Source organism: Streptosporangium sp. H13245, assembly GCF_055690525.1.
Genome location: NZ_JBSZKT010000033.1, coordinates 56,262 through 99,207, shown reverse-complemented (window position 1 = coordinate 99,207; position 42,946 = coordinate 56,262). Strand labels below are relative to the sequence as shown.

The 42,946-nt window shown below is 71.6% G+C and carries 37 protein-coding genes and 3 tRNA genes (1 of these 40 running past the window's edge); 20 read left to right on the top strand and 20 right to left on the bottom strand.

Annotation, left to right across the window (positions count from 1 at the left end; genetic code table 11):
• Nucleotides 1-413 precede the first annotated feature (413 nt).
• The 4 genes from rsfS (at nucleotide 414) to ACW9TB_RS31495 (ending at nucleotide 3,886) form a co-directional block, all read left to right on the top strand.
• Nucleotides 414-821, top strand: a complete 408-nt coding sequence (gene rsfS, locus ACW9TB_RS31510) for a ribosome silencing factor (protein ID WP_436764029.1) — start codon at nucleotides 414-416, stop codon at nucleotides 819-821.
• The gene (locus ACW9TB_RS31505; RefSeq protein WP_472751732.1) at nucleotides 818-1,450 is read left to right on the top strand and encodes a histidine phosphatase family protein; all 633 of its coding nucleotides are present in this window, start codon (nucleotides 818-820) and stop codon (nucleotides 1,448-1,450) included. Before rsfS ends, ACW9TB_RS31505 begins: the two co-directional genes overlap by 4 nt.
• Before the next feature lie 127 nt (nucleotides 1,451-1,577).
• Nucleotides 1,578-1,650 (top strand) — tRNA-Ala (locus ACW9TB_RS31500).
• Between the two features lie 202 nt (nucleotides 1,651-1,852).
• Nucleotides 1,853-3,886 carry a WD40 repeat domain-containing serine/threonine protein kinase gene (locus tag ACW9TB_RS31495; RefSeq protein ID WP_472751731.1) on the top strand — a complete coding sequence of 678 codons (2,034 nt, stop codon included), beginning with the start codon at nucleotides 1,853-1,855 and terminating at the stop codon, nucleotides 3,884-3,886.
• A gap of 30 nt (nucleotides 3,887-3,916) precedes the next feature.
• On the opposite strand, the gene ACW9TB_RS31490 is transcribed toward ACW9TB_RS31495, so the two are convergent.
• From ACW9TB_RS31490 to ACW9TB_RS31470, 5 genes are all read right to left on the bottom strand, one after another.
• Nucleotides 3,917-4,543 (bottom strand): class F sortase, encoded by a 627-nt coding sequence (locus tag ACW9TB_RS31490; RefSeq protein ID WP_472751730.1) that lies wholly within the window; start codon nucleotides 4,541-4,543, stop codon nucleotides 3,917-3,919.
• Nucleotide 4,544: 1 nt separating this feature from the next.
• Nucleotides 4,545-5,414, bottom strand: a complete 870-nt coding sequence (locus tag ACW9TB_RS31485; protein WP_472751729.1) for a DUF4397 domain-containing protein — start codon at nucleotides 5,412-5,414, stop codon at nucleotides 4,545-4,547.
• A gap of 21 nt (nucleotides 5,415-5,435) precedes the next feature.
• Nucleotides 5,436-6,335, bottom strand: a complete 900-nt coding sequence (locus ACW9TB_RS31480; protein WP_472751728.1) for a hypothetical protein — start codon at nucleotides 6,333-6,335, stop codon at nucleotides 5,436-5,438.
• 691 nt (nucleotides 6,336-7,026) lie between these two features.
• Complete coding sequence (locus ACW9TB_RS31475; protein WP_472751727.1) at nucleotides 7,027-8,367, bottom strand: sensor histidine kinase; 1,341 nt, start codon at nucleotides 8,365-8,367, stop codon at nucleotides 7,027-7,029.
• Nucleotides 8,364-9,041, bottom strand: coding sequence for a response regulator transcription factor (locus ACW9TB_RS31470; RefSeq protein ID WP_472751726.1), 678 nt, complete (start codon nucleotides 9,039-9,041; stop codon nucleotides 8,364-8,366). Before ACW9TB_RS31470 ends, ACW9TB_RS31475 begins: the two co-directional genes overlap by 4 nt.
• A gap of 50 nt (nucleotides 9,042-9,091) precedes the next feature.
• Here ACW9TB_RS31470 and ACW9TB_RS31465 point away from each other — a divergent pair, with 50 nt between their 5' ends.
• On the top strand, nucleotides 9,092-9,772 hold the full coding sequence (locus ACW9TB_RS31465) for a hypothetical protein (protein ID WP_472751725.1): 681 nt from the start codon (nucleotides 9,092-9,094) through the stop codon (nucleotides 9,770-9,772).
• Between the two features lie 115 nt (nucleotides 9,773-9,887).
• On the opposite strand, the gene ACW9TB_RS31460 is transcribed toward ACW9TB_RS31465, so the two are convergent.
• Nucleotides 9,888-10,424 (bottom strand): 2-thiouracil desulfurase family protein, encoded by a 537-nt coding sequence (locus ACW9TB_RS31460; RefSeq protein ID WP_472751724.1) that lies wholly within the window; start codon nucleotides 10,422-10,424, stop codon nucleotides 9,888-9,890.
• Between the two features lie 86 nt (nucleotides 10,425-10,510).
• Here ACW9TB_RS31460 and ACW9TB_RS31455 point away from each other — a divergent pair, with 86 nt between their 5' ends.
• The 4 genes from ACW9TB_RS31455 (at nucleotide 10,511) to ACW9TB_RS31440 (ending at nucleotide 13,578) form a co-directional block, all read left to right on the top strand.
• Nucleotides 10,511-10,873 (top strand): hypothetical protein, encoded by a 363-nt coding sequence (locus ACW9TB_RS31455; protein WP_472751723.1) that lies wholly within the window; start codon nucleotides 10,511-10,513, stop codon nucleotides 10,871-10,873.
• Nucleotides 10,870-11,250, top strand: coding sequence for a hypothetical protein (locus ACW9TB_RS31450; RefSeq protein WP_472751722.1), 381 nt, complete (start codon nucleotides 10,870-10,872; stop codon nucleotides 11,248-11,250). Before ACW9TB_RS31455 ends, ACW9TB_RS31450 begins: the two co-directional genes overlap by 4 nt.
• 66 nt (nucleotides 11,251-11,316) lie before the next feature.
• Nucleotides 11,317-11,982: an SRPBCC family protein gene (locus tag ACW9TB_RS31445; protein ID WP_472751721.1), complete on the top strand. Its 666-nt coding sequence runs from the start codon at nucleotides 11,317-11,319 to the stop codon at nucleotides 11,980-11,982.
• Between the two features lie 366 nt (nucleotides 11,983-12,348).
• Nucleotides 12,349-13,578, top strand: coding sequence for a CynX/NimT family MFS transporter (locus ACW9TB_RS31440; RefSeq protein WP_472751720.1), 1,230 nt, complete (start codon nucleotides 12,349-12,351; stop codon nucleotides 13,576-13,578).
• An 83-nt stretch (nucleotides 13,579-13,661) separates the two neighbouring features.
• Here the strand turns inward: ACW9TB_RS31440 and ACW9TB_RS31435 are convergent, their stop codons facing one another.
• Both ACW9TB_RS31435 and sigJ read right to left on the bottom strand, forming a co-directional pair.
• Nucleotides 13,662-14,867 (bottom strand): NAD(P)-binding protein, encoded by a 1,206-nt coding sequence (locus ACW9TB_RS31435; protein WP_472751719.1) that lies wholly within the window; start codon nucleotides 14,865-14,867, stop codon nucleotides 13,662-13,664.
• A 48-nt stretch (nucleotides 14,868-14,915) separates the two neighbouring features.
• Complete coding sequence (gene sigJ, locus ACW9TB_RS31430; protein ID WP_472751718.1) at nucleotides 14,916-15,800, bottom strand: RNA polymerase sigma factor SigJ; 885 nt, start codon at nucleotides 15,798-15,800, stop codon at nucleotides 14,916-14,918.
• A 109-nt stretch (nucleotides 15,801-15,909) separates the two neighbouring features.
• Between sigJ and ACW9TB_RS31425 the strand changes: the two genes are divergently transcribed.
• Both ACW9TB_RS31425 and ACW9TB_RS31420 read left to right on the top strand, forming a co-directional pair.
• Nucleotides 15,910-17,340 carry an MFS transporter gene (locus tag ACW9TB_RS31425; RefSeq protein WP_472751717.1) on the top strand — a complete coding sequence of 477 codons (1,431 nt, stop codon included), beginning with the start codon at nucleotides 15,910-15,912 and terminating at the stop codon, nucleotides 17,338-17,340.
• A gap of 19 nt (nucleotides 17,341-17,359) precedes the next feature.
• Nucleotides 17,360-17,432, top strand: a tRNA-Ala gene (locus tag ACW9TB_RS31420).
• Nucleotides 17,433-17,713: 281 nt separating this feature from the next.
• On the opposite strand, the gene ACW9TB_RS31415 is transcribed toward ACW9TB_RS31420, so the two are convergent.
• Nucleotides 17,714-18,211 carry a hypothetical protein gene (locus ACW9TB_RS31415; RefSeq protein ID WP_472751716.1) on the bottom strand — a complete coding sequence of 166 codons (498 nt, stop codon included), beginning with the start codon at nucleotides 18,209-18,211 and terminating at the stop codon, nucleotides 17,714-17,716.
• A 199-nt stretch (nucleotides 18,212-18,410) separates the two neighbouring features.
• Here ACW9TB_RS31415 and ACW9TB_RS31410 point away from each other — a divergent pair, with 199 nt between their 5' ends.
• From ACW9TB_RS31410 to ACW9TB_RS31400, 3 genes are all read left to right on the top strand, one after another.
• Nucleotides 18,411-19,328, top strand: a complete 918-nt coding sequence (locus ACW9TB_RS31410; protein WP_472751715.1) for a diacylglycerol/lipid kinase family protein — start codon at nucleotides 18,411-18,413, stop codon at nucleotides 19,326-19,328.
• Between the two features lie 208 nt (nucleotides 19,329-19,536).
• Nucleotides 19,537-20,457, top strand: a complete 921-nt coding sequence (locus tag ACW9TB_RS31405) for an oxidoreductase (protein WP_472751714.1) — start codon at nucleotides 19,537-19,539, stop codon at nucleotides 20,455-20,457.
• Complete coding sequence (locus ACW9TB_RS31400; protein ID WP_472751713.1) at nucleotides 20,454-20,891, top strand: SRPBCC family protein; 438 nt, start codon at nucleotides 20,454-20,456, stop codon at nucleotides 20,889-20,891. Before ACW9TB_RS31405 ends, ACW9TB_RS31400 begins: the two co-directional genes overlap by 4 nt.
• A gap of 67 nt (nucleotides 20,892-20,958) precedes the next feature.
• On the opposite strand, the gene ACW9TB_RS31395 is transcribed toward ACW9TB_RS31400, so the two are convergent.
• Nucleotides 20,959-21,783, bottom strand: coding sequence for a MerR family transcriptional regulator (locus ACW9TB_RS31395; protein WP_472751712.1), 825 nt, complete (start codon nucleotides 21,781-21,783; stop codon nucleotides 20,959-20,961).
• A 119-nt stretch (nucleotides 21,784-21,902) separates the two neighbouring features.
• Here ACW9TB_RS31395 and ACW9TB_RS31390 point away from each other — a divergent pair, with 119 nt between their 5' ends.
• The 3 genes from ACW9TB_RS31390 (at nucleotide 21,903) to ACW9TB_RS31380 (ending at nucleotide 23,269) form a co-directional block, all read left to right on the top strand.
• A complete protein-coding gene (locus ACW9TB_RS31390; protein WP_472751711.1) occupies nucleotides 21,903-22,187 on the top strand; it encodes a hypothetical protein in 285 nt (94 codons plus the stop codon).
• Nucleotides 22,163-22,315, top strand: coding sequence for a hypothetical protein (locus tag ACW9TB_RS31385; protein WP_472751710.1), 153 nt, complete (start codon nucleotides 22,163-22,165; stop codon nucleotides 22,313-22,315). The genes ACW9TB_RS31390 and ACW9TB_RS31385 overlap by 25 nt, the downstream gene beginning before the upstream one ends.
• A 120-nt stretch (nucleotides 22,316-22,435) precedes the next feature.
• Complete coding sequence (locus tag ACW9TB_RS31380) at nucleotides 22,436-23,269, top strand: SCO6745 family protein (RefSeq protein WP_472751709.1); 834 nt, start codon at nucleotides 22,436-22,438, stop codon at nucleotides 23,267-23,269.
• Between the two features lie 27 nt (nucleotides 23,270-23,296).
• Here the strand turns inward: ACW9TB_RS31380 and ACW9TB_RS31375 are convergent, their stop codons facing one another.
• The 5 genes from ACW9TB_RS31375 to ftrA form a co-directional block, all read right to left on the bottom strand.
• Nucleotides 23,297-24,544, bottom strand: a complete 1,248-nt coding sequence (locus ACW9TB_RS31375; protein WP_472751708.1) for a serpin family protein — start codon at nucleotides 24,542-24,544, stop codon at nucleotides 23,297-23,299.
• A gap of 171 nt (nucleotides 24,545-24,715) precedes the next feature.
• On the bottom strand, nucleotides 24,716-25,360 hold the full coding sequence (locus tag ACW9TB_RS31370; RefSeq protein ID WP_472751707.1) for a hypothetical protein: 645 nt from the start codon (nucleotides 25,358-25,360) through the stop codon (nucleotides 24,716-24,718).
• A gap of 58 nt (nucleotides 25,361-25,418) precedes the next feature.
• A complete protein-coding gene (locus ACW9TB_RS31365) occupies nucleotides 25,419-26,804 on the bottom strand; it encodes a selenium-binding protein SBP56-related protein (RefSeq protein WP_472751706.1) in 1,386 nt (461 codons plus the stop codon).
• A gap of 667 nt (nucleotides 26,805-27,471) precedes the next feature.
• Nucleotides 27,472-29,019, bottom strand: a complete 1,548-nt coding sequence (locus ACW9TB_RS31360; RefSeq protein WP_472751705.1) for a hypothetical protein — start codon at nucleotides 29,017-29,019, stop codon at nucleotides 27,472-27,474.
• Nucleotides 29,020-29,735: 716 nt separating this feature from the next.
• Nucleotides 29,736-30,809: a transcriptional regulator FtrA gene (ftrA, locus tag ACW9TB_RS31355; protein WP_472751704.1), complete on the bottom strand. Its 1,074-nt coding sequence runs from the start codon at nucleotides 30,807-30,809 to the stop codon at nucleotides 29,736-29,738.
• Between the two features lie 214 nt (nucleotides 30,810-31,023).
• On the opposite strand from ftrA, the gene ACW9TB_RS31350 reads away from it, so the two are divergent.
• On the top strand, nucleotides 31,024-31,506 hold the full coding sequence (locus ACW9TB_RS31350; RefSeq protein WP_472751703.1) for a rhodanese-like domain-containing protein: 483 nt from the start codon (nucleotides 31,024-31,026) through the stop codon (nucleotides 31,504-31,506).
• 2 nt (nucleotides 31,507-31,508) lie between these two features.
• Here ACW9TB_RS31350 and ACW9TB_RS31345 read toward each other — a convergent pair whose 3' ends face one another.
• Both ACW9TB_RS31345 and ACW9TB_RS31340 read right to left on the bottom strand, forming a co-directional pair.
• Entirely contained in the window at nucleotides 31,509-32,384 is an 876-nt protein-coding gene (locus ACW9TB_RS31345; RefSeq protein ID WP_472751702.1) for a DUF6597 domain-containing transcriptional factor, read from the bottom strand.
• Complete coding sequence (locus ACW9TB_RS31340; RefSeq protein ID WP_472751701.1) at nucleotides 32,381-34,165, bottom strand: asparagine synthase-related protein; 1,785 nt, start codon at nucleotides 34,163-34,165, stop codon at nucleotides 32,381-32,383. The genes ACW9TB_RS31345 and ACW9TB_RS31340 overlap by 4 nt, the downstream gene beginning before the upstream one ends.
• A 234-nt stretch (nucleotides 34,166-34,399) precedes the next feature.
• On the opposite strand from ACW9TB_RS31340, the gene ACW9TB_RS31335 reads away from it, so the two are divergent.
• On the top strand, nucleotides 34,400-35,956 hold the full coding sequence (locus tag ACW9TB_RS31335; protein ID WP_472751700.1) for a vWA domain-containing protein: 1,557 nt from the start codon (nucleotides 34,400-34,402) through the stop codon (nucleotides 35,954-35,956).
• A gap of 358 nt (nucleotides 35,957-36,314) precedes the next feature.
• Nucleotides 36,315-36,387 (top strand) — tRNA-Ala (locus ACW9TB_RS31330).
• 590 nt (nucleotides 36,388-36,977) lie between these two features.
• Here the strand turns inward: ACW9TB_RS31330 and ACW9TB_RS31325 are convergent.
• The 3 genes from ACW9TB_RS31325 to ACW9TB_RS31315 all read right to left on the bottom strand — a co-directional run.
• Nucleotides 36,978-40,628, bottom strand: a complete 3,651-nt coding sequence (locus ACW9TB_RS31325; RefSeq protein WP_472751699.1) for a CARDB domain-containing protein — start codon at nucleotides 40,626-40,628, stop codon at nucleotides 36,978-36,980.
• Between the two features lie 554 nt (nucleotides 40,629-41,182).
• On the bottom strand, nucleotides 41,183-41,575 hold the full coding sequence (locus tag ACW9TB_RS31320; RefSeq protein WP_472751698.1) for a DUF3224 domain-containing protein: 393 nt from the start codon (nucleotides 41,573-41,575) through the stop codon (nucleotides 41,183-41,185).
• An 80-nt stretch (nucleotides 41,576-41,655) separates the two neighbouring features.
• Nucleotides 41,656-42,946, bottom strand: the 3' portion of a protein-coding gene (locus ACW9TB_RS31315) for an ABC transporter family substrate-binding protein (RefSeq protein ID WP_472751697.1). The gene runs 440 nt beyond the window's last position; the window shows 1,291 of its 1,731 coding nt (coding positions 441-1,731); the start codon falls outside the window, past its right edge — the gene reads right to left on this strand; it ends in the stop codon at nucleotides 41,656-41,658.

Sequence of the window (42,946 nt, the reverse complement as noted above, 5' to 3'; positions counted from 1 at the left end):
TGGCCGGGGACCGGCGTGGGGTGGCAGGGGGGGGGCGGGGGTGGCAGGGGTGGGTGGGCGTCGCTGTGGGCAGGTGGTGAAAAATCATATGAAACGTGATGATCTGCGGGAATGTCGTGGTTTAGAACGTGTTCCGGTGAAATTCGCTATGCTTCGAGAAGTTTGCGTGGGACGAGTATCCGCAGCTCACCCGGCATGATCGCCGAACGGCACGGGCCCTGCCCGTCCCGCCCGAGATCGACAAGCGCGGCCCCGACCGCGGAGGACGCCCCTGATCAGGCCGCCAATTCGTTTGCGGCGCGGAATCGGGTGGCACACGATAGGCGTTGTTCAACAGGTGGCTCTTCAACGAGCGCCGAATCGGGCACCCTGATAGGTGACAGCGCCGACTAGCAGGAGGACTGACCCACACCGTGACAGCAACCGACAGATCCGTCCAGCTCGTCAGGCTCGCCGCCGAGGCGGCGGCGGACAAACTGGCCGATGACATTCTCGCCTACGACGTGAGCGACCAGCTCGTCATCACCGACGCGTTCGTGCTCTGCTCCGCCACCAACGACCGCCAGGTCCGCGCCATCGTCGACGAGATCGAGGACCGGCTGCGGATCGAGGCCGACGCCAAGCCCGTCCGCCGCGAGGGTGAGCGCGAGGGCCGCTGGGTCCTGCTGGACTACATCGACATCGTCGTGCACGTCCAGCACGAGGAGGACCGCACCTTCTACGCGCTGGAGCGCCTGTGGAAGGACTGCCCCTCCATCTCGCTGCCGGACAGCGTGACCCAGGTCGCCGCCCAGCGCGCCCGCGGGGCGGTAGCTGAGTGAGTCGTCGCGTCGTCTGCCTCAGACACGGCCAGACGCTGTGGAACGTCGAGCACCGCTTCCAGGGGCACAGTGACATCCCCCTTGACGAGACCGGGGTCGCGCAGGCCGCCCGCGCGGCCTCGCTGCTCGCCGCGCTCCGCCCCACCATGATCGTTTCCTCCGATCTTCAGCGGGCCTTCGACACCGCCTCGACGCTGGGCCGCGTCACCGGCCTGGACGTCACCGTCGACAAGGACCTGCGCGAGCGGGGCGGAGGCCAGTGGGAGGGGCTCACCCGGGAGGAGATCTCCGAGAGGTGGCCCCGGGAGTTCACCAACTGGGAGGCGCCGGGAGGTGAGGCGGTCGAGGACGTCTCCGAGCGGGTCTCCTCGGCCGTGCGCCGCTGGGCGGCGGAGATCGACTCCGACGGCCTGCTGGTCGTCGTCTCCCACGGGGCGGCGATCCGGCTCGGCATCGCCAAGCTCATGAACCTGCCGCAGGAGCTCTGGCCGGCCCTGGGCGGTCTCGGAAACTGCTCGTGGTCGGTGCTGGAGGAGGCGCGCAAGGGCTGGCGCCTGCTGGAGCACAACGCCGGGACCCTCCCCGAGCCGGTCAGTAGCGACGACAGTCCAGAGGCCACCCAGGAGTGACCTTCGACGCGGCGCGGCTTGCGCCCCGGTGGCGGGCGCGGGCCGTGTGGTCGTCGATTAGGTGAACACGCCGGTGTCCTTATATGCTTCCCGAGCGCCGCGACGAGAGCACTCGAAGCGGTGACCAGGGGCTATGGCGCAGCTGGTAGCGCGCCTCCATGGCATGGAGGAGGTCTGGGGTTCGAATCCCCATAGCTCCACTCCCGAACCGCCTCTGACCCGCGTCCCGACGCCGGTCAGGGGCGGTTCTCGTTGTCGCGGCCCCGGGCCGGGAACGGTCCCACCTGTGCCGGGGCCGTAGGCTGGGGCGATCGGAAGGCGGGCCCGCTCCCTCCCGGAGGCCCGGAGGCATCCGCGGGTCTTCCGCCGTCGAGCGCCCACAGGATCGCCGGGGAGGTCGAGGTGCCGGACAGCCGTCCGCTGCGGCCGGGTGAGGTCGCGTCGATCGGCGAGTACCGCCTCGTGGGCCTGCTCGGGGAGGGCGGCCAGGGCACGGTCTACCTGGGCGAGACCCCCTCGGGAACCCCGGTGGCCATCAAGGTGCTGCACGCGAGGCTGGTGGCCGACGCCGGTGCCCGGACGCGGTTCCTGCGGGAGATCGAGCTGGTCCGGCGGATCGCGGAGTTCTGCACGGCCCGGGTCCTCGACGCCGACGTGACCCACGACCGCCCGTACATCGTCAGCGAGTTCGTCCGGGGCGAGTCGCTGGAGGAGCTGGTACGCAGGGAGGGGCCCCGCGACCGCGGCGCGCTCGACCGGCTCGCCGTCGGCACCGCCGCCGCGCTGGCCGCGATCCACCGGGCGGGCGTCGTGCACCGTGACCTGAAGCCCAGCAACGTGCTGCTGGGCCCCGACGGCCCGAGGGTCATCGACTTCGGTATCGCCAGGATGGTGGACGTCGCGGCGACCCTGGCGAGCGAGGTTCAGGGCACCCCCTCCTACATGTCGCCCGAGCAGCTGGAGGGGTGGCAGCCGGGCCCGGCCTCCGACGTCTTCAGCTGGGCGGTGCTGATGACGTTCGCGGCGACCGGCCGCCCGGCGTTCGGCAACGACAGCATCCCCGCGGTCATGAACCGCATCATGAGCCGCGAGCCCGATCTCGGCGGTGTTCCCGAGCGGCTGCGCGCGTTGCTGGCCGGCTGTCTGGCCAAGGACCCGCGACAGCGCCCCACCTCCGGTCAGGTGCTGTACGCGCTGGTGGAGCGGGGAGCCGGGGACGGGCGGGTAGGCGAGGGCGACGAGCCGGGCGACACGCTGGAGACGACCGCGTCGCCCCCTTCCGAACCGAGCACGCGTGAGGACCTGGCGCCCGGCGCGGGCCCGGTGGCGGGAGGTGCCCGGCCCGGCCGGGCGGTGATCGCGGGGGTGTCGCTGCTCGCGGTCGCGGCCGTCGTCGCGGTGTCGGTCGTGCTGCTCGCCCCGGAGCGCGAGACTCCTCCCGCGCCTCGACCGGCGCCGGTGGCGGCCCGCTCCGTCGGCCCTGGCTTCGGCACCCCCCTCGGCGGCCCGTTCACCGGCCACACCGCCGACGTGCTCGCCGTCGCCGCCGCCGCCCCGGACGGGCGCGCGGTGATCGTGTCCGCCGGGCGGGACAGCGTCGTCCGCCTCTCGGAGCCGGGCTCGCGTAAGCAGGCGGGACGATCTTTCAAGGTCGGGACCCCGTACGTGTCGTCGCTCACCACGGGCGAGGTGGACGGCCGGGCGGTGGTCGTCTGCGGAGGTCTCGGCGGCGGCCTCTGGGTCTGGGACGTCGCCGGGGGCGGCATGCTCGGCCGCCCGTTCCGGGGGCACCGGGACGACGTGCTGTCGGTCGTCCTCGCCGAGCTGGGCGGGCGGAGCGTGGTGATCTCCGGCGGCCACGGCGGGCTGCTCGTCTCGGACGCGGCCACCGGCGAGGAGGTCGACTCGCCGCTGCGCGGCAAGGACGCTGAGGTCACCTCGCTCGCGCGGGCCGAGCTGGACGGCCGTCCGGTGATCGTCGCCGCGGGAGCCGGTAACGCCGTACGGGTGTGGGACCCGGCCGACGGCCGCCTCGTCGCCGGGCCGTACGCGGACGGGGGCGCGCCGATCACCGCTCTCACCGTCGGGCGAGCAGGGGGACGGCCGGTGATCCTCTACGGGGGTGACGCGACCGTGCGGGTGCGTGACCTGCGTACCGGGGCACCCGTCGGGAAGCCGTGGGCCGGTCACACCGACCGGGTGGCGGCCCTGGCGGTCACGGAGCTGGACGGGAGTCCCTCGGTCGTCTCGGGCAGCTGGGACGGGACCGTGCGGGTGTGGGATCTCGCGACCGGTAGCCCTCTCGGGGCTCCGCTCACCGGATCCACCGGCTGGGTCACCTCCGTCGCGGTGACCCGCGTCGGCGACCGGCCTGCCGTGGTCGCGGGGGGCAACGATCGCGCGATCAGGGCCTGGAGCCTGGATCCGCGCCGCTGAAACCCGTGCCCGCCGGGACTTTCGTCGGCGTCAGGGCTTCAGGGAGGCGAAGACGATCACGTTGTCGGTGTAGTGGCCGCTCACGCCGTCGAACTGTCCGCCGCAGGTGATGAGCCGGAGCTGGGCGTCGGGGGTCGCGCCGTAGACGTCCCCGGTGGGGAAGTCGGCCTTGGCCGCCACCCGTACCGCGTCGACCTCGAAGCGGACCCGCGTGCCGTCCGTACGGTCGATGTGGATCCGGTCCCCCTCGCGCAGCCGCCCGAGTTCGGCGAAGACGGCCGGTCCGCGTCTGCTGTCGACGTGGCCCGCGATGACCGCCGGTCCCGTGTCGCCGGGCCGCACTCCGGCCGCGTACCAGCCGGCCCGGTCGAAGGCGCGGGGCGGGGTCAGTTCCCCGCCCGGTCCGATGAGCAGCCGCTCCAGGCCACCGTGGACGCCGAGGGCCGGTATGTCGAGGACGGCGGGCTCGGCGTGCCGCGCGCCGGACGTGGGCGTGGGGCGGACCGCGACCTGGCCGGGTACCGCCGACCACACGGGGCCGGGTGAGGGCGAGGGCGAGGTGGTCGTGGCGGCGGGTGCTCCTTCGGGTGCCGTTCCGCACCCGACCAGCAGGAGCCACGCGCACAGGAGGGAGGCGAGTGCCCCGGGGACCCTCACGTCACGAAGGGGTACGGAGGGCACGGCGGCGTACCGCGACCGCGGTTCCGGCGAGGACGGAGACGGCGAGGAGCGTTCCGAGGGGACCGGCGCCGGTCGCGCCGGTGACGTCCGAGGCCCCGGCGGGCGCGGTGGTGGCGAGGCCGCCGAGGCCGGTGTCGACACCGCCCTCGGGGGTGATGCCGGGTCCCGCGGCGTCACGGACGTCCAGCAGGGTCAGGCCCGTCTCGCCGTCGAGGACGACGATCGTGTGGATGGCGCCCGGTGCCAGGCTCACCTTCGAGGTGGCCGACTCGCCGGAGGCACCCTTGGCCGTGACGGTGCGCTCGCCGGGCGGGAGCGCGATGTGGCCGGAGGCGGCGCCGAAGCGGAGCCTGGACGCCACGGTGCCGTCTCCCACCCCCAGCCGCAGCGACCGCGCCTTCAGCGAGGCGGCGACGAACCGGAGCCCGGCCCGCTGGGAGGGCACGTCGGCGGTGTCCGGCAGCACCGAGAGCCTGATGCTCCTGAACGGGCCGGTGCCCGCGACGGTGTAGGCGCGGCCGGGTACGACCCGCACGTTGGTGGAGAGCACCGGGGGCGCCGAGGACTCCGCCCCCGCGGCGCGCATGGCCACGGTGTACTGCCCCGGGCCGAGCCTCTGATACGGCGAGAGCGCTCCGTACGGGACGTGCTTGAGGACCAGCCGCGCCTTCTCGCCGCCGAAGTCGTAGAGGTAGACGTCCACGGCGGGGGTGTCGGGGGAGAAGTGCGCCAGCCGCACGTATCCGTCGGCGACCGGGGTCCCGGAGGGCGCGGCGGCGGCGAGGGGCGCGGCGCAGAGGGTGATCAGGACTGTGAGAGGAAGCGTCAGCAGACGCGTGATCTTCATCGCTGTTGTCTCCAGGGACACTCAGGGGGTGAGCAGGCCCAGCGGGCTCGGTGCTCCGTACCGGATGCGCAGGACGGGTGTTCTTCCCTCGGGGGGTGTGGCGAGGGTGGTCTCGGTGGGGCGGAACCGTGACTCCTGGCCGCGAAGGACGCGGTCGATGCCGGTCACAGTGGTCGCCGGGGGCGGCCTGCCGTCGACGGTGGCGATGTCCACGCTGCGCAGGGGGACGCCGGAGGTCTCCCCGGCGTCGCCGAAGGAGCGGAGGTACAGGCGCCGGTCCGCGCTGAGCAACGCGATCACCGTGAGCAGCCGCCCGTCGACCTGCCCGGCCGAGAGCCTGCGGGCCACGTCGGGGGCGACGCCGAGACGGCGGTTGGCCAGTAGTTTGCGCCCGGCGTACCTGCGGTCGCGCACGTCGGCGGCCTGCCGCGCCCGGTAGGCGGTGGCGCCCTCCGGGGCGACCTCGCGCACCTCGAAGCGGCTGGAGCCGGTACCGAACCTGGCCAGGACGTCGGGGCTGAGCAGCACCTCCAGCTGGGTGTCCAGCGCGCTGCGCACCTGGGCGGAGACGATCACCACGTCGCTCTGCAGGACCGTCTCGGGGCCGCCGAGGCGGAGCAACGAGCCCACGGGGGTGCCGCGGCCCGCGAGTTCCTGGCACATCGACTGGTCGCAGGCGACGGTCTTGCCCGCGTCGATCTCCCTGACCGTCCACTCGGCCGCCCGTGCCCGCCATTCCACGGCCGTGTCGAGGCTCATCGGCCCCGCCCGGCCGGGTGAGGCGGCGGGGGCGGTCCGCGTGCCGTCCCTGAGCACGAGGACACCGCCGGTCGCGAGGAGCGCCGTGACCGCGATCGTCAGCGCCACCGCGACCCTGCCCTGGGCGGTGGAGATCCAGTGACGGACGGCGTGGGCGGACACATGGATCCCTATTCGTACGGACATAAGAGTATTTAGTGGTAGTTAAATAAGCTCGTCACCGGCCTTCGTTACACAGAGAGGCCGATAATGTTCGTCCTGTTTACCCGGACATGTGACACCATAACCGGCATTGGCGGTATTTGTGGTCGTCTGACCTGGGGGCATGTGGTTCCGGGCTCGCGGTAGATCCCGGCCACCGCCCGCGCGGGTCCGCCGGGGCGACGACCGGCGCGTACGACGGGGACTGTGACCAGGGGGTTCCGTGGCGCGCGGGACGGCCGGGTGGGCCATGTCCTGAGGGGTTTTCCGGCGGCGCTCGTTGTAGACGGCGTCGGCCACCGCGGCCGGGTGCGGGGTCTCGTCGGCGCCGCGGTGCCGGTCGGGCGCGTCGAGGGAGAAGCGTCCGTGGATCCGCCCGGCCCCGTTCTCGACCGGTGCGGCATGCCGGTGGAGGCGCTCGCGGATCCCCCCGGGCCCGGCCGGTTCCCGACCCGCCCTGCCGCGCCGGCCGCGCCTCCTCCGTCTGGATGCGGGCCGGCACGGTAGGGCGAGCCGGGAACCACGAACGCGGGGTGACGCCCGCGTTCCCCTTGATGATCGAGCAGCCGAAATGGGGAAACGGTGCGTTTTAGCCTCACTTAAGGTGGTTTTAGGCATGACCTAAGCAACGCCCGTACCGGCTCGGGGGCCCCTAGCGCGTCGCGTTCCTGCGGGGCCAGCGGTCGCCGACCAGGCGCCGGGCGGTGCGCGGGGGACGGTCGTGCCGGTCGGTACGGAACCAGAGCTGGACCCTGGCGCCCCCGAGGGAGGAGGCGTCGATCCGCAGCGTGCCGCCGGAGGACTCGGTGAGCCTGCGGGCGATGTCCAGGCCGAGCCCGGTGGATCCCGCCCCGCTGGTCCCGCGCCGCAGCGCAGCCTCGGGGTCGGGGATGCCGGGACCGGCGTCGGCGATCAGCACGCCGACGGTGCCCGAGCCCTGGTGCAGGGTCACCGTGAACGCCGTGCCCTCGGGGGTGTGCCGGAAGACGTTGCCGAGCAGGGCGTCCACCACGGCGCTGAGCTCGGTGGCCGCGACCGGTACCCGCGCGGGCGCCGAGGCGCCGATCAGCTCCCAGGGGCGCTGCTGGTCCTCGGCCAGCGCGGACCAGAAGGTCAGCCGCTCGCGCAGCACCTCGGCGGCGTCGCAGTGGACGAGTTCCGGCGCGCGGGAGGGCTGCCTGGCCGCCGCGATGATCTGGTCCACCTCGGTCTCCAGGCGGCTCAGCGCGCTCCTGCTCTGCTCGGCCTCGGGTCCCAGGTGGTCCAGGCTGAGCCGGAGCGCGGTGAGGGGGGTGCGCAGGCGGTGCGACAGGTCGGCGGCCATCTCCCGTTCGGCGGCCAGCAGCTGGGTCACGCGGTCGGCCATGCTGTTGAACGCCTCGCCGGCCGCGACCAGCTCCGGCGGGCCCTCGGGCTCGATGCGGACGCTGAGGTCCCCGGCGCCCAGGGCGCTCGCCGCCCGGCCCAGCCGCCGGGCCGAGCGCACCACGCGCACGCCCAGCCGGTCGCCGACCAGCAGTGATCCGGCGACGAGCACCGCCGCCACCCCGCTCAGCACCGCCCACGACGAGGCGACGCCCCGGGTGAGGTCGTCCGACGGGATGAAGATCTCGATGACCACGGTCCTGCCGCCGTCCAGGGCGACCGGGCGCAGCAGGAGGTAGCCGGTGTCCATCTCCGCGGTGATGGCCCGGGTCAGCCGGGAGGCCGCGGCCACGGTCCCGGCCGGGGCCCTGACGGTACCGGCCGAGCCGCCGCCGGGCAGGTGGACCGCGATCCGGTCCCGCGCGCCGGTGCTGAGCAGCGCGTGGGTCAGCCGGTCGGGGTCGACGGTGATGGCCAGCACCGGGACCAGCGCCGACGCCTGCCGTTCCGCCTCGGCCATGGCCCGGCCGTGGGCGATCTCCCTGACGATGAGCCCGAGCGGGATCAGGAAGGCCAGGGCGACCATCGAGGTTCCCGCGACGGTGAGCAGGGCCAGGGTCCGCCTCACGGCGGTGTGATCAGCATGACCCCCACGCCGCGTACGGTGTGCAGGTAGCGGGGGGAGGAGGCGCTCTCGCCGAGCTTGCGCCGCAGCCACGACAGGTGGACGTCGATCGTCTGGTCGTCCCCGTAGGACTGCTGCCAGACCTCGGTGAGCAGTTCCTTGCGGGAGACGACCCGGTCGGCGCGGGCGGCGAGGTAGGCGAGGAGGTCGAACTCGCGCCTGGTGAGGGTGAGCGGGGCGCCGTCCAGCCCGGCCTCGCGCCGGTTGAGGTCCACCGACAGCGCGCCGACGCACAGTACCGTCGGCGGGGTCGCGCTCCGCGCCCGGCGCAGCACGGCGTCCAGGCGGGCGTTCAGGTGGTCGCCGGAGAACGGTTTGACCAGGTAGTCGTCGGCCCCCGCCTGGAGCAGGCGGACGATCTCCGCCTCGTTGTCCCTGGCGGTGGCCACGATGACCGGGACGCTGGAGACGCTGCGCACCATCTTGAGCGCCTCCGCCCCGTCCAGATCGGGCAGCCCGAGGTCGAGGACCACCGCGTCCGGAGGGTTCTGGGTGATCTCCCTCAGGGCGTCGAGCGCGCGCCCGGCGCTGCGCACGGCGTGCTGGCGCCTGCTGAGTTCCTGGATGATCGCGGATCGTACGTACTCGTCGTCTTCGACCACTAGAACCGTCGCCATGCCATGTAACGGTAGTGAACAATGAGACATATGGCGTAATAATTCACGACATGCGGCAGACGCTGGGGTTCATAGCGGTGTGGTGCGGGGCCACCGCCCTGGCGATCTCTATCGCCTGGTTCGGCGTCCGCGACGTGCTCCGCAGCGAGGTCTTCGACGACGCGAGCATCGAGCCCCTCAACGCCGCCATCGGCCGTACGGGAGACTCGGGACTCCCCCGGGGAGCGCCCACGGGACCGCAGGCAGTCGGCACGCCGACCGCCGACTCCTCCCCCACACCGGACCGGACCCCGGCGCTCCGCCCCACCCCGCCCGCGCGGGGCACCGACCGGCCCCGATCGGACCCCTCCCCGTCGAAGACCGCCTCGGCGCCGGTACGCACGCGCGACAGCGGGCTCTCCCGTCCCAGGCCGTCCAGGTCCTCCTCCGGGCCGGGCGCGACCCGGGCCGCTCCGGCTCCCTCGTCGTCCGCCCTGCCCAGGGCGACGGCCACCAGGACGCGGTCGATCTCCACCGAGAACCTGCGCGTGGTGAACGTCAAGGGCGGTTCGGTCTCGTTCGCCATCGAGGACGGCGTGTGCCGCCTGATCGCCGCCGCGCCCCACGCGGGCTACGAGGCCAAGGTCGCCTCGGCCACCGGCTGGATCCGGGTCGACCTCGTCCAGGGAGAGCACGGCTCGGCGGTCTTCTGCATCGGCGCGGAGGGCCGCACCGACCTGTGGGAGTACTAGAACCGGCCTCCGGGGCGCTCTCCGGGAGCGCCGGGACGTTCTCGGGGAGCACCGAGGCGCTCTCCGGGGGCGCCGAGGTCGTGGTGGTGCTCTTACAGCAGGACCGGGGTGCCGGTCACCGAGAGGTGCGGTGGTGCTCTTCCGGCGGGCCGGGGTGCCGGGCGCCGAGCTCGCGCAGGCGCGCGGCGGCCTCGGCGACGCGCTCCTCGCCGAAGACCGCGACGCCGTGCCGTTCGAGCAGGGCGGTGGTCACCCCCCGGCCGGGCACGCGCCGTCCGCCGAAGGAGCCGTCGTAGACGGTCAGGCCGCCGCAGGAGGGACTGCCCTCCTTCAGGATCGCCACCCGCACACCGTGGGCCCGCGCCGCGGCGAGCGCCGCCCGCGCACCGGCGAGGAAGGCGTCCGTGACGTCGGCGCCCCCGGCGGTCAGCACCCGGGCCGTCCCGGCCAGCACCGCCTCGCCCCCGGCGCCGTTCTCGATCTCCGCGGCCGGACGCGGGACGGGCAGGCCGCCCTCGACCTCCGGGCAGAACGGGACGAGCCGTCCCTCCCGCCACCACGCGGCGAGCAGCGCGTCGCCGCTCGTCTTGGCGGCCCCGTCGTAACGGACCTTCCGCCCCATCAGGCAGGCGCTGACCAGGATCCTCTCCACGGCCCCAGAGTACGTGGCGCGGCGGGGAGGGCGAGGGGGCCGGGCAGTACCCTTCTGCCCATGCTTCTCGATGTCCCGGGGTCTCGATGATCGGCCCGCTCGCGACCGGCCTGATCCTGCTGTCGCTGGCGATCGGGATCCTCAGCCTCGTCACCGCGGTGCGGAACAGGCCGATGGGAAGAACGCTCCTCGTCGTCCTCGGGGTGCTGGAGCTCGGCCTGCTCGTCCAGGCCGGGTTCGTGATCGCCGCGCTGGTGCGGGGCGAGGGGCCCGCGGAGACGGCCACGCTCATCGGCTACCTGGCGGGCAGCCTGGTGATCCCACCGGCGGCGGCGTTCTGGGGGGTCGGCGAGCGCTCGCGCTGGGGTCCCGCGGTGATCGCGGTGGCGGGTTTCGCGATCCCCGGGATGGTCGGGCGGATGCTGCAGGTCTGGCAGGGACTGCCGTGAGCGAACCGGCGATCGGCAGCGGGCCGGGACGCGCGCTGGTGGCGGTCTACGGGGTGTTCGCGCTCGCCGCGGGGGCGCGTGCCGCCGTGCAGATCGCCACCCGGTTCCAGGAGGCCCCGCTGGCCTACTCGCTGTCGGCGTTCGCCGCCGCCGTCTACGTCGTGCTCACCGTGGCGCTGGCCAGGGGGAACAGGACCCTGGCGCTGGTCGCCTGCGGTATCGAGCTGGCCGGGGTGCTCGTCGTGGGCACGCTCGGCCTGGCCGACCCGGAGGCCTTCCCCCACGCCACGGTTTGGTCGGGTTACGGAAGCGGATACCTGTTCATCCCGCTTGTCCTTCCTATCCTGGGGCTTTACTGGCTTCTGCGGCGCCGCTAGTTAGGCCCGCGCCTCACCGGGCATGGGTGCCTCCCGAACCGACCAAACCACGAGGGAGGCACGGTCATGAGCTCGATTGAACAGTCCGTCGACGTCAACGTCCCGATCAGGACCGCGTACAACCAGTGGACCCAGTTCGAGAGCTTTCCCGAGTTCATGGAAGGCGTCGAGTCGATCAAGCAGCTGAGCGACACACGCACGGCGTGGGTCGTCGAGATCGCCGGGGTTCACCGGGAGTTCGAGGCGGAGATCACCGAGCAGCACCCCGACGAGCGGGTGGCCTGGAAGTCGGTCGAGCGGCCACACCAGGCGGGTGTGGTGACCTTCCACCATCTCGGCCCCGACACCACCCGGGTCACCCTGCAGATGGAGTACGACCCGGAGGGGTTCGTCGAGACCGTCGGTGACTGGCTGCAGCTCGTCCGCCTGCGCGTCCGCGGCGACATGGAGCGTTTCAAGACCTTCATCGAGTCGCGCGGCGACGAGACCGGCGCGTGGCGCGGCGAGGTTCCCGGCCCGCACGAGCGCGGCGACGCCGCCGACCGGACGCAGGGTGAGCACCACACCGGCACGGGAGGTGGCTACGGTCTCGACGAGCCCGCTCCTCCGCGTACGGTGGGCCAGCCCTACCCGCCGGACCCGTCGCTGCCCCCGCCCGGTGGCACGCCGCTGCCCCCGGCCGGTCGCGGGCTGGGCGAGGAGCCGCCGCCCACCCCGGGGCCGCGCATCTGACGCCCGCTCGCCGGAGCCGCGTCCTCGAAGCTCGCCGCCGGGACCGGCGGTGGATCCTCATCCGAGGCGCGCGTCCGGCGCGGACCGGCTCCGGGCCGTGCGTCCGGGGTCGCCCCCAGGCGTCCGGTGCCCGAACCGTCCGGGATTCCGGGCATCGGAGGCCGGGGAGCCGCGCCGGTGCGTGAGGGAGCCGGGTCACGTTCTGTAAAGCGGAACGTGGCCCGGCTTTCACGTTGTCAGTGATTCGCGCCCGTCGCGGCCCGGTGCGTTAAGTCAGGAACAAACCAGGGTTTCACTCCTGTTACAGTCGGGGTCATCTAATCATCCTACGATTGGATGAAACCACTGAGGAGGACTGAAACCAGCATGAGCGTGCTCACCCATCAGACCAGGGGCCGCACCGGTGGAACCACGGGCTCTCTCGCCTGGTTGCTCGTGCTGGGAATCGTTCTCGCGGCGCTGAACCTGCGGACCGCCGTCACGAGCGTCGGGCCCGTCCTCGACCAGATAACCTCCGGCCTCGGCATGACCGCCGTCGGCGCCGGGCTGCTCACCACGCTCCCGGTGCTCATCTTCGCCTCGGTCGGCGCGGTGACCCCCGCCCTCGCCAGGCAGGTCGGGGAGCACCGCCTGCTGCTCCTCTCCCTCCTCGTCCTCGGCGCGGGCCTGCTGATCCGCTCGATGGTGGGCTCGGCCGAGGTGTTCCTCTACAGCAGCGCCCTGGCGCTGTCGGGCGGCGCGGTGGGCAACGTGCTCATCCCCAGCCTGATCAAGCGTCACTTCCCCGGCCGGGCCGGGACCATGACCACCGTCTACACCACCGCCCTCGCGGTGGGCACGATGCTCGCGGCCGCCGCGACCGTACCCATCCAGCGGGCCACCGACGGCAACTGGCACGTTGCCCTGGGGGTGTGGGGGGCGCTCGCCGCCGTCGCCGCCATTCCGTGGCTTGCGCTCTCGCGCAGTGAGCCGGAGCGGCGCGGCGCGGGCGGGGGAACGGGCGCCCGCGCCCTGCTCCGCAGCAGGCTGGCCTGGGCGGTCGCCGCCTACTTCGGCACCCAGAGCATGGTCGCCTACATCATGTTCGGCTTCCTGCCGAAGATCCTCACCGACGGCGGCTACACCACCTCGCAGGCGGGCCTGGTGCTGGGCGTCTTCACCGCGATCGGCATCCCGGTCTCGCTCGTCGTGCCCTCGATCGCGTCGAGGTTCGCCGACCAGAGGCCCGTGGTGGCCGCCTTCGTCGTCTTCTACAGCGCCGGTTTCCTCGGCCTCTGGCTCGGGCCCGCCAGTCTGGCCTGGGTCTTCGCGAGCCTGGTCGGCGTCGGCATGGGGTCGTTCCCGCTCGCGCTGACCATGCTCGCCATGCGCACCCGCACTCCCGAGGCGACGGCCGCGCTGTCGGCCTTCGGGCAGAGCACCGGGTACCTCATCGCGGGCGCCGGACCCCTGGTCGTCGGTGTCATGCACGAGTCGACCGGTGGCTGGACGCTGCCGTTCCTGCTGCTGTTCGCGGTGGTCGCCGTCCAGCTCGTGACCGGCTGGTACGCGGGCCGTCCGGGCTACCTGGAGGACGAGCGGGCCCTCGCACGCTGATCCACCGCGGGTGGGCCCGCGCCTCTTCGGGAGCGGGCCCACCCGCGGTGGAGATCTCAGGAGAGATGGGCGGCCGGGTGCTCTCACGCGGTCAGGCGCGGCCTCGCGCGGCCCGCCCCGGAGACGGCCCGCAGGGCGGCCCGCGCCGCGATCAGGGCGCTGTGCGAGGAGACCTCGCTGAGCAGGCCGGGAGCCGCCACCGCGTCGCCGGCCAGCCAGACGCCGTCCCCCCGGTCGATCGCGGGCCGGTCCCGCCAGGTGGTCCCCGGCAGGTCCAGCGCGCCGGTACGGCCGTTGCACAGGGCCTCCCGCCGCCAGGTCGTCCGCTCCCGCCAGCCGGGGAGCCCGAGGTCGGCCACCCGCTCCGCCCTGGAGATCGCCTCCGTCCTCGTCTCGCCCGGCCTGACCGGCATCTGCAGCTGGCACAGCGAGTGCCCGTCCGGGGCGAGCGAGGGGTCCGGCATGCTGTAGCGCTCCATGAAGCCCCCCTCGTCCAGGTCGGAGACGAGGAAGAGGTCGCCGGTGCTCTCGCGGAGGCCGAGGTCGAGCAGTGCCGTCTTCCCGCTCTCCCAGCGCAGCGACTCGTCGCCGAGAAGGGTCCTGGCGGCGTCCAGCGAGGTCGCCACGATCACGGGGGTGTCCTCGGGCAGGCGGTCCACCCGCGAGCCGCTCTCGATCCGCACGCCCAGGCCGCGCGCGTGGACGGTCATCCGGCCGATCACCCGCCCCCAGCCGCCGGTGACGTAGCGCGGCGCCGGATACCCCGGCGCGGTCGCCCGCAGCACCCGTTCCCAGACGAACGCCGCCGACAGCCGCCCGGGATCCGCGTCGTAGGTGATCACACCGGCCAGCCCGGCGACCGCCCGCATGCCCTCCTCGCCGAAACGGCGGGTGGCCCAGGTCCCGAAGTCCTCGTCCACCGGTGCCCGCAGACGCCGCCTGGCGAGCGCCTTCAGCAGCGAGCGGGGCGGCATGCCCGACAGCCGCCCGCCGTGCCGGAACCTGCTCCTGGCGAGCATGCCCGGCCTGAGCCCGGTGTACGGCCTGACCAGTCCTCTGGCCGCCAGCCAGCGCCACGGCTCGCCGTCGGAGTAGAAGACGTGGGTGCCCTCGTTGGCGACGTACGGCGCGGCGGTGCTGCGGGCCCGGCCGCCCAGCTCCCGGTGGGCCTCGTGGAGGGTGACCCGCGCGCCGCCCTCGGCGCACGCGATGGCCGCGGTGAGGCCGCCGAGCCCGCCGCCGACGATGGTGATCTCGTTTCCGCCGATGTCTCGCGTCTCTCGTGTCATGCCCGTACGACGGATCGGGGGACGCCGTTCGTGACATCCACGGGGACATCAGAGATGGGAGAGCTTGTCCGGGTTCGCCACCAGGAAGACGGTCTGGATCAGGCCGTCCTCGACGACCAGGGAGAACACGGTGATCGGCCGTCCCTCCGCGGTCACCAGCACGGCCGGCCCGCCGTTCACCTCCGCGATCTCCACGCCGAGTCCGGAGACCGGTCCGGCGCCGATGCTCTCCATGAAGGTCCGCGCGCGGTTCTCGGACGCGACCGAGGACAGGAAACGCGCCACCCTGTCCGCGCCCGTGATGACCCGAAGCGGGGCCTTGGCCCTGCCGCCGCCGTCGCTGACCAGTGACGCGTCCCCGGCGAGCATCGCGGTCAGCGCCCCCAGGTCGCCGCCCACGGCCGCCTCGGCGAACCGCTCGGTGAGCCTGCGCCGCAGCGCCCGGTCCACCTCGAACCTCGGCCTGCCCTCCCGGACGTGCTCCCTGCCGCGCCGGGCGAGCTGCCGGGTCGCCGCCTCGCTGCGCTCGATCATCTCGCCGATCTCCGCGTACGGCATGCCGAACGCCTCCCGCAGCACGAACACCGCGCGCTCCAGCGGGGACAGGGTCTCCAGCACCACGAGCAGCGCCAGCTCCACCGAGTCGGCCAGCTCGGCGTGCTCGGCCACGTCCGGGGTGACGACCAGCTCCGGCAGCCACGACCCGACGTAGGCCTCACGCTGGGCCCTCACCCGCCGCAGCCGGTCGACGGAGAGTCGCGTCACCACCGTGACCAGGTACGACCGGTCGTCCTCCACCCGGGAGACGTCGACGCCCGACCAGCGCAGCCACGCCTCCTGGACGACGTCCTCGGCGTCGGTCACGCTGCCCAGGATCCGGTAGGCGACCCCGGTCAGCAGGTCGCGGTGCTGCTCGAAACGCTCAACGGCCATAGGGGTATAGACGTACCACGGCGCCCCGGCGTGACATGACCCGGTAAACGGCTGTTTACAGCCACCCTCTACCATGCGAGGGCGGAAGTCGACGCTGAAGGAGCGGGTAGTGACGGGAACAACCCTCGCCGAACCGGGCGCCACGCGGCAGACCAGACATCTCTGGCTCACCCTGGTGGCGCTCTCCACGGCCGGGATGGTCGCGTCCGTCCAGCAGACCGTGGTCATCCCGCTGCTGCCCCGGCTGATGGCCACCTTCGGCGCGTCGGTGGCCGAGGTCACCTGGGTCTTCACCGCCTCGCTGCTCGCCGCCGCGGTGGCCACGCCGCTGCTGTCACGCCTCGGCGACATGTACGGCAAGAGGCGGATGATCCTGTTCACCGTCGGCCTGCTCGTCCTGGGCTCGGTGGTCTGCGCCCTGTCCGGCTCCCTTCCCGTGCTGATCGCCGGGCGGGCCCTGCAGGGCACGTCGGCCGCGCTCATCCCGCTGGCCATCGGCATGATCAAGGACACCTTCCCGCAGGCCAGGGTGATGACGGCGATCGGGGTGGTCAGCGCCACCATGGGCGTCGGCGGCAGCCTCGGCATGATCGTCACCGGTCTGATCGCCGACCGCACCCCCAGCCACCACCCGGTCTTCTGGATCACCGCGGGGCTCGGCGCGGCCGCGGTCGTCCTCATCGCGCTCAGCGTCCACGACAGCGGCGCCGGGGCCGGGGGCCGCCCCGACCTCGTCGGCGCGGCGCTGCTGTCCGTCTGGCTCGTCTGCCTGCTGCTGGCGATCTCCAAGGGCAACGACTGGGGCTGGGGCTCGGGAGTCGTCGTCGGGCTGTTCGCGGGCGCGGCCGTGTTCTGCGCCGCGTGGGTCGTCAGCCAGATGCGGCTCAGGGCGCCGATGATCCGGCTGCACCTGCTCGTCGGGCCCCGGTCCCTGCCGGCCAACCTGGCCTCGATGCTCCTGGGCTTCGCCATGTTCGGCTCCTTCACCCTGATCTCCAGCTTCATCCAGACGCCCCCGTCCGCCGGGTACGGCTTCGGCGGGTCGGTCCTCGACGTCGGCGTCTACGCCCTGCCCAGCACCGTGACCATGCTGCTCGCCTCCTTCATGGCGGGCCGCCTCTCCACCCGGCTCGGCCCCGCCTACTCCCTCGCCCTCGGCGCGGGCCTGTGCGCGGTCGGATTCGGCTGGTTCACCCTCTTCAACGACTCGGTGCTCCACCTGGTCGGCTCCAACGCCGTACAGGGGCTGGGGTTCGGCATCGGCTACGCCGCGCTGGGGGCGCTCGCGGTGCAGCACGTGCCCATGGACCAGAGCGGCATCGCCAGCGGCATCAACTCCCTGGTCCGCTCCATCGGGGGCAGCGTCTCCGGCGCCGCGACCTCCGCGCTCCTCACCTCGATCACCATCGCCGGAACCTCCGTCCCCTCCCGCGACGCGTACGTGATCTCCTTCGGCATCATCACCGTGAGCGCCGTGGGCTCCGCGGCCGTCGCGCTCGCGACCGGAATGAGGGCGCGAGGACTGTCCCGAATCGGTTAGGATTTCATCTGCATCGCAAGGGGCTATGGCGCAGCTGGTAGCGCGCCTCCATGGCATGGAGGAGGTCTGGGGTTCGAATCCCCATAGCTCCACTTCGGTGACTGGGGTCCGCTGTTCGCAGGCAGAAAGCCTGCTTCCCGCGGGCCCCTTCGTCGTTCACACGGGGGGGCGACCCCCCGAGCCCCCCGGTGCGGGGGCTCCGCCCCCGCGCCCCCTCCCTCGCTTCGCTCGGGGGTGGGACCCGCTTCGCTTCGCTCAGGGGCCGTCTCATGGTTGGGCGGTGGCTCGCCGGTGACAAACCGCTGACCGGTGCTCCCGACGTTTGAAGTGATGCGATCGGAGCCGGTGCGGGGGGTGTGACCGCGGGATGTGGTCAGTCGTCGGAGGCGACGATGACGGTCAGGGAGTCCTCGTTCCGGTTGATCAGGACGAGTTCGTGGAACTCGCCGAGGATCCATCCCAGGTCGTCGTCGCGGGCCGTCTCGTCGAGGTCGCGGAGGCGGTAGCGGGAGGTGGCCGCGCGGATCAGCGGGTAGACCTCGGCCTCGAGGTCGTGGGCGACCGTCTCGGGCAGGTCGGCGTACCTGCCGGACCAGGTGCGGATCGTGGCGCAGGCGGTCTCCTCGTCGACCTCCTCGAACGAGGCCGCCGAGAGCGCGTCGAGGCGGTAGGGGCCGTGCACCGGCGCGTCCTCCCCGCGCGGGTCGGAGCCCAGGTAGTCGTCCCGGTACAGCTGGTGGGAGAGCAGCTCGGTGAGCAGCGGTTCGTCGTCCTGCCCGGTGGTGACGTGGAAGTGCTTCACGTCCACCCAGCGGTAGGTCCTGTCCTTGAAGGTGACCAGGGTGGTCGAGGCGAACGCCAGTTGCTCCATGGGGGTGACGATAGTGACTTCCGGGAACTGTTGATCACCGATTGGTCGAACCGGATGGGCGTCCGGGAAACGGGGGAAACGGGGCACGAGCTGGGGGAGGGGCGGTGAAAGGTGCCCGCTTCCGCGCGGGCGCCGACGTTTGCCGCTCCGGGGTGGGGGCAGCCGTCGGCGTATCCGACGTGGTGCTACAGGAGGTCAGATGCTGCCCCGGAAGCAGAAGGTCGGCACGGTCGCGGTGATCGCCCACCAGAAGAAGACGTTCGGCGGCGGGCTGGACGAGCTGCGCAGGCTCCTCGCCGACGAGGGTGTCGGCGAGCTGCTCTGGTACGAGGTGCCCAAGAGCAAGAAGGCGCCGAAGAAGGCGAAGAAGGCGCTGAAGGAAGGGGCCGACCTGGTCCTGGTGTGGGGTGGCGACGGCATGGTGCAGCGCTGCGTGGACACGCTCGCGGGCTCCGGCGTCCCGGTCGGCATCCTCCCCGCGGGGACGGCCAACCTCTTCGCGCAGAACCTGGGCATCCCCGAGGACCTGCCCAAGGCCGTGCACATCGCCTTCCACGGCGAGAGCAGGAAACTGGACCTCGGAAAGGTCAACGGGGAGCACTTCGCCGTCATGGCCGGGGTCGGCTTCGACGCGGCGATGATCGAGGACGCCGACCGTGGGCTGAAGGACCGCCTCGGGCGCGTGGCGTACGTCTGGACGGGGCTGCGCCACGTCCGGGGGGAGCTCGTGCGGATGGAGGTCAAGATCGACGGGGTGACGTGGTTCGAGGGCGAGGCGAGCTGCCTGCTGCTGGGCAACGTCGGCACCATCACCGGCGGCATCGAGGCGTTCGACGACGCGCGTCCCGACGACGGATGGCTGGAGATCGGCGTGACCACCGCGACGGGGCCGATCCAGTGGGCCCGCGTGCTCGGCCGGATGAGCGTGGGGCGGTCCGACGAGTCGCCGTTCGTCCGGATGTCCCGGGCGCGCAAGGTGACCGCCACGTTCGCCACTCCCATGACCTACGAGCTGGACGGCGGCGCCAAGGGTACCGTCACCGAGCTCAGGGCCAAGGTCGTGCCCGGCGGCATCACCGTCCGCGTCCCGGAGTCCGAGGACTCCGGGCAGCCGTGATCGCGGGACGCCCTTCCGGCCCGGTCGCGCCCCCGGAGCACCGGCTCTGACCAGCGGTTATCGCGGGCCACCGCGCACGGCCGGTGCGCGGTGGCCGGGTACGGTTGTCGAGCCGACTCGAAAATCCCCCTTTTAGTTAACATTCATGACAAATACAGATTCGGTATGGTTTATCGACTAATTTCGCTTAATAGAAAAGAGCGGGTCGATGGCCGATAGCCACTGGACGGAGGCCGACGTCCCCGAGCAGTCGGGTCGGGTCGTCCTGGTCACCGGTGCCAACACCGGCCTCGGCCTGGAGACCGCCCAGGTGCTCGCCGCACGCGGGGCGACCGTGGTGATCGCCTGCCGCGACACCGGCAGGGCGGACGGCGCGGCGGACCGCATCCGCGCGGGAGCCGCCCCCGGCGCGGGAGTCGAGGTGCTCCACCTCGACCTGGCGTCCCTGGGGTCGGTACGGAAGGCGGCGGGGGAGTTCCGCGACCGCCACGGGCGGCTGGACCTCCTGGTGAACAACGCCGGAGTGATGTTCCCGCCGTTCGGCCGTACCGCGGAGGGCTTCGAGCTGCAGTTCGGCACCAACCACCTCGGCCACTTCGCCCTCACCGGCCTGCTCCTGGACCGCCTCCTGCCGGTCCCCGGCTCCCGCGTCGTCACCGTCGCGAGCGTCGCCCACCTGCGGGGCAGGATCGACTCCGGCGAGCCGCCGTCCGAGCGCTCCTACAACGCGTCCGCCGCCTACGGCCGCTCCAAGCTGGCGAACCTGATGTTCACGTACGAGCTCCAGCGCAGGCTCGCCGCCGCAGGGGCGGGGACGGTCGCGCTCGCCGCCCACCCGGGGGTCTCCGTCACCGAGCTCAGCCGCAACATGTCGCGGACGCAGCGGGCTCTGATGGCCACCGTGGGCTCGTTCGTCATGCAGACCCCGAGGATGGGCGCGCTGCCGACCCTGCGCGCGGCCGTCGACCCCGGCGCGCGCGGCGGCGAGTACTACGGCCCGTCGGGACCTGGCGGGCTGCGCGGCCACCCCGTGCCCGTCCGTTCCAGCCCCGCCTCGTACGACACCGCCGCCCAGGCCCGCCTGTGGGCGGAGTCCGAGCGGCTGACGGGGACCGTGTACGAGCTGTGATCGAGCTGAGGGTGTCGATGGAGATAGCCCACCCCGCGGCCGAGGTATGGCGGATCATCGCCGACTTCGGCCAGGACCCCCGGTGGCGCGCGGGCGTGACCACGATGGCGCCCGACCCGCCGGGAATCGTCATCCCGGGCACCACCACCGACGAGACGATGCGCCTGGCCGGACGCGGCTTCTACATCAGCGGCCTGGTGACCTCGGTGGTGCCCGGGAGGGAGTTCGTCTGGCGGGGGACGTCGGGGATCGACGTCGAGGGCGGCAGGTCGGTCGCGCCCCTGGGCGACGACCGGTGCCTGGTGACCATGTGGTTCCGGGTCAGGCTCCCCGGCCTGATGCGCCTGCGCGCCCCCATTCTCGAACGCATGCTCAGGCGCAGGCTCCAGCAGAACGTCCGCCGCCTCAGCGAGCTGGTCACCACGGACGCGTGACGTCGCCCACGGGTGACGGTCGTCGGTGTCTCACGCGTGGACGTCTTCCCGTGACCGCCGTCCGCGGTCATCCCGTCCGGGTGACCGTCATCTGCAGTTCGGTCACCCAGTTGTCGTAGTCGCCCTGGGGGCAGTCGATGGAGACCTCCCTGGCCAGCCCGACACCGCGGTAGCCGTGCTCGTCGATCCAGTGGGCCAGCGTCTGGAACGTCGGTCCCACCTTCTCCATCGAGCCCCGGTGGATGATCGTGGCGGCCTGCTCGATCTCGGGCAGGTCCACGACCGCGAAGTCGTGGCCGTCGCCCGTCTCCGCGGCGACCTCCAGCCCGGCGTGCACGGTCACCCGGCCGTCGGCCTCGGGCTCGTAGCGGGCGATGCCGTATCCGGTGATCCGCACCCCGGCGGCGTCGACGCGACGGCACAGGTCGGCGAAGAGCGGCTGGATGACGGGGCCGATGTCCTCGCCGTCGTAGCTGTCGGCGACGGCGGTGAGCTCCGCCACGCGCGTCGAGGGGATCGGCTTGAGAAGAACCTCTTCGGGGTGCATGTGACCTTCCTTGGTGATCGTCGTGAGCCGTACCTCCACCCGGAGGAGCCGGGCCGTGTCCGCCGCGATCCGCTCCTCCAGCTCGGCGCGGCGTAGCCGCAGCATCCCGTACAGCTCCGCGGCGTCGACCCGCTTGTCGAGGATCGAGCCGATCTGGCGCAGGGTGAAGCCGAGGTCCTTCAGGGCGATGACGCGGTTGAGCCGCGACAACTGGTCGGCCCGGTAGAAGCGGTGTCCGCTGCCCGGTTCGACGTGGGCGGGCCGGAGCAGGCCGATCGCGTCGTAGTGGCGCAACATGCGCACCGACACCTGGCCGAGCTGGGAGAACTCTCCGATACTGAACATGGTGCTTCCAGGTATAGGGGCTGACACCGTGTCAGCCGCAACCCCGGACCTCGTCTCTGCGGGTCGGTCCCGCCTCTGCCGGGGCGCGCTCCCGTGAGGCGGCGGGGGCGTTCGACGTCGTGTCCTGCCCCGGGGCGACCTGCATCGGCGGCGGGCCGGAGGGGACGGTCAAGCTGATGCTCCCCGCGCTGAGGGGCGACGGGATCCTCCTCGTCGGCGAGCCGTACCGGCACTCCGAGCCGCCCGCGGAGGCGTACGCGTCGTTCGGCGTCGGCCCGGACGACTTCACCTCCCTGGCCGGGACGCTCGACCGGTTCGAGGTGGCGGGGTCGAGGCGCTGGAGATGGTCCGCGCCGACCAGGACAGCTGGGACCGCTACGTGGCGAGCCGGTGGTGGACGCTGAGCGACTGGCCGCGTGACAATCCCGGCGACCCGGAGGCCGAGGGGGTGCGCGGCTTCCTGGAGCGCTCGCACGTCGAGTACGGCAGGCGGCACCTCGGCTGGGGGGTCTTCGTGGTACGCCGCCGTTGACGGCTACTGGCGAGTAGGGTTAGGTTTCCGGATACTGACCGGTCGGTTCGAGACCCTGTCCGGTGGCGAGACCGAGGACCCCGGCCGAACGGCCCGTTTCATTGACTCCCTGGAGGCGTGATGACCGACGTCCGGCTCGCCCGTCAATCCTGGCGCCGTCTGGAGCCCGTCCACGGGATGATCTATTTCGTGCCCGAGGCCACCGAGCGCTACGCCGCGCTCGGTCTCGACAGCCGCGCGGGCTACTTCGCCTCCCGCGCCGCGGCCTTCGGCACCGCCTCCGCCGAGCTGGTCATCGCGACCTTCTACAACTTCCACCCCGCCCTCGTACGGCGTGCGCTTCCCGCCGCGTGGCAGGTCACGACCCCGGAGAAGCTGCTCGCGGCCCGTCTGGAAGCCGCCGGGGCGGCCCTGCGCCGGGCCGGGATCCACGAGATCGACACCCTCGCCGAGACGACGGAGCTCGCCGTCCGCGCCGCGGAGCGGGCGTGCGAGCACCCCCAGGGGCGCCCGCTGTTCGCCGCGCACGCCACGCTGCCCTGGCCCTCGGAGCCGCTCCCGCGGCTCTGGCACGCCCAGACGCTGCTTCGCGAGTTCCGGGGTGACGGGCACGTCGCGGCTCTGCTCACCGAGGGCGTCGGCCCGTTGGACGCGCTGGTCCTGCACGCCGCGACCGGGCACGTCCCCACGGTGTTCCTCAAGCTCAGCCGCGACTGGCCGGAGGAGGAGTGGAGCGCGGCCGAGGAGAGGCTGCGCGGGCGCGGCCTGCTGGCCGGTGACGAGCTCACCGAGGAGGGCGCGGCGCTCAGGCAGCGGATCGAGGACCGCACCGACGAGCTGGCGCTGCCCGCGTACGCCGCGCTCTCCGACGACGAGCTGGCCCGCCTGGCCGAGCTGGCCCGCCCCTTCGGCCGGGCCGTGGTGGACAACGGCCTGCTCACCCCTTCCTTCTGAGCCCGCCGGGCTTTCGCGTCTCCCGGTTCAGTCTTTCGCGGACGGGTCGCCGACCTGGCCGATGAACAGCGGGGTCAGCGTCGGCCGGTGGACGATCGCGAAGGCGAACGGGTGGTCGGCGCGGACCACGGCCTCCGGCGGGGGCGGGCCCGACACGGGGAAGACGAGACCGGTGACCGCGGCGGCCTCGGTACCCCACTCGTCCACGGTGATGTTGGCGCGGTGGACCGCCTGGTCGAGGAAGGCTCCGTCGGTCATCCCCGAGTAGTCGTTCGCCCGCAGCCCCAGTCTCGCGAGCGGTTCCGTCAGGGCGAGGCTCGTGGAGAAGTCCCAGCGGGGCATGGCGAGCCGCACCGGCCGCTCCCCGAGCCCGGCGGCCACCTTCGCCATCACGTCGGGGGAGAGCAGGTCGCCGGGGGAGCCGCCCGCTCGCGGCACGAGGACCCACATGGCCAGCTCGTCTCCGGCGTAGCGCAGCTCCACGGCCTGCCAGCCGGGTCCCGCCGCGTACGGGAGGAAGCTCTCACGGCGCATCAGGGTCGTGCGGGTGGTCGTACCGTCCGCGCGGGTGAAGGTGGCGCCCTCCTCAGGCGCGTCGGTGAACGGGATCGTCCAGTCGGCCTTGAGGTAGACGGCGTTGGCGATGACCAGCTTGGTCCTCGCGGGCAGGTCGTCGAACACCTTCCTGATCCGCCCGGCGGTCCGCTCCTCGGCCCAGGCGTTGATGACCTCGGTGGCGTTCCCGGCGAAGTCCACCTGGCGCACGCCTGTGCCGTACTGCGCCGCGAGCGTACGCAGGAAACCGGGCTTGACGCTCAGCCCCTCCTGGGTGAACAGCTCGTTGGCGATGCTCACGACCGGTGGCTCGGGCGCGCCCGCCTGGGCGTCCCGTTCCGCGTCCGGGCCGGGGGGCGGCGGCGGGTCGTCGGTCGTGACGATCTGCCGGGTGAGCGCGTTGAGAGCGGTGTGCGGCCCCCCGGAGGGGAAGCCGAAGACCGTGTCGAGTTCGGTGGCGGTGTCTCCGGCGGCTCCCGCCCTCGCCAGGCCGAAGGCGTAACCGATGCTCAGGGGCGACAGGACGGTGTTGGCCCCGGGTTTCGCGATCGCGGCGAACAGGGCGTGCCCGAAGGAGGTCAGGCCGCGTACGGTCTCCGCGACCGGCGGGTTCTTCGGGACCTCCCGCTTCACCCCCTTCGCGGTGATCGCGCTGGACTCGGTCATGGCACACGCCGAGAGGGCGGCGACGGCGAGCAGTGCGGGTAACAGTCGGCGCATGCTCCTGAGACGTACGCCACCGCCGGGCGGTTCACCCGGTGCGCCCGGCGTCCGGCTCGCGGGCCGGGTTCGTGTGCCTGGTTCGTGCGCCGGGCGGTGTGTGAGTTCGGTGTCCGGTGCGCGGGCCGGGCGGTGTGTGAGTGTGGTGTTCGGCTCGCGGGCCGGGTGGCATCAGGAGAACGCGGCGAAGGCGCCCGCCCCGATGAGGGCGACGGCCCAGGCGAGGTCGAGGTTGAACCACGCCCTGCGGAGCACCGCCACGCCCAGCCGCTCGTAGACGACCAGGGCCAGGACGGTGGTCGTCACCAGCATGGACACCGTGTGCACCCCGGTCGCCAGCAGGCTCTGCGAGGCCAGCGCGGCGGCGTCGTGCCCCTCGTGCCCTCCGTGACCCCCGTGGCTCCCATGTCCCCCGTGTCCGCCGTGCAGGGTGACCGGGAGCACCATCAGCCCGGCCCCGTGGGCGGTGGCCATCAGGAACGACCACCCGGCCAGCTGCCACTGCGTCACCTTCATGCCGACCCAGCGGGGATGGCGCCGCCTCAGCAGCCGCCAGAGACCGAACCCGCACACCACGGCCGCCACACCGTACGAGACCGCTTTCGGCGGAGCGGCCAGCCGGGCCGCGGACACCAGCCCGAGCGTGGCCAGCACCGAGCCCGCGTGGCCGAGCACGATGGGCGGCAGCGCGCGCAGCACGCCGTCGCGCGAGCGCTCCTGCAGCCCGAGCGCGACCGCGAAGAGCCAGCCCATGGCCGGGTTCAGGCCGTGGAAGGCACCGAGCCCGGCCAGGACGAGCAGGGACGTCAGATCCATCGGGCACGCCTCGCGGGAAGTGGGAAGACAGCGGGGCCCGGTGGGCCCGCGGCCGGGGTCATGGGAAGCAGTAGGAGTCGGAGGAGGAGTCGCCGCCCTGCAGACGGATCTGGTGCGCGCGGCGGCCGTCGGAGGCGAAGTCGACGAAGAAGCCCGGATCGAGGGCGATCGAACCGTCGTCGGCGACGTCCACCTTCGCCATCCAGCCGGAGATGCCGTCGGGGTAGAAGACGTCGTCCCAGGACCGGTAGAGCGAGTTGGTGAAATAGACCCGCCGTCCGTCCCTGCTCGCCTCGACCATCTGCGGCCCCCCGTTCAGCGCCCGGCCCGGAGCCGCCGGGTGCCCGTCGCGCCTGGCGATCCCGCCGATCCGGACCGACCCGGTCTCGCGCGGCGCGAACGGGTCGGAGACGTCGTACGCCTTGAGCTCGCCGGTGCCCCACGCGGAGACGAGCAGGATCCGGTCGTCGAGGGTGAGCGAGATGTCGCTGACCAGCGGTGGTACCGCGCCGAACTGCTTGAGCGGCTCGGGCAGCAGGTCGGGGTCGGCGGGCTCGGCCGGAATCGTGATCGTCTTGCGGGCCTTCCAGACACCGTCCTCCAGGTACCAGGTGAAGATGTTGGCCGACAGGTCCTCGACGTTGATCACGGTGTTGACGAAGCCGTAGGTCTTGGTCGGGTCGTGGGCGGGCCGGAGCTCCAGGGCCATCTGGTGCTCGTCGCCCAGGTCGATCTCCTGGAGGTGCCTGCGCTTGGCCAGGTCCCAGACGTGCAGCCGGTGGCCGTACTTCCGGCCGACCAGAAGCTCCAGCGAGGGTCCGGGCTCGATCTGGTTGGGCGTGCCCCACTCGCTGGAGATCATCGTGTCGTGCCCGAGGTGCCACCAGAAGTCGTAGTGCAACCGCTGCGATCCCCGGTCGGCCTCCCAGCGGCCCTTGGGCTCGAAGGTGTCGTGGTCGAGCGTGAACACCCCGCCGGGCGCGTCGCCGTCCACGTTGCCGAGCGCGCTGACGTAGATGGCGTCGGTACCGCAGTGGACGGTGTGCGGGCGGCTGTAGCCGGTCTTCTCGAAGATGGTCTCCGGCTCGATCGTCTTGATCAGCTTGGGGCGCCAGGGGTCGTCCTTGACATCGAAAATGTAGATCCTGCTGGACCTCAGACCGGGAAGGACCAGGTAGCGTCGCTCGACGTGCGGGTGTGGCGCGTACGGGCACAGGGCCGCGCTGCACACGTTCCAGCCGAAGTGATGCAGCTCGTCGCCGGGGACGGACATGTCGTGCACGTCGGCGATCGACCCGTCCGACAGGTCGATCGTGGCCAGCCCGTCGGGCCGGTCGTCGCCGGACGTGGCGAGCAGCGCGACGTAGGCGAGCTCCTCCTTCGGGGCCGCCATGGCCTCGCGGGCTGACGGGTAGAAGGTGGGGTCGGGCTGGATAAGCGCCACGGTGGACTCCTGAACTCGTAGCCGGAACCGATATCCTACTAATCTTGTAGGAAAACTGTCTGTTGTCCAGAGGTCATGGTGTGTGACCGTCGTGGACGGGCGGGGGGCACGTCCGGTCGCCCGGCCCTCCCGGTTCGCGGACCGGGGAACATGGGGGGCCTGGTCGCGAGATCTTCCGGTAAAAGCTTTCAGCGGAGGATTTTGGCGAGGGACTTTGGTAGGGGGTTTTGGCTGGGGTTTCGTTGGGAGTTTTGGACAGGCGGAGAGGTGCGGGGCGTTATGCCCCGCACCTCTCCGTTTTTCACTTGACGGTCACCCGCCCCGTTTCACTTTTCCGGTCCTGAAGACCTTCGGAGTGAACCGCCGGGCCGGGGTACGTCAATCGACCTGTTTTCCCGAGACTCCGGAAAACCTCAGCACATCCTCACGGGCGTGCAGACGCCCGTAGGAGCACCCCAGACAATCGGTCCTCTGACAATCTGTCCCCTGACAACGTGGGCAGTGACGACCGGGTAACCGATAACCGTGCCACTGAGCGTCCCCGGTCCGGGAGGTCCGGGCGGTCCCTGCGGGCCCTGAGGTCCGATCGGGCCCTGAGGTCCAACGGGACCCTGAGGTCCTGCGGGTCCTTCCGGTCCAGGCGGGCCACCGGGTCCTTCGGGCCCGGCTATGCCGTCAGCGCCTGCGGGTCCCGCCGGTCCCTCGGGTCCTGCTGGCCCCTCGGGTCCCGGTGCGCCGTCGGCGCCTGCGGGGCCTTCCTGCCCTGCCGGTCCCTCGGGTCCCGGAGGTCCTGCGGGTCCTGCTGATCCCTCGGGTCCGGGTGCGCCGTCAGCGCCCGCTGGTCCCTCGGGTCCTGCTGGTCCTTCCGGTCCGGGTGCGCCGTCAGCGCCCGCTGGTCCCTCGGGTCCTGCTGGTCCTTCGGGTCCGGGTGCGCCGTCAGCGCCCGCTGGTCCCTCGGGTCCTGCTGGTCCTTCGGGTCCGGGTGCGCCGTCAGTGCCTGCGGGTCCGGCTGGTCCCTCGGGTCCGGGTGCGCCATCAGCGCCCGCCGGTCCGGCTGGTCCCTCGGGTCCTGCGGGTCCTTCGGGTCCGGGTGCGCCATCAGCGCCCGCCGGTCCGGCTGGTCCCTCGGGTCCTGCGGGTCCTTCGGGTCCGGGTGCGCCATCGGCGCCTGCGGGTCCTGCGGGTCCTTCGGGTCCGGGTGCGCCATCGGCGCCTGCGGGTCCGGCTGGTCCTTCGGGTCCGGGTGCGCCATCAGCGCCCGCCGGTCCGGCTGGTCCCTCGGGTCCTGCGGGTCCTTCGGGTCCGGGTGCGCCGTCAGTGCCTGCGGGTCCTGCGGGTCCTTCCGGTCCTGCGGGTCCTTCGGGTCCGGGTGCGCCGTCGGCGCCCGCGGGTCCGGCTGGTCCTTCCGGTCCGGGTGCGCCGTCAGCGCCCGCTGGTCCCTCGGGTCCTGCTGGTCCTTCTGGGCCGGGTGCGCCGTCAGCGCCCGCTGGTCCGGCAGGTCCCTCGGGTCCTTCAGGTCCTTCCGGTCCTGCGGGTCCCTCAGGTCCCTCAGGCCCTTCGGGGCCCTCGGGTCCGGCTGGTCCCTCGGGTCCGGGTGCGCCGTCAGCGCCCGCAGGTCCGGCAGGTCCCTCAGGTCCTGCTGGTCCTTCCGGTCCGGGTGCGCCATCGGCGCCTGCGGGTCCTGCTGGTCCTTCCGGTCCGGGTGCGCCATCGGCGCCTGCGGGTCCTGCTGGTCCTTCCGGCCCGGGTGCGCCATCGGCGCCCGCTGGTCCTGCGGGTCCTTCCGGTCCGGGTGCGCCGTCAGCGCCTGCGGGTCCCTCGGGTCCGGGTGCGCCATCGGCGCCTGCGGGTCCTGCTGGTCCTTCGGGTCCGGGTGCGCCGTCAGCGCCTGCAGGTCCGGCTGGTCCTTCAGGTCCTGAGGGTCCTTCCGGTCCGGCTGGTCCCTCGGGGCCGGGCGCGCCATCGGCGCCGTCGGCGCCTGCGGGTCCGGCTGGTCCTTCAGGTCCCGCAGGTCCCTCCGGTCCGACGGGTCCCTCGGGGCCGGGTGCGCCGTCAGCGCCCGCAGGTCCGGCAGGTCCTTCCGGTCCTGCGGGTCCTTCCGGCCCGGCGGGTCCTTCGGGTCCTGCTGGTCCCTCGGGTCCGGGTGCGCCGTTAGCGCCCGCGGGTCCCTCGGGGCCCGCGGGTCCTGCTGGTCCTTCCGGTCCGGGTGCGCCATTGGCGCCTGCGGGGCCCGCCGGTCCCGCGGGACCGGCGGCGCCGTTGGTCCCGTTCGCGCCTGCGGGGCCGCGGGGGCCCACCGGGCCTCTGGGACCCGCGGGTCCCGGGGGTCCCGGGGGACCGGGTGGGCCCTGAATCCCGTCGGGAATCCGGCAGAGGAAGCTTGGCAGACCCAGCCACCTGCACAGCGGGAGGTAAATCGCATCGCTTGCGGTGGGCTGCAGCCCCTTGTGGATGATCGTTCCGGTGGGTACGAGATCCCTGCTGCGGATCACAGTGGGCAGGGATACGAAGTTCGTGCAAATGCTGGAGAGCAGCACAGGGCAGGGGTCGCCTTGCACGCTTTCGACGGATCGGATTTCGTCGTGGCGAGCCTGTGCCGACATTTGAAGTTGCGAATCGGCTGAAACTGGGACAGGGGAGTGCAAGAGAAGGACGGCCCCGGCGAGCGCGCCGCCCGCAAGGGTCCGTTTCATGAAAGTAGACACGTGCGTTGTCTCTCCCTTCCTATTGAGAGAAAACGCCGCACGGCCATTCTTGGGGCGCCCGGGAGATAGGCGGGAGAAGTGTGATTCGAATCCGGAATGGAAGCTTGATGGAGGCTGCGCGTTTCTTTGCAATCCACGCATTTAGATATCTATATAAAGTCCTAACATCTCTATTGTCATGATTAGTCGGATAAATGAACCACAATAAGATAAAACATAAACTAGGTTAAGGGCTTGTTTCGTACCAAGGTTCCGTGGCCGGATCCGGCTCCCGGATCCGCTGCTCGAATCCGGGCGAATTCGCGTGGCCGGCCGGTGCCGGGACGCGGAAAGCCCGCCGGTAGGCCGAGGGGGAGGTGCGCATCGCCCGGGTGAAGTGGTGCCGGAAGGTCGCCGCGCTGTCGAAGCCCACCGCGGACGCGATCTCCTCCACCGGCGCGGAGGTGGACTCCAGCATCGCCAGGCTGGCCGTGACCCGCTGGGAGATCACCCAGCGCAGCGGGCTCGTTCCGGTCTGCCGCCCGAAGTGCCTGATGAACGTACGCCGGGACATGTGCGCGGCTTCCGCGAGAGCGGCGATCGTGATGGGTTCCGCCAGGTGTTCCAGTGCCCAGGCCATCGCGGCCGCCAGGGCGGCGCCGTCCTCCACCGGGGCGACCGCGGCCTGGATGAACTGTGCCTGCCCGCCCTCCCGGTGCGGGGGGATGACGAGTCTTCGCGCGACCTCGTTGGCCACGCCCGGCCCGTAGTCCTTGCGTACCAGATGGATCAGCAGGTCCAGCCCCGCCGCGCTGCCCGCGCTGGTCAGCACGTCCTCACCGTCCACGTAGAGCACGTCCGGATCGACCTTGACCCGCGGGAACCTTCGCTGGAGCAGTTCGGCGTACCTCCAGTGGGTCGTCGCCTCCCTGCCGTCCAGCAGCCCGGCGGCGGCCAGCGCGAACGCCCCCGAGCAGATCGACACGACCCGTGCCCCCCGGTCACGGGCCCGCCGCAGCGCCGCGACCACCGCGCGGGACACCTCGCCGTGGACGTCCGCGACCCCGGGCACGATCACCGTGTCCGCGGCTGTCAGCACGTCGAGCCCGTGCTCCGCCCGCATCGTGAATCCGCCCGTGACCCGCAGGTCGGCCGGACTCTCCGCGCAGACCGACAGCTCGTACCAGGGAATCTCCAGTTCGGGGCGGGCGATGCCGAAGATCTCGACCACGCAGCCCAGCTCGAAGGGGGACATGCCGTCGAAGGCGAGCACGGAGACGGTGGGGCGCGTGGCGCGGAGCACCGGCGGCGAGATGAGCATGGCGTGATATTAGCGATAAGCGGCATTCGTGCCACTGTCGGTGCCGATACGCCGAGCGGCACCATTGCTCGTGTCAGGCACCGCGACCGCCACCGTCGTCCGAGCCGGGGCCCCTAACCGGTGCCACATGGGCCGGGCACCATGACCCGCACCACCACGCGGGGGTGCCCACCCTCCACCCCCGCTCCCGTCACCGTCGTCTGAAAGGCCACCCATGTCTGTCACCGCTCCCTTCTCCCTCTCCGCCGTCACCGCCGTACCGGCCGCGGGGAACGCCGACGCGCTGGCGCACTTCGCCGCCCGGCTGGCGTTCGAGACCGACGTGTCCGACGTCGCCGCCGACCTGGCCGCCGGGGTCGCGGACATCGTCGTGGTCGACTCCCGGAGCCGGGAGAGCTGGGACCAGGGCCACGTCCGGGGGGCCGTCCACCTGCCCACCGCGCTGATCGCGGCCCGCGCCCGCGAGATCGTCCCCGCCGGGGTGACCGTGGTGACCTACTGCTGGGGGCCGGGGTGCAACGGCGCCACCCGGGCCGCGCTGGAGTTCGCCGGACTCGGCTACCCGGTCAAGGAGATGCTCGGCGGCTTCGAGTACTGGGCCAGGGAGGGCTTCCCCGTCGAGACCGCCGAGGGCGTGTCCCGCCGCCCCGTCGACGCCCTGACCGCGCCGGTCTCCGGCATCGCCTGCGCCTGCTGACGTCACCCCGCCAGGCGTCGGGCGTACGCGGTGGGCGAGAGACCGATGACGGCGGTGAAGTCACGGGTGAAGTGGGACTGGTCGCTGTAGCCGAGATCGGCGGCCAGCCGTGACCAGTCGGTGGCGGGCCCGGCCCGCTCGGCGGCCTCGTGGATGCGGTAGCGGCGGATCACCCACTTGGGGGAGACGCCGACATAGTCGCTGAACAGCCGCTGCAGGTGCCGGACGCTCATCCCGTGCAGAGCGGCCAGATCGCCGACGCGGACGATGGCCGGGTCGGCGAGCACGCTCGCGACGAGGTCCGCCGCCCGCTCGGCGACGGGATCGCGGGCGGGGAGCCGCGCGAGCAGGAACCCCTCCAGCGCCCGCAGGGCCTCCTCATCGGAAGCAGAGGAAGCGGAGGAAGCGGAGGAGCCGGAGGAAGCAAGGGAGGCGGAGGAAGTGGAGAAGGCGGCCAGTACGGCCGGGACCACCGCGTCGGCGTCCGGGCCGAAGATCTGGGAGGCCGGTGTGAGGAGATCGGTGATCGTGGAGAGCGGGGCGCCGAGGAAGGGACGGAAACCGGCGGGCCGGAAGCGGCTGCCGACCACCACCCCGGTGCCGGTCAGGACCTCCAGGTAGTCACCGGTGATGACCCCGGCCACGCGGGAACCGTGCTCGTGGAAGACCAGGTTCACCGACGGATGGGAGACGATCCGCTGTTCGTACGGTTCGTCCAGGTCCCAGCGGACGATCCAGTGGTGCTCGACGAAGGGGGCCAGGGCCGGGTGGCACGCGTGGCGCCCGTAGCGGAACCGGGCCGCCCCGAAGTTCAGGATGCCCCGGGTGTCGTCGGCGGGCACCCTCCTCCCATCGAGGGAGGCGGCCGGGCGGCTCATGACGGGATGGGGATGTGAACTCCCGGCAGGCCCTGCGGCTCCTTGCCCGGATACTCGCCGCCCAGCATGGTGGCCACGGTGTAGAGGTGCCAAGCCTGGTTGGGCTTCTTCAGGGCGGGCTCGGCGAACAGCTTGCGGACCTCGTCGGGCCTGACGATGGGCGCCAGCAGGTCCAGGCGGCCGAGGACGTGGTCGCGCAGCAGGCCGGTCAGCTCCACACCCGGGCTGGTCCGCCAGTTCCAGCCACCCCCGCCGGTCTTCGGCGCGGTCAGCGGCGCCTGCGGCCTGCGCTGCCAGGGGTAGTAGCGCCGCCCCACGGTGAACCGCCACGGCTTGCCCTCGACCGGGATGTCCCTGAGCGAAGGGGCCAGGACACCGAGCAACTCGTAGATGACCTCCTCCGACAGCCGCCAGGTCTGGTCGAGGCCCAGCGCGGCGCGGACCACCCGGTTGTCGAGGAACGGCCAGATCTGGTCGCCCCTGCGCAGCGAGCCCGCCCGTGATCCCGCGTGCCAGCGGCCGACCTTGTAGGAGATGTACATGTGGTCGAGCGCCTCCAGCGGAGCCCGCTCCCGCCAGGGCCCGGCCAGCTCGCGGGCGTGCTCGTTGGCCTCGTCGGTGAACAGCGCCGGGTCCCGCAGGAAGGTCACGTCCGCCCGGCGGCGCAGCGCCTTCTCCGTCAGGTCGGTCTGGAGCAGCAGCAGACCCCCGGCCCGCAGGATCTCTCCGCTCTGCCCCGACATGGTGGGCTTGGCGCTGTACGGGAGATAACCGACGATCGACTCGTACGCCGACGTCATGCCCTCGCAGGCGCGCAGCGTCTCGTAGGCCCGCGCGAGGGGGTGCTCGACGACGATCGCGTCCTTCTTCTCGGCGTTCCCGGTGCGGGCCGGGGGGATGACGGTGTGCTCGACGCCGAGCGCGCGGGCGACCCGACCGGCGATGATCACATCGGGATGGGTGTCCAGGCCGTTGGTGGTCGCGCGCAGCGGGATGCCTGCCGCGTGCAGGGTCGCGGCGATCAGACGGCTGTCCCTGCCGCCGGTGAGGGCGAGGTTCACCGGCTGCCCGGCCGCGCGCAGCGGCTCCACCGTCGCGAGCAGCGCGCTCGCCAGCTCGCCGACCAGCTCCTTCTTCCCCCTGCGCGACGTGGGCGCGGGCACCGCCGAGGGGAGCGGGGTCGTGGTGATCGTACGGCGGCCGTCCCTGACGGTCACCGACGAGGACGGCGGCAGTGCGCTCACCCCCCGGTAGGGGGTCTCGTCCGACAGGAAGTATCCCTGCCTCACCATCGACTGCAGCGCGAGCACATCCCACTCGACCCGGTCACCGCCGCCCGCGAGGTGGACCAGCAGCGCCCGGCTGCCGATCACGTGCGCGTCGGGGGTCTCGGCGTAGTAGACCGGGCAGACCCGGTGGATCGCGGTGGCGGCCGACAGCTCGCCCTCGGTCGCCCGGAACGCGGAGAAGCACCCGCCGACCGCCTCGGTGTCGAGAACCGGCATGGCCGCGAGCCGGTTCACGTCGTCCGGCGCCGCCAGGTAACCGTTCACCCCGGTCACCCTGTCGTGCCCGGTCTCCAGCAGGGGAGGCCGCCGCGAGTCGTCCGGCTCGTTGGTCCAGGCGAACACGGCGATGCCGGGACGGTGCCACTCCCGGGACCTGATGACCTCGGGCGGTACGGGGAACGCGCTGTCGATCGCGCCCCTGACGGTGTGCAGCATCGCCTCCGGTATTCCGGCTCCCGGGTGTTTGGCCGCGAGGCCGAGGTACACGCGCATGGTGCAGGATCCTATGTCGTGTTTTTTCGAGATAGCTGTGAGTTCGACTCGACAGCGTGGCCGTCATGTACTCACCGTGAGCGCGACGGCTTCGACGTACGTTCGACGTGCGGCCACCGGGCCCGGAAACCCCGATCACGTGCCGAACACGGTTTGCGCTCGCTTGGGTCAAGCTCCCGGCGGACCCGAGGGAGGAGTCGTCGTAGGGGATGACACGCATCCCTAGGAGGCGACATGAAGTCACGTCCGATCGCCATCGTTCTCGCCGTGCTCGCCCTGATGCTCGCCGCCGCCTGCGGAGGTTCGGGCGAGAGCACCCCCGCCGGCCAGCCGATGCCCGAATCATCCGGAAAGGCGGTCCCGTCCATGCCCCGGGACGCCGCCCCCGGCGCCGGGGAGCGGGCTCCCGGCGAGACCGAGACCGACTCCAAAGCACGGGCCACCACCGGGGCCGAGGATCCCCGGGCCGAGGCCGCCCGGCGGCGCGACACCTCCGCCGAACAGATCTCCACCTTCGCCCTCGACGTGGACACCGCCTCGTACGGCTACAGCAAACGGGCCCTCACCGAGGGCAGGCTGCCGGAGGCGGGCCAGGTCAGGCCGGAGGAGTTCGTCAACTCCTTCGTACAGGACTACGCGGAGCCCGAGGACGACGGCTTCACCGTGCACATGGACGGTTCCCGCACGCCGGGCAACGGCACCGCGCTGCTTCGCGTCGGCCTGCAGACCCGGAGGGCGAGCGCGGAGGCCCGGCGCCCGGCGAACCTCACCTTCGTGGTGGACGTGTCCGGCTCGATGGGCGAACCCGGCAGGCTCGACCTGGTCAGGGAGGCCCTGCACAAGCTCGTCGACCAGCTCGGGCCCGGCGACCAGGTCTCGCTCGTGGCCTTCAGCGACGAGGCGGACGTCGTCCTCTCCATGGCCCCGGCGACCGACAGGGAAAGGCTCCACGCCGCCGTCGAACGCCTCGCCATACAGCAGTCGACGAACCTGGAGGCGGGACTGACCAGCGGCTACGCCGAGGCCGCGGCGAGTTTCAGGCCGGTGGCCGTCAACCGCGTCATCCTGCTCTCCGACGGCCTGGCCAACGTCGGCGACACCACCTGGCAGGGCATCCTCACCCGGGTCGAGGAGGCCGCGGCCAAGAAGATCACCCTGCTGTGCGTCGGCGTCGGCCGCGACTACGGCGACGAGCTGATGGAGCAGCTCGCCGACAACGGCGACGGCGCCGCGGTCTACGTCAGCTCCGTCGACGACGCGCGCAAGGTCTTCGTCGAGCAACTCGCCACCAACATCGACCTGCGCGCCCGCGACGCCAAGGCGCAGGTCGTGTTCAACCCCTCGGTCGTGGAGTCCTACCGCCTGATCGGCTACGAGAACCGGCAGATCGCGACCGAGGACTTCCGTGACGACACCAAGGACGGCGGCGAGATCGGTCCCGGCCACTCGGTGACGGCCCTGTACGAGATCCGGCTGCGCGACGGGGCGTCGGGCCAGCTGGCCACCGCCACCGTACGCTGGCAGGACCCCGACACCCGCGACCCCGCGGAGGCCGCCCGTTCCCTCGCGGCGGGTGACCTGGCGGCCTCGCCGTGGGAGGGGTCCACGCCGAGGTTCCAGGTCGACGTGGTGGCCGCGGGCTTCGCCGAGTATCTCCGCACCGGGGAGAGGGTCGCCGGAGCCACCCCCGATGACCTCGCCGCCCACGCCACCCGCCTGGCCGCGTCCACCGAGGACCCCGCGGTGACCGAGCTCGCCGGGCTGATCGAGAAGGCCACGTCGCTCAGGTAGGCGCCCGTACACACCGTGACCGGAGGGCCGGTTCCCGCGAACCGGCCCTCCGGGCGGCCCGCGCCACCGGGTACGGCCCGGTGGCCGGGTCCTGGGTGCGAGCGGAGCGGGTTCGGGCCGTCGGGTTGGGGGTGGCTGGGCCCTGGGCGCGAGGTGGCGGAGTGAAGCCGGGTTGGGTGGCCGGGTCCCGGGTGTGAGGTGGCAGGGTGGGGCCGGGCCTGGAGGCCGGTCCGGGCCGCCGGTTCTGTCCGGTGACCGGATCTTGGACGGCGTCGCGGCGGTTACAGGGTGCGGGGTGATTTCCTATACACTGGCGTGGTCGCCGGGCTCGCCCCGGAGGCGATCGGATGACATCCGAGGGGCTATGGCGCAGCTGGTAGCGCGCCTCCATGGCATGGAGGAGGTCTGGGGTTCGAATCCCCATAGCTCCACGTCGGGCCGTTCGCGAAACGGCCTGAAGGGCGTCAGACGAGATCCCGCCCGATCATGATGATCGGGCGGGATCTCGTCGTTTCCGGAGTCCTCCGGCCGCCGGGCCGACCGGTTCGGCCCGGGTGATGGCCACTACCGCCGTGAAAAAGCCACCGCCGTGAAGACCCACCGCTGCCGTGAAGACCCACCGCCGTAAGGACGCCGCCGCGAGGGCCCACCGCTGTAAGGGCGCCGCGAGGACGTTCTCGCCGTGAGAACGCCACCGCGACGCCACCGCTGTGAGGACGCTTTCGCCGTGAGGACGCCACCGCCGTCCCGCGCGGGCTTCCCGGGGCCGGAGGGATCTCCGCCCGAGGCCGCCGGTCACCCAAAAAGGCCGGTCACCCAAAAAGAGGGAGAACCGCCCACCGGGTGAGCCGGGTCCCTTCGTCGTTCACCCGGGAGGCGCGGCGCTCGGGCGGTGCCCGCCGGGAACGACGAGACCGGCCATGAGCGTGCTCCCGGTGTTTCCGCGGGGAGCACGCCACATGGCCGGTCGTTTTCCAGGTGCGCCGGTTGGGGGGTCAGGCCGGAGCACCTGTCGGGAGGGTCAGTTGCCGGTGATCACGAAGCTCGTTCCCGGCTGCCGCACGATGTCGCCGTCGGCCGAGTTCGTGATGGTCACGTTCGACAGGATCGCGTTGCCGCGGGCGCCGCTCATGGCCAGGATCCCGGCTCCGTTGTTGGACTTGTCGATCCGCACATTGGTGATCGCGACGTTCGGCATGTTGCCGCCGCCCGTCTTGAACTGGATGCCGTCGTAGGTCGAGTCGTGGATGTCGGTGTCACGGATGGTGACCCCGGGGATCTCGTTGCCCTGGGGGAACAACGTGATCGCCCCGAACTCCTGGTCCTCGTTCCAGAAGGCGCCACCCGTGCGGTACAGGCCGTTGTTGGCGAGCAGCGTGGTCCCCGAGAAGGGCAGGGGGCTGTGGTCGGTCGCCAGCATGATGCCCGGGTAGTTCATGGTGTCGTAGATCAGGTTGTTCTCGGCGGAGTTGTCGTAACCGCCGTAGATCGCGATGCCGTTCGCCCGCCAGGGCAGCTGGATGGTGTTGTTGACGAAGTGGTTGTCGTGCGTGTTGTCGACGACCCGGTCCTTCACCGCCTGGTTGGCCCAGATCGCGAGGGCGTCGTCACCGGTGTTGCGGAACGAGGAGTTGAACACCCGCGAGTTCCGCGTGCCGTTGGTGAAGTTGATGCCGTCGGCGTAGGTGTTGCGGATACGCATCCCGCTGAACTGCAGGTTGTCGCCGGGACCCCACAGGGCCGGGATGTTGTCGTAGTCGCGGCCGACCCAGGCACCCACGTTGGCGTGCTCGATCCACACGTTGGTGATCTTGGTGTTCTCGCCGAACCGGCCGTTCAGGCCCACCCCGCCCTCGTCGTTGCCGTCTCCGCCGCGAATGCGGCCCGAGCCGAAGATGGCGATGTCGGAGATCTGGGTGTTGCTGTCGATGTCGAAGCCGAAGTTGCCCTCGTGCGGGTGGTTGATGCCGCCCACCACGTCCTGCGGCTCGGTCAGGGTGTACAGCTGCGAGTGCCACATGCCCGCGCCGCGGATCGTGACGTTGCTGATGCCCACCTGGTTGAACTGACCCCGGTTCAGCGGGTCGTCGGTGAGGATCTTCTGCTCCTGGCGCCACTGGCCCGCCGGGATCCACACGCAGCTGATGACGCCGTTCTGGTCGTCGGTCACCGCCCGCTGGATGGCGGCCGTGTCGTCGAGACCGTCGTTGGGCACCGCGCCGTAGTTCGTGATCGAGGTGCAGCCGGCCGGCTGGCTCGTCGGCGGCGCCACCTGCTCCAGGTCGATCAGGTCGATGATGTAGAACGAGGCCGTGTCGCCCGCGTCACGCTGCAGCTTGAACTTGGTACCGGCCGGGTAGCTCTGCGAGAGCAGCGCGTTCGACTCGTCGAACAACCGCCGGGCGTCGCCCTGGGGAGTGTTCGTCAGCGCCTCGGGGCCGTCGGTGTTCCCGTACAGCCAGCTGTGGCGTGAGGAGAGGGTCAGCTTCCTGGAGAAGGTGCCGTTGATGTAGAGGCTGATGGTGGCCTCGATGCCGCCGCCACCGGCCGCGTCGGGGATGGAGTTGCGGACCACGATCGAGTTGGCGGCGTTGGTCGAGGTGAACTCGACGAACTGGCCGGTGCTGTTCAGCCGCACCGACTTGCGGCCCGAGGACTCGGTCGCGAAGTTGGTGTGCCCGAAGGTGCGCAGCGGGTCGGTCTCCAGCAGGGTGCCCTGGTAGCTGGCGGACTCGGCCTCGTACTCGACGTACGGGACGGCCGCGCCGCGCCCGACCACGATCGACTGCGAGAACGTGTTGTTGTTCTCGTTGGTCTCGGTGACGACGTTGGTCGCGTCGGCGGTGGCGGTGATGGTGGCGCCGCCGCTGGTGGCGGTCCAGCTTCCGCTGACGGCCACGTTGACCGTCGCGCCCGCGGCGATCGACGCGGTGTTGCCGTTGAGCGTGGTGCCGCCCACCGCCACGCGGGTGACCGTGGTCGCGCCCGTCGCGGTGGTTCCCCGGTTCTTCACCGACACGGTGAAGGTGACCGGCGCTCCGACGGCCGGGTTCGGCGGGTTGGAGGTGACGCCGAGGACCTGAAGGTCGGGGCCGGGAGCCTGGGAGACCACCAGCGGGGACGGCGCGGTGAGGGTGTTGTTGCCCTCGTTCTGCTCGAAGACCGAGTTGTCCGCGTCGACCCTGGCGCTGACCGTGTAGCTGCCCTCGCCGCGGGTGCCGATGTTGTGGGTCACCGTGGCGGTGGCGTTGGGCGCGAGGGCGGGGATGGCGACGGTGCCGGCCACCGTGCCGTCGAGGTTGAGGTTGACGCTGTCCGCGGGAGCTGCCGCGGTGCCCGCGTTCCTGACCGTGGCCGAGAGCGTGATCGCGTTGGCCTCGCTCGGGGACGCCGGGGTCCACGAGAGGTTCGTGACCGTGAGGTCGGGGTTCGGCGCGGGGACGCCGAAGACCTGGAACTCGGCGACCTGCCCGCCGGGCGCGCCGCTGTTGCTGGTGAACCTCAGCTGGACGTCGGCGACGGTGGCGCTGAAGGTGATCGTCGCCGAGTTGCCGCCGGAGGCCGGGTTGAACGTGTAGTTCTGCGCCGACACCAGGTTGGTGTAGCCCGTGGCGTTCTGCTCACGGCCCAGGACCTGGATGTTCTGCGTACGGGTGCCCCACGCGGAGTCGGGGTTGAGCTTCACCACGACCGAGCTGACGCTGGCGTTGGCGCCGAGCTTGGCGGTCAGCGTGTTCGGGAACGCGCCGGAGTTGGCCTCCCAGTAGGTGGCCAGGTTGTTGTCGTTCGCGTTCGCGGCGACGAACGAGTGCACGTGGCCGGACGCGACGATCTCCTTGCCGATCGCCAGGTTGGAACCGGGCTCGCCGCCGGTGCCGGTGCGGGTCACGGAGTTGCTGTTGGCCGACTGGTTGCCCGCCGCGTCCTTGGCCCGCACGAAGTACGTCACGGTCGCCGACGCGGGCTGGTTGTCGGTGTAGGTCAGCACGTTGCCGACGCTGCCCCGCAGCTGGTTGTTGGCGTAGATGTCGTAGCCGGTGACGCCCACGTTGTCCGTGGAGGCGTTCCAGGCCAGCCTGATCTGGCCGGTGGCCGGCTGCGTGTAGGAGAGGCTGCCGGGGGCCGACGGGTTCTGGGTGTCGCCGCCGGTGCCGGCGGCGCCGTAGATCTCGAACTCGGAGATCTGCGCGGCGGGCCAGCCGGTGTTGGCGGTGATGTTGACGCGCCAGTAGCGGTGGGACGCGGCACCGAAGTTGATCGTGACGGTGTTGCCGGTCGCCGGGTTGAACGTGTAGTTGGCCGAGGCCACGACCGTGCTGAAGGTGTTGCCGTCAGCGCCGCCCTGGACCGAGAGCGTCTGGGTGCGGGTCTGCCAGACGGCCGGCGGGGGCAGCTTCAGGACGATCTGCTCGACGCTCGTGGCGGTGCCGAGGTCGATCCGCGCCCACTGCGGGAAGCTGTTGTTGGCGCTCTCCCAGTAGGTGGACGGGTTTCCGTCGTTGATGGCGGACACCGGTTGCCCGCCCGTGGAGCTGCTGGCCAGGGTCGCCTTTCCCGGCGACAGGTTGGGTCCGGCTGCGGCGGAGGCCGGGACGACCGACCCCACGACGAGGAGTAAACCGGCGGCGACCATGGTCGCCACCAGCCGTAACGATCTGTACAGCATTCTCATTCGCGCTCTTCTTCTCTCGTCAGGCACGGCAGGGCCGAGGCGTGAAGGCAGACCTTCACCGCACACGTAATGGGGGGCAGGTGCACGACGCAGTGCATCCCTGGAGAGTTGCGAGGAATAGCAAGAAAATGAACATGAGTTTGCAATATTCTTGCATGGCGTTGGCCAAATGTTACATACGTGCTACGGGCGCGTCAACGGCTGGGAAGCAGCTTTCTCAACTGGCTCGACGCGAGATGTGACAAGACGTCAAAACGGCCGTCGAACGCCGGGGCGCGGGGGCCGGGAGGGGACACCGGTCTGTGAGCGCCGGGGCGTGGGTGCCGGGTTGTGGACACCGGCTTACGGACGACAACCGGGGCGTGGACACCGGTCTTGGACGTCGGCTCGCCAACCTGATGGCGGGAAAGGGGGCGGTGGGTCACCCCCCGCGCGCGTCGCCTGCCGTCCGTCGGCGCGCGGGGGGGGGTGTCCTTCTCAGCTCGGTGCGTACGAGGGTGTCGGTCTCAGCTCGGTGCGTACGGGAGTGCTGAGCCCGCCTCGTACGGGGAATGTCAGCCCAGCTCGTAGTCGAGGTGGAAGGAGTGGGCGCCGTCGTCGTTGACGATCTGGCCGCCGCCCCGGATGTCCAGCAGCTCGCCGGTGCCCGAGTCGGGGAGGATCGTCCAGCTCAGCACCGGCTCCCCGGCGTGGTCCGTGGCCGTGTGGTGGAGCACGAAGGTGCCCTTGTGGCCGTGCACGGTGCCGGTGAAGCGCTCGAAGCCCACGTAGGCCGCCGACGTCTCGACGCGGGCGATCGCGGTGATGATGTCGGAGGTGCTGGTACCTGCCAGGTCGCCGTCGAAGGTCTTGACGATGTGGACGCGGGAGAGCGTGGCCCCCTCCGCCTCGTCGTAGGGCTGCGGCTCCCAGCTGTCGATGGTGAAGGTTCCTGTGGCGCGAGGCATATGGGGCTCCCTGCTGGAATTTCGGATCTTGAGCCCATCCTGGCGACCGTACCTGTCACCTCATGTCAGATATGGATCCGCTATGAGAGGCTCCATTTGTCCATGTTCCAGGTGATGGTCGACTGCGCGGGGTTGGGGACGACGTTCTGGAGCGTCTCGTCCCACGCGCTGAGGCCCGGGTGCTGGAACAGCGGGATGGTGGCCAGGTCGCGCCAGAGCCGCTTCTCGATCTCGCCGATGATCGGGTTCTGGGCCGCCAGGTCCACCGTCGAGTTCAGCTTCGCGATGAGGCGGTCGACCTGCCTGCTGGAGTAGCAGCCGTTGTTGTTGCCCTTGTTCTCGGCGTCGCACTTCCCGGGTGAGGTGAAGTTGGAGGCCCAGCCGCTGACCAGGGTGGAGCCCGACCAGGCGAACAGGGCCACGTCGTAGCCGTTGCTCGGCATCACGGTGCCGAGGAAGTCCTCGGAGCCCTTGTCGACGACCTTGAAACCGGCCTTGTTGCAGGCGTCGATGATGAGCTGCACCGCCGCGGTACGGCGCGGGTTCGGGGTCTGGTAGCCGATGCTGACCTCCAGGCCCGTCCTGCCCGCCGCCCGCAGCAGCGCCCTGGCGCCCGCGATGTCCTGCCGCGCGTACACGCCCGCGCTGCCGCTGGCCGCGACGACCGCCGCGCTGTTGGCCTGGAACGGGGCCACGGTGCGGACCTCCAGGGGCTTGGCGGAGGGTGAGACGGGCCCGATCAGGGTGTCGACGATGAGCTGCCTGGGCACGCACTTGGCGAACGCCTCGCGCAGCCTCCTGTCCCGGAACGGGCTGGAGTCGAAGTTGAAGTCCAGGTGCTCGTAGGTGTACTTCTCGAAGAGGCCGACCTCCACCCCCCGCAGCGACTGCAGCTGCCTGAGCACGTCGGGCCCCGGCTGCGGCTCGACGATCTGGACCTCGCGGTTCTGCAGCGCCTGGGCCTGCTCGTCGAGGGTGATGAAGCGCTCGACGATCGTCGGGGTCGCGGCGGGGGTGCCCCACCACCTGTCGTTGGCGACCAGGGTCAGCCGCTGCCCGGCGTCGAGCTTGGAGAGCTTGTACGGCCCGGAGGACGGGATCAGCTCGGCGTCGGGCAGCCTGCCCTCGGAGACCCAGCCGTCGTTGAAGAACTTGACGCCCTTCTCGATCCGCTTGGAGTCACCCTTTCTGATCGCCGCGATGAAGTCCTCCTCGGACAGGCCGTCCTGCCTGGCGATCACGTGGGCGGGCATCATCTCGGTCGCGCCGGGACCTCCGGCCACCCAGTCCGCGAACGGCTTGTCGTAGACCAGGGTGAACTCCCTGCCGCCCTTCGCGCAGCCGGGGACCCGGGTGTCCCGGAGGCCGGTG

Excerpts from the sequence above, each read along its gene's own strand:
- ACW9TB_RS31465 (WP_472751725.1), top strand. The coding sequence starts at position 9,092 with ATGCGGCAGACGCTGGGGTTCATAGCGGTGTGGTGCGGGGCCACCGCC.
- ACW9TB_RS31410 (WP_472751715.1), top strand. The coding sequence starts at position 18,411 with ATGCTGCCCCGGAAGCAGAAGGTCGGCACGGTCGCGGTGATCGCCCAC.
- ACW9TB_RS31435 (WP_472751719.1), bottom strand. The coding sequence starts at position 14,867 with ATGACACGAGAGACGCGAGACATCGGCGGAAACGAGATCACCATCGTC.
- ACW9TB_RS31470 (WP_472751726.1), bottom strand. The coding sequence starts at position 9,041 with ATGGCGACGGTTCTAGTGGTCGAAGACGACGAGTACGTACGATCCGCG.
- ACW9TB_RS31405 (WP_472751714.1), top strand. The coding sequence starts at position 19,537 with ATGGCCGATAGCCACTGGACGGAGGCCGACGTCCCCGAGCAGTCGGGT.
- ACW9TB_RS31440 (WP_472751720.1), top strand. The coding sequence starts at position 12,349 with ATGAGCGTGCTCACCCATCAGACCAGGGGCCGCACCGGTGGAACCACG.
- ACW9TB_RS31445 (WP_472751721.1), top strand. The coding sequence starts at position 11,317 with ATGAGCTCGATTGAACAGTCCGTCGACGTCAACGTCCCGATCAGGACC.
- ACW9TB_RS31380 (WP_472751709.1), top strand. The coding sequence starts at position 22,436 with ATGACCGACGTCCGGCTCGCCCGTCAATCCTGGCGCCGTCTGGAGCCC.
- ACW9TB_RS31395 (WP_472751712.1), bottom strand. The coding sequence starts at position 21,783 with ATGTTCAGTATCGGAGAGTTCTCCCAGCTCGGCCAGGTGTCGGTGCGC.
- ACW9TB_RS31375 (WP_472751708.1), bottom strand. The coding sequence starts at position 24,544 with ATGCGCCGACTGTTACCCGCACTGCTCGCCGTCGCCGCCCTCTCGGCG.
- sigJ (WP_472751718.1), bottom strand. The coding sequence starts at position 15,800 with ATGGCCGTTGAGCGTTTCGAGCAGCACCGCGACCTGCTGACCGGGGTC.
- ACW9TB_RS31370 (WP_472751707.1), bottom strand. The coding sequence starts at position 25,360 with ATGGATCTGACGTCCCTGCTCGTCCTGGCCGGGCTCGGTGCCTTCCAC.
- ACW9TB_RS31350 (WP_472751703.1), top strand. The coding sequence starts at position 31,024 with ATGTCTGTCACCGCTCCCTTCTCCCTCTCCGCCGTCACCGCCGTACCG.
- ACW9TB_RS31415 (WP_472751716.1), bottom strand. The coding sequence starts at position 18,211 with ATGGAGCAACTGGCGTTCGCCTCGACCACCCTGGTCACCTTCAAGGAC.
- ACW9TB_RS31320 (WP_472751698.1), bottom strand. The coding sequence starts at position 41,575 with ATGCCTCGCGCCACAGGAACCTTCACCATCGACAGCTGGGAGCCGCAG.
- ACW9TB_RS31360 (WP_472751705.1), bottom strand. The coding sequence starts at position 29,019 with ATGGCGCACCCGGACCGGAAGGACCAGCAGGACCCGCGGGCCCCGAGG.
- ACW9TB_RS31455 (WP_472751723.1), top strand. The coding sequence starts at position 10,511 with ATGATCGGCCCGCTCGCGACCGGCCTGATCCTGCTGTCGCTGGCGATC.
- ftrA (WP_472751704.1), bottom strand. The coding sequence starts at position 30,809 with ATGCTCATCTCGCCGCCGGTGCTCCGCGCCACGCGCCCCACCGTCTCC.
- ACW9TB_RS31485 (WP_472751729.1), bottom strand. The coding sequence starts at position 5,414 with ATGAAGATCACGCGTCTGCTGACGCTTCCTCTCACAGTCCTGATCACC.
- ACW9TB_RS31345 (WP_472751702.1), bottom strand. The coding sequence starts at position 32,384 with ATGAGCCGCCCGGCCGCCTCCCTCGATGGGAGGAGGGTGCCCGCCGAC.
- ACW9TB_RS31325 (WP_472751699.1), bottom strand. The coding sequence starts at position 40,628 with ATGAGAATGCTGTACAGATCGTTACGGCTGGTGGCGACCATGGTCGCC.
- ACW9TB_RS31340 (WP_472751701.1), bottom strand. The coding sequence starts at position 34,165 with ATGCGCGTGTACCTCGGCCTCGCGGCCAAACACCCGGGAGCCGGAATA.
- ACW9TB_RS31335 (WP_472751700.1), top strand. The coding sequence starts at position 34,400 with ATGAAGTCACGTCCGATCGCCATCGTTCTCGCCGTGCTCGCCCTGATG.